The organism is Rhodococcus sp. 06-1460-1B (genome assembly GCF_002258475.1).
GTDB classification, from domain to species: Bacteria; Actinomycetota; Actinomycetes; order Mycobacteriales; family Mycobacteriaceae; genus Rhodococcoides; species Rhodococcoides fascians.
Genome location: NZ_NOYS01000030.1, coordinates 1 through 57,671, shown reverse-complemented (window position 1 = coordinate 57,671; position 57,671 = coordinate 1). Strand labels below are relative to the sequence as shown.

Sequence of the window (57,671 nt, the reverse complement as noted above, 5' to 3'; positions counted from 1 at the left end):
CGCGACGGCCACTGCCTTGCCGAGGTACAACGCACCGGTCCACGTGTACAGCACCGTCCCCCAGATCAGGAGCGCGTAACCGAGGGGCCCAGCGGCGTCGACCACAGAACCGGTGCCCACGGAGACCAACAGCACCGGCAGCGCGATCATGACCACGAACGTGGCGGCCTTCCCGAGATAGATCACGTCCGGAGGCGGGAGGGAGCGACGTCGGTAGACGAACATGGTCAGGCCGAGAACCGCGTCTCGCCCGATCAGGATGGCAGCGACCCACCACGGGATGATGCCGCGCACCACGAATGCGACCAGAGTGCTGACGACGTACAGGCGATCGACGAGCGGGTCGAGAATCGCCCCCAGCCGCGACGACTGCCCGAGCAAACGCGCGAGTTTTCCGTCGAGCCAGTCGGTGCCGCCGCTGACGAGCAGAATGACCAGCGCCCAGCCGTCTGCCTGGGGGCCGAGCAGAAGAAACAAGAACAGCGGAACGCCGGCGAGTCGCACGGCACTGAGCAGGTTGGGAACAGTTGCGATCCGATCCGTTACCTCGAGTTCGCTCTTGTCCGTCACCGCTCACCTCCTGTCGCCTCGGGCGTCGTGGCAGCCGGCGCGAGCGCACCGACGGTTCGAGGCCACGTTAGCGCCACGCGAACACCGGCTGCTCGAAGTCCGCGACCCGGGTGTGTCGACCGCGAAGGACCACTTCACGAAACTGGTGCACGATCGCACCCGTGGGAGCATGGATGGCACCGGTTCGGAACGGCCACCGAATCACGGGTCGGGGCGACTCGGGGATCGTGACGAATTCCGCATCGACATCGAGTTCGGCCTCGGTCACCTCGAACACTTCGGCCACCTCGTCGGCACTGGGCTGCAGCGACGACGAGTACTCGCCCACCCACACCACGAACGGTGTGATGACGTAACCCGAACGGGTGACGTAATCGTCGAGGCGCCCGAGTACCTCCCCCGGGTCGGTGCGGATGCCCAACTCTTCCTGGAGTTCACGCAGGCAGGCCTGTGCCGGGGTTTCGCCCGGATCGACTCCGCCACCAGGAAGCGCGTACTGACCCGGGTGAGCGCGCAATCGGCTCGGCCGTCTGGTCAACAGCAGGCGACGGTCTCCGCGCTCCCCGCCGACCGCCAGAGCAACAGCTGCGTGGCGCAGACCGTCGGCATCTGCTGTCCGAAACTCGAAGTGGCCGAGTGCGCGCTCCATCGAGTCGCGGCCGAGGCAGTCGCTCGACTCGTCGCTACGCGCCATGAGTACCCACCGATTCGATTGCCGTCACGCGGAATCCGCGAGACGCGCGGCCGGAGGAAGGAGCTCGTCGGCGGACGCGGGCCAGGCCAGTGCATGCTCGGCCAACCCGGCCAATTGCTCCACTTGTGTTCGACACCAGGGCGATACATCGATTCGGTCTGCGAGCACGTCGGCCGAGAATTCGGCCCAGGACACCCACCGCGTTTCGTCGACCTCGTCAGGATCCGGGTCGAGTGTCGCGTCGTCGCCGACCGTCACTCGGTAGACGGGGCAGATCTCGTTCTCGACTATCCCGTTGTCCATCACAGCGCGGTACCGAAAATGCGGCAGCACCAGTTCCGCGGACCGGGCCTGCAGACCCAGCTCCTCGCCGATGCGCCGGAGCACTGCCGACTCCAGGTCCTCGCCGGGTGCTGGATGTCCACAACAACTGTTCGTCAACACGCCGGGCCATGTCGTCTTGCTCGACGCCCGTCGCGTGAGCAACACGGCACCGTCCTCACGCACCACGTAGCTGGAGAACGCCAGGTGCAGCGGGGTCTGTTCGGTGTGCACCGTGGTCTTGTCCTGGGTGCCGACGGCGCGGCCTTCGTCGTCGAGCAGCACCACGTGCTGCGCAGGGGATCGATCCATCGTTCCATGCTCCCACGGACGGACGGCCGGTCTAGTGTCGAACCATGGGACAGGACGACAAGGACAAGACAGACGGCGGCACCTCGACCGAACACGACACGGCGGACTCCCCCAAGGGCGGCCGCCCCGGACCGGTGGACGGCGGAGGCGGCGGTGGGATGGCGACACGAGAGAACGCCCCGGAGATCGCCGACGATCAGGAGTGATATTTCCCGGTGCCGTCGCTGTTTGAATCACAGAGATTGCGTCAATACCCCCGATGTTCCCGCGCTGCGCGAGAGCACGAACCTCCATCAACGGAAGGACCTCGATGAGCATCAACGACGACGACATCACTACCTCAGGCGGATCTGCAGGCGAAGGACCCGCCGACGGCGGATCCAATCCCGGCGGACACGACGGCGGAGCAGACGGCCCGGCCGGAGCAGGCGAAGGACCCGCTGACGGCGGATCGAATCCTGACGGACACGACGGCGGAGCCGACGGCCCAGCGGGTGGAGAAGGCCCGGCCGACGGCGGATCCAACCCCGGCGGACACGACGGCGGTGCGGACGGTTCCGCTTGATCATCGAGTCGAACGACGAGCGCGGACCGGGCAACCGGTCCGCGCTTCGTCGTCTCACCGGAATCGACGCCGCCACTTTCGCGAAGCGTCACTGGGGCATAGCACCCAAGTTCACCCGATCTGCCGAACTGTCCGGATCGTTCGAGGATCTGATGACGGTCGACGCGGTCGACGAGTTGATCGCCGAGCGCGGCGTACGCACCCCGTTCGTGCGGATGGCCAAGGACGGCCGCCTGCTGGAGAAGAACAAGTTCACGGGGTCCGGAGGGTTCGGCGCCGAGATCACCGACCAGGTCGATTCCGCGGCGGTTCTGTCGGCCTTCGCGGCCGGCAACACTCTGGTGCTGCAGGGCCTGCATCGCCTGTGGCCGCCCTTGATTGCTTTCACCGGCGAGCTCGTTCGCGAACTCGGCCACCCGGTACAGGTCAATTCCTACGTCACTCCGGCTGCGTCCCAGGGCTTTTCGCCGCATTACGATGTTCACGACGTGTTCGTCGTGCAGATCGCCGGTAGTAAGCGGTGGACGATTCACTCGCCGGTGCATCGCCATCCACTGAACAATCAGCCGTGGTCGGACCGACGAGCAGCAGTGGAACGTCACGCCGACGACTCCCCGGAGTTGGACATCGTGCTCGAGCCCGGTGACGTTCTGTATCTCCCGCGCGGCTGGATCCATTCGGCGCAGGCCCTGGGCGAGACGACGGTGCATCTGACGATAGGCGTCGCGTCGTTCAACGATTACGACATCGCCCATCACACCCTCGGTGCTCTTCAGGACGTCGAGGGACTGCGCGCACCGTTGCCGGCCGGATGGGACCCGACCGACTCCGAGTCCGTTCTCCCCCACGTACGCCGCGTCCTCGGCGACATGCGCCGAGCTCTCGACGAGTTGGATCGAGATCCTGAGGCGCTGCATCAGATCACCGAGCGTGTTGCGAGTCGGTACGACGAGCTGGTTCGACCCGAACCGGTGCGCCCCGTTCGCAGTGTTGCCCAGATGGGCGCGCTGCGGGGTCAGGACTCGATTCGGCTCAGGGCCGGGGTGATCGCGCGAGTGGTGCGAACCCCCGAGTCCGCGGCTGTCGTGCTGCGCGACAAAACCGTGTCGATGCCGCCTCAGTGCGCCGATGCCCTCGAATTGTTGCTCGAAGGATCGCCGTGCCGGTTGGATTCTCTGCCCGGCCTCGACACCGACGATGCTGTCGTGGTCGGTCGCAGGCTCGTGCGCGAAGGCATCGCAGTCACCGCCATCGAGTGATGGCGAGCCCGACCATCAGGTGATGGTCACGCCGCCGTCCACTGCGATGGTCTGGCCCGTCACGTATCCGCCCGCGTCGGACGCGAGCCAGACCGCCGTGGCGGCCAGTTCTTCGGGGTCGCCCTTGCGTCCGAGGATCATTCGGGGAGCCAATGCCTCGAGGTATCCCGGCTGGTAGGAATCGGTCATCTCGCTCTCGAAGAAACCAGGCGCAATAGCGTTGACGCGGATGCCTTTTCGAGCGCCCCACTGTTGCGCGAGGTCACGAGTGAGACCGACGATGGCCGCCTTGCTGGCACTGTAGGCAGCCTGAGGCAGACCGGCGGTGGTGAGCCCCAGAATGCTGGATATGTTCACGATCGAGCTTCCGGGCTGCATCACCCGTCCACACGCCTGAGCGGCCCAGTAGGAGCCGTTCAGGTTGATGTCGATGACAGAGCGGAACTGCTCGGGAGTCTCACGGGTGGCGGGGTACGCCGTGCCGACGCCGGCGTTGTTGATCAGCACGTCCACCTTGCCGAACTCGGCGACGGCGGCCTCGACCATGGCCGTGCACTGGTCGGGATCGACCACATCGGTTGCCACGCTCAGCGAACGCCCACCGACGCTGTCGATCAGTGCGGCAGTCTGTGCCAACTTGTCGACGCGACGGGCGGCCAGCACCACGTCGGCTCCGGCCTCGGCCGCCGCTTTCGCGAAAGACACTCCCAAACCGGACGATGCGCCCGTGACGATGACGACGCGGCCGTCGAGGCGGAATTTGTCCAAGATCGACATGTTCTGAAATCTCCTTGTATCGGGTGTCTCGTGCTCAGAACCAGGCGGGTGACATATCGAGGGTCGTTCGATCGAGAAGCGCCAGCAGATCGAGCTGTGCATCGACCTTCGGTAGCTCGTAGACGAAGAAGTACCGTGCAGCAGAGCGCTTTCCGTCGTAGAAGTCTCCGATTCGGTCTCCCACGGCAAGCAGCTGCTCGAGCCACATCCACGCGATGACCGTGTGGCCCATTGCCTCGAGGTAGGCCGTGGAATTCGCCAACGCCACGGCGGCGTCACCGGTACCCCAGACTGCGGCGGTGACCTCGACGATCCTCGAGAACCTGTTGTTCAGCTCGGTGCCGTACTGCTCGGCCGCTCCCCCGTGAGTCGATGCTCGCGTCACGGTCTCGGCGATTCGCTCGGCGAGCAGCGCCAACCCGGCACCGTTCTGCATGACGACCTTGCGGCCGAGTAGGTCCAAGCCCTGAATGCCGTGTGTACCTTCGTGAATGGGGTTGAGTCGGTTGTCGCGGTAGTGCTGTTCCACGTCGTAGTCGCGGGTGTAGCCGTAACCCCCGTGCACCTGAATGGCAAGACTGTTGGCCTCGAGACACCACTGCGAGGGCCAACTCTTGGCGATCGGTGTCAGTACGTCGAGCAACAGTGTCGATCGAGCTGCGTCGGCGGCGTCCGATGCCGAATCCTGGTGGTCCACCAAACGCGAGCAGTAGAGCCCGAGGGCCAATGCCCCCTCGACATACGACTTCTGCGCCAACAACATTCGGCGCACGTCGGCGTGCTCGATCAATGCGACCGGAGGCGCCGCCGGATCCTTGGCTCCCAGTGGCCGTCCCTGGGTGCGCGTCTTCGCGTACTCGACGGACTTCAGGTAGCCGACGTAGCCGAGTGCGATCGCCAGGAATCCGACGCCGATCCGGGCCTCGTTCATCATGTGGAACATGTACGACAGACCACGGTTCTCCTCCGCGACGAGATAGCCGACTGCCCCGGCTTTCCCACCGGGAGAATGAGTTCCGTCGCCGAACGCGAGCAGAGTGTTGGTGGTACCGCGGTTGCCCATCTTGTGATTGAGCCCGGTCAGCACGATGTCGTTACGTTCGGCGATGCCGCCCTCACCGTTCGGCAGGAACTTGGGAACGATGAACAGCGAGATCCCTTTGACGCCGGGAGGTCCACCCGGCGTCTTCGCCAGAACCAGGTGCACGATGTTCTCGGTCAGTTCGTGATCTCCACCGGAGATCCACATCTTAGTTCCGGTGAGCCGGTAGCTGCCGTCGTCCTGCGGCACAGCCTTCGTGGTGATGTCCGCCAGCGACGACCCGGCCTGCGGTTCGGACAAGCACATGGTGCCGAACCAACGCCCGTCGATCATGGGCCGCACGTAGTCGCGCACCTGCTCCGGAGTGCCGTAGGTGGCGATCAGATTGGCGTTGGCCATCGTCAGGAACGGATAAGACGACGTTCCAGCATTTGCAGCCTGGAAGAACGCCATGGCAGCACGAGAGACGGTGGCGGGCAACTGCATACCGCCGATCGATTCGTCGAACTGCCCGGCGATCAACCCCGCGGCGCGGTACACGTCGAGAGCGGCCTTCACCTCGGGGATCAGCTCCACCGAGCCGTCCCTGTTCATGGTGGGCTCGTGTGCATCGGCCTTCTTGTTGTGCGGAGCGAAATGCTTGTGGGCGATGTCTGCGCTCAGGTCCAGTACCGCATCGAACGTTTCGCGCGAGTGTTCCGCAAAACGTGGCCGCTCCGTCAACGCAACCACATCGAGCCATTCGTACAACAGAAAATCCAGGTCGCGGCGTGAGAGAACGTCCGACATTTCGCTGCTCCGATCGAGAGGGGTGACGCGTGAGCCGACGGCGTGAGCTCTACGAGGGAGCGGCAACCGCGTCGCACGTGACGTGCAACTCACCATACAAGTCGAGTTCGGTCGTCCACATCGAGTACCTACGCCGCCCGGATACACGACGGTTGCCCGGCGTAGCAGCACGCGAGAAAGGTTGAAACACAGACATTTCCGGCCAACTGGACTATGAGCAGCGTCACGATTACCTACTCGGCCACGGGCATATACTTACCTTTGATAACGATATTCGACGTACGAGCACGATGATCCGGCGTCGTCCGGTGCATCGTGGAGGGGAGCGAAGTATGACCCGAACAATCGCCGTGAAAAGCACAGGGGCCGTCGACAGCGAACACGATCGAGACATCCGTCAACGAGACCGTTTCCAGCATCTGCACGACAGCGATCCGGAGTTCCGGGCTGCCGAGCCGGATCGGTCGGTTGCCGACGCGGCTCGTGAACTGGCACCCAACCTCGCTCGCGTGGTTGCCGAGATCATGACCAGGTACGCCGATCGCCCCGCCCTGGGACGCCGCGCGCGCACGATCGAGGACACCGACGGCAGCACTACCGCTCGCTTGCTCCCCCGATTCGACACGGTGACCTACGGGCAGGCCTGGGCCGACGCGGGAGCCTTGGCGTCCGCCCTCGGTCACGACGACGGCGGCATCGCTGCGGGCGACTTCGTGGCCACGCTCGGCTTCGCCGGCATCGACTACGTGATCACCGAACTGGCCACCATCCGTGTGGGCGCAGTCGCAGTTCCACTTCAGGCCGGAGCCACCGCGGGTCAACTGAGGGCCATCGTCGACGAGGTCGAGCCGGTGGTCCTGGCCTCCGACGTGGACAACCTCGCCCTCGCGATGGAGGTCGCCGGTCACTGCCGGTCGATCCGCACAGTGGTCGTACTCGACTACGACGACCGAATCGATGCCGACACCCGCGCGCTGACGTCCGCGCGCGAGGGTGTCCACGGGTCCGGCATTGCTGTTCGACCGCTCACCGAACTGGTGGACGAGGGTTCCCGACTCCCCCAGGTGCCGTTGTTCGACGTCGAGGATCCCGAGCGCCTCGCCGCACTGATCTACACCTCCGGCAGCACCGGTACTCCCAAAGGGGCGATGCATACCGAGCAGATCGTGTCCGGTGCGTGGACCGGGGCCTGGCATCGGACGGGTGCCTCGTCCGAGGGTGTCGACGAGCCGGCTTTTCCCGTCATCACTCTCGACTACCTACCGATGAGCCACCTTGCGGGCCGCGGGCTCGTTTTCTCGACTCTGGCGGCGGGCGGCACGGTTCATTTCGCCGGCTCCAGCGACCTGTCCACGTTGTTCGAGGACTTCGCTCTGGCGCGCCCCACGCTGGCGTTGTTGATTCCGCGGGTGTGCGAGATGATTCGCCACACCGTGCTCGCCGAAATCGATCGTGCGGTCGACGGTACCGATGCGGGCGAACACGAGCAGATTTCGCGAGGCGTGCTCGAGCGCGTGCGGTCCGAGCAGTTCGGTGGACGAATCCTGGCTGCAATGGTGGGCACCGCACCCATCGCCGCCGAGGTCAAGGATTTCGTGACCGACTTGCTCGACGTTCGGGTGCGCGACAATTACGGTTCGACCGAAGCTGGCATGGTACTTCTCGACGGGATCGTCGCGCGGCCACCGGTTCTCGAATACAAATTGGACGACGTGCCCGAACTCGGCTATTTCTCCACCGACACTCCCCATCCACGTGGTGAGCTCCTGCTCAAGACGACGTCGATCATCCCCGGTTACTACAAGCGGCCCGATGTGACCGCAGACGTCTTCGATTCGGACGGGTTCTACCGCACCGGCGATGTCGTGGCCGAGTTGGAACCGGACCGGCTCGCATACGTGGATCGTCGCAAGAACGTATTGAAGCTGGCCCAGGGCGAATTCGTCGCGTTGGCGCGCCTCGAAGCGGTGTTCGGTACGAGCGAGCTGGTGGATCAGATCTTCCTGTACGGCAACAGCCAGCGGTCGTATCTGTTGGCGATCGTCGTTCCTGCCCAAGCGAACTCGACTGCGGGCGCGATCATGGAGTCGTTACAGCGGATCGCTCGCACGGAGTCGCTGAATTCGTACGAGATACCTCGCGAGGTCGTGCTCGAACGCGAGCCCTTCACTCAGGACAACGGTTTGCTGTCGGGTGCCGGAAAGCAATTGCGTCCCAAACTCGTCGAGCGGTACGGCGACGAACTCGAACGTCGCTACGCAGAACTCGAATCGGGGCAGACCGATCGACTGCGTGAGCTCCGGCGTTCCGGTGCCCAGGCACCCGTGCTCGTCACGGTCGGGGACGCCGCCCAGGCTCTGCTCGGCTGTTCGGGCGCAGACATCCGGCCCGATGCCCACTTCACCGATCTCGGTGGTGACTCGTTGTCGGCGTTGACGTTTTCCACATTGCTGCGCGACATCTACGACGTCGACGTCCCGGTCGGGGTGATCACCGGACCCGCCATGGACTTGGCGGCTCTTGCCGACTACATCACGTCCGCGATCGACAACGATTCCGACACAGCGACATTCGCGTCGGTTCACGGACGCGACGCTTCCGTCGCGCACGCATCGGATCTGACCCTGTCGGCATTTCTGGACGCCTCCCTGCTCGATGCCGCTCACCGAATTCCAGGCCCTCGGCCGGTAACGAACACCGTGCTGCTGACGGGAGCGAACGGCTACCTGGGCAGGTTTCTGTGCCTCGAATGGCTCGAGAAGATGGCAGCCGCCGGCGGAAGAGTCATCTGCCTGGTGCGCGGACGCTCCGATTCCGATGCCCGCGCTCGGCTCGACGCCGCCTTCGACAGCGGGGACGCGACGTTGTCCGATCGATACCGCGCCTTGGCCGACGCCGCACTCGACGTGATTGCAGGCGATCTGGGCACTCCCCGGTTCGGGTTGACCGACGATGTCTGGGAAGAACTTTCCCGCCGCGTGGACCGCGTCGTGCACCCGGCAGCACTGGTCAATCACGCGCTGCCGTACGAGCACCTCTTCGGACCGAACGTCGTCGGAACGGCCGAGGTGATCCGGTTGGCCTTGACCGACCACATCAAGCCGGTGACCTACCTGTCGACGGTCGCGGTTGCCGTCGGTGTCGACGACTTCCACGAGAACGGTGACATTCGGGTGGACAGTCCGCAACGAGCAGTCGACGAGTCGTACGCCAACGGTTACGGAAACTCCAAGTGGGCGGGCGAAGTGTTGTTGCGCAACGCTTTCGACGAGTACTCGCTGCCCGTCTCGGTCTTCCGGTCCGACATGATCCTCGCCCACAGCAGATGGTCCGGTCAGCTGAACGTGCCCGACGTATTCACGCGGCTGATCCTGTCGGTGGTCACAACCGGGCTGGCACCGAGAAGCTTCTATGCCACCGACACCGGAGCGCCCACCGACGAGCAGGGCAGGCCACTGGCTCACTACGACGGATTGCCTGCGGACTTCAGTGCAGCGGCCATCACCTCGATCGCGGGCGACGACGTGGCAGGCTACCGAACCTTCGACATCCTGAACCCCCACGACGACGACATATCGCTTGATACGTTCGTCGATTGGCTACGTGACGCGGGCTGCACCATCGAGATCGTCGACGACTACGACGAGTGGTTCGAAAGGTTCAGCGCGGCAGTGCAGGAACTACCGGAGAAACAACGGTCACACTCGTTGTTGCCGTTGATCCACTCCTACGCGCATCCCCAGCACCCGTCGTCGGGGGCAATCCTGCCGGCAGAGGAATTCGCGTCGGCTGTCGGCGATATCCCACACCTGGGGCGAGAACTGATCGAGAAGTATCTGGCCGATCTGGTAGCACTCGGCCTGGTGGCCAAGAGCTGACCGCTACCTGGTGCGGGCCCTTCGGCTCGCACCGGGTAGCCCCGCCCACTACCGCGGTACAGTCGTAAGCCTATGTGGATCGGATGGATAGAACTGGATTTTTTGTTGGGCGACGTGCACTCCCTGAAGGAGAAGCGCTCGGTGATTCGGCCCGTGATCTCGGAGCTGCATCGAAAATTCGCGGTGTCGGTCGCCGAAACCGACCATCGCGACCTGCACAGACGGGCCGAACTCGGAGCGTCGGTGGTAGCCGGCGACCTCGAGCACGTGACCGACATCCTCGACGGGGTCGAGCGGATGGCGGCGTCCCGACCCGAGCTTCATCTCGTAGCCGTTCGGCGGCGCACCCTGAAGAGCGACGACATCTGAATCGCGCGCTGTCGACGAATCCGGGTCTTCGACGTTTACGGTCATCGACGGACGTCGAACACCTGCTTCTGGATGCCGTTGCCGTACACCTCGTGCTCCACCAGATCCAGGTGAGTCGTGGCCTTGTCGCTGGAGCTGAACAGCCGCTTGCCCGCGCCGAGCAGCATCGGGAAGACCAACAGGTGGTAGCGGTCGACGAGACCGGCATCGGCGAGGCTGCGACCCAGCGTCGCGCTACCGTGCACCGAGATCGGCCCACCTTCGGTTTTCCTGAGTTCGGCGACGTCGTCGATGCTGCGCAGAATGGTTGCCGGCCAACGGTCGTCGCTGCGCTCCAATGTCGTCGACACCACGTATCTGGGCATCGAGTTGTATCCGGCGAAATCGTCCATCGTGGGCCACACGGGAGCGAACGCCTCGTAGGAGGTACGCCCCAGCAGCATGGCCGTGGCCTCGTCCTGCTCGCGGCCCTTGATCTCGTACGCCGCTGGATCGAACTCGATGTCCTTGAACGTCCACCCCGCGTTGCGGTAGCCGACTTCCCCACCCGGCCCCTCCATGACGCCGTCGAGCGAAACGAACGCGGTCACGATCACGGTGCGCATGGCAATCCTCGGTTCGGTGTGAGGCAGAAGCGGAACAGGTGCCGGAATCGTAAACCACGCGTCGAACCGACGACAGGCAGTGTCGGGTGGCAAGGTGGTCTCATGGCCGAGCACGTGGAACGCACCGAAGACGGTCACTATGTCGTCATCAAGGGTCGACGGTGGCGCGCTACCGATCCCGATATTCCCGAGGATCGCAATGCCGAATTGCGCTCGATCCTCATGGCGTGGCGCAGAGACGTCAAACGCACCTCCGGTGCCACAGAGTCTCGCGCGGGCGTTCAAGCCGCCAAAGTCGCTCTGGGAGAACGAGGTACACCGTGGTGGGAACAGTCCCCCGACGAGCGACGGGCTCGCTGGGAGGCCGAGGTGCCACGGCCGACCGATACCGATCTCGAGAACTGACCACACAATTCGTTGCCATATCGGAAACTATCCAATATGGTTTCCGATATGGAAAGCATCGATAAGCCCACCTCGTCCGAAGCTCGAACGACCCTCGACGACATCGACCGAGTGCAACGCGCCGTGCGCGACACTCCGTGGCCGGTCTGGTTGTACGCCTTCAACGCAGTGCTCATCGGGGCGTTGGCACTCACGCCGCTGCTCACCGACTCCCACCGCACTGTCGCCCTGCTGATTCTGGCCGCGGCCATTGTGGCAACGAACGTGATCACCGGGTACCGAATGGGCACACCGTGGGCGCTGCCTACCAGCCGTGGATTTCTGGCGTCGGTCGCACTGTCCGTTGCTTTCGTGGTGGTGGCACTGGCATTCGCGCAGCCATCCCTGCCGAGCTGGGCGCTGGTGCTCCTCGCTACAGCAGCGACGGCGACCTACTCGTTCGGTTCGATCGCTCACTACCGGAGCACACACCGATGACGGACGATCTGGATCCGATCATTCATCCGGCGAACCGGCTGCGGATCTGCGCGCTGCTGGCGGCAGGTACGACGCTCGAGCTCGCCGTCGTGAAGGAACACAGTGGATTGAGCGCATCGGCGCTGAGCAAGCAGGTGGCGGCCCTGGTCGACGCCGGCTACGTGGACCAGCAGAGATCACGCACCGACTCGCGGCGGATGTGGCTGTCGCTGACGAGGGAGGGTAAAACCGCCTACCGCCGCCATGTGGCTGCCCTCCGCGCCATTCTCGCCGAGGCCGAGGCGAGCCCATCCGAGCCTGGGCGGTGAGTTCTCCCCCAGCTTCGTGTCTACTTTTTCGACGGATGAAGCCGATGCAGCCCGCACCGGTCGTTCGATTCGAGAAGGAGTCCCCGCCATGCCCACACTCAGTCCGTACCTGTCGTTCCGTGACAATGCGCGCACCGCTATGGAGTTCTACAGCACGGTCTTCGGTGGAGAGCTCACGCTGACCACGTTCGGCGAGGGCCTGGCCACCGACGATTCATCCGAGAAGAACCTGATCATGCACGGCCAGTTGACAACTCCCAGCGGATTCACACTGATGGGGGCCGACACCCCGTCGTCGATGGAACACACACCCGGAAACACGATGAGCGTCTCGCTCTTCGGTACCGAGCACGAGGAATTGACGGGCTACTGGAACGCGCTGGCCGTCGACGCACAATTCACGATGGGTCTCGACGCAGCACCGTGGGGTGACACATTCGGCATGCTCACCGACAAGTTCGGTGTGCAGTGGATGGTGAACATCTCCGGCTCGGTCGCCGAAAGCTGAGCGACGGAGGAGCAGTGGGCGCCTTCAGTGGGTGCGCGATTCGACTGAGATGACCTCGTGCAGCCCGACGGGCCCCCAGCCCCTGTCGAGCGCCACGATCAGCACCGCGCAACCGACCGCGGACAGCACCAGTGCGGAACCGAACAACGCGGTGTAACCGAACACGTCGCCGATCACGCCCGCCGTCAGTCCGGACGCACCCTGCGCAAAGACGATTGCGCAGGCCATCAGTGTGTAATCGCTTCCTGCATAACGTTTTTCCGATGCGTCCATCATCAGTGCGAAAACGGCAACGGTTGCAGCGCCGCCCAGCACGTGTTCGGTGACGTTGGCCGCGACCAGGAGCGGAAACCCGCCGATGCCGAACGATGCCACTACATACAACGCAAGACTGAGAGTTTGGGCGATTCCGCCGACCAGCAGAGCCTGACGACGTCCGAAGCGAAAGGACAACCACGCGCCGAGCGCAGCACCTCCGAGTGCTGCCACCGACGACAGGCCGCCCTCGACCAGGGCGATCTGAGTCAAGGTCAGTCCGTTGTCCGAAAGGAACGGGCCGACCAGCGCCGAGCCCATCGAGTTTCCGAATTTGAAGCCGACGATGAGAAGGATGAACGCGACCATGCCAGGCCTGCGCAATCGGGACCACCAGGCCACAGCGAGTCGCGCCGGGCCCTCGGACTCGGGCTGCCGGTCGGTGTCCACGTCTGCCGCGGCCAGTTGCTTGTTCATGAACCAGACCGGGGCCGTCGCCAACAGGATCAGCAATGCCATTGCAACGAAGAGCACCTGCCATCCCGCAAAGGTGAACAGCCATAACAGCACTCCCCCGCCGCACACCATACCTACCCGGTACGCGCCCACTTGCAGACCGTTACCCAGGCCGCGTTGCGCCACCGTCAACGTGCGAACCGCTATCCCATCCGTTGCGATGTCCTGGGTGGCCGACAGCGCGTTGACGACAAAGATTCCGACGAACAGCCAGCGCAACGTCGACGACAGATCGAGAAACGACAGTGCGAGCGCCACCAGCGCGGCGGACACCTGTAGGGACAGAAGCCACCGCCGCCTCGACCCGTAACGATCGACGTACGGTGCCCACAGAAATTTCAGCGCCCACGGCAGAAACAACACCCCGGTTGCACTGATTTTCACCAACGAGAAACCCGACTCTCGGAGGACGACGGGCAGGGCCTGCGTGAAGAAGCCGAACGGCAGCCCCTGAGCGAAGTACAGGGCTCCGAGCAACGTGAGGGTGCCGACGGTGAACGACGCCGGACGCACCGCATTGGTCATGCCGGTCATCGTGTCAGAGCGAGGCCTCGTCCGCCGAGTACCGCACCGGTTGCCGAAGAATGGTGCGCAGCTTCGCCGGTTCGACCCGTCGTGGGTCACTGAGGTAGATCTCGTGATGACGGCCGGTCATCGTCAGCCCGGCCTGCGGGATGTAGCGGTGGTGCATCTCGTCGAGCACAGCGGCCTCGTCGTCGTAGGAACCGATGTGCAGAGTTTGCACGCACAGGCCCTCGTCGAGGGTGTCGAGGCGCATTCCGTCACGTCGGTCCGAACGGTTCTCGGATGCGTCGACCCGTACGGCGTGCTCGAACATCGTGTGGTCGATCCAGTCGGGCGCCATGATCATCACAGTCCAGAGCCAGTTCGACTTGTCCCGGCGCGTGGTGAAGGCCGCCATGTCCGGCGCCCACCACAAGGCTTCGAGCGGTGGGACGACGTAGTCGCGCTCCAGGTCGTTCTTACTGAAGAATTTCAGCCGATACGCAACGGGGAACAGCGTGGATACGGCATCGGCATATTCCGGCGCGGTATTCGGATCCCCGTGGCCGTCGATCATCAAGTATTTCGTCGGTGGCACGGTCAGAACTCGAAACACGTTGCGCCGTGCCGAATACGAGTCGAGGGTCTTCTTGAAATCCGTCTTCATGCCCTCACCTCCTGCCGACTGCGCGTCAGTGTACCGACCACTCCGGGCTGGGGTGCCGTGGTGAACGCTGCCCTGTTCGGAAGCAGTTGGTCGGTCGACCGACACTGTCACAGCTCGGCGTCGACTGCCTTCGATTCGCCCCGACGCACTGCCATGTAGTCGGACAGTTCCCGTTTGACGACCGGCAGCAGCAAGTAGAGGCCCGAGATGTTGACCAACGCCAGAAGGAACAGCGTGGCGTCGGCGAAGTCGAGCACCGAGCCGAGCGACAGTACGGTGCCGATGACGGTGAAGGTGCAGAACATGAGGTTGAAGAAATTGCGCGACAACCGGCTGCGACCGAACAACGATGTCCAGGCCTGTAGTCCGTAGTACGCCCAGGTGATCGCCGTGGACAACGCGAACAGTGCCACAGCGAGAGTGAGTACATACGGGAACCACGGCAGGACGGTCTCGAAGGCGTCGGAGGTGAGCGTGACGCCGCCCGCCGGCAACTCACCGGTTTCGGCAACTATGGCGCGCTGGTCCTGCCAGGACACAGTATTGGCGATCACGATGGTCAGGGCCGTCGCCGTGCAGATGACCACAGTGTCGATGAAGGGTTCGAGCATTGCCACGAATCCTTCGGTGACCGGATGTCTGGTCTTGACGGCCGAGTGAGCAATGGAAGCCGATCCCAACCCGGCCTCGTTGGAGAAGGCCGCGCGCTGGAACCCGATGATCATCACTCCGAGTACTCCGCCTGCCACGCCCTCGGGTGAGAACGCGCCGTCGAAGATGGCACCGAACGCCGTCGGAACGGACCGGAAGTTCACGGCGATGACGACGCCGCACGCGACGACATAGACCAACGCCATGGAAGGAACGAGTTTTGCGGTGACGGCCGAAATGGACTTCATGCCGCCGATGATGACCAGGCCGATGATGAGTGCGATCACGAGTCCGAACACTGCCTTCGCACCGTCCGAACCGAGGAAGCCTTCGTCGCCACCGGTGACCGAGCGGACCTGCGCGTACGTCTGATTGGCCTGAAACATGTTGCCGCCACTGATGGCGAAGAACGTGATGATGACGGCGTAGAAGACAGCCATCACCTTCCCGACCTTCGCAAGACCTCGCTCGGCGAGTCCCTTGGTGAGGTACTTCATCGGCCCGCCCGAGACGGTGCCGTCCTCGTTGATATCCCGATATTTCACGCCTAGGGTGCACTCGACGAACTTCGAGGCCATTCCCAGCAGTCCGGCGAGGATCATCCACAAGGTCGCCCCCGGTCCACCCAGCGTGACTGCCACCGCCACACCTGCAATGTTCCCCAGTCCCACGGTTCCGGACACTGCGGCCGTGAGAGCCCGGAAGTGGCTGACTTCTCCTGGTGCATCGGCTTCGTCTTCCTTGCCGCTCACCAGGATCAGAGATCGCTTGATACCGCGGAACTGAATGAACTTGAACGTGACGGTGAAGACGACGGCACCCAGAATCAGCCACAGAACGATCAGCGGAACTGCTGCACCACCGATGTTCACGGTGAAGAACACGAAGCTGGAGACGGCGGCGGAGATCGGATCGAAAGCATTGTTGATCGCTGTCTCGATAGAACTGATCGTGCCTCCGTCCGCGGCCGAATAGTCGATGGCGAGACGGTGAAAACTCATGACGTCGAGTCAACATCATCCCGGGCACACGTCACGGTCTTTATCGAAAAACGGGCAAATATTTACATATTCTTGACTTGTAGTGGCTCATACACGGGTCCGAGCGGGCAATCGGCGGAGCAGAAGCGTCGCCGCATCGAGGACCATGTGTCGGTCGTAGGTCAGGCAGTAGTCGTACAACACGCTTCCGTCGTGGGCAGTTCCGCTCTCCACCGCGATGAGAGCAACGCTGGACATCGGTGCCACGATCACAATCGAGCGCTCCGACGCCAGTGGTTCGTCCTCGCCGACCGCAACGGTCCGAAACCGATGTTCACCCGGCATCGGCCGCGAGTCGAAGACGGCCAGGAGAGCCGTGCGCACAGCGAGGTCGTCGAACAACGCGACACGCTCGGCGGTCGTCCCGGCCGACGCGTTCGTCGTCGCCAATACGACGGTCGACGCACCGGTGCCGTAGACACTGCGAAGCAGACCGTTCTCGATGTCGTCGAGAAGCCGTGCGTCAGCGCGCCGACGGGTTCCGAATCGATGGACCAGACCGTACGGCGTCACGGCAACAGGGGCCCGGACGGTTACTGCCGGCTCCAACTCGAGTGTGTTGGCCGTACCGCCGGTGGCTCCGAAGGTGGGTAGACGAGCCGGAGCGCCGTACAGGTAGCCCTGGCCGAGAACCGCACCCATGTCGTGCGCAGTCGCTTCGTGCTGCTCCGTTTCGATTCCCTCGGCGAGCACCAGCGCACCGCTGCGTTCGGCCTCTGCAGCGACCGCGGACACCACGGACGCCGTGGCATAGCTCGAACGGCCCTGCACGAGAGACATATCCAGCTTGATCACGTCGGGCCGGAGCAGCGGAATCAGAGCCAGACTCGACGAGTCTGCACCCACATCGTCGAGCGCGACCCGCCATCCCAGGTCGCGGGCATGCTCTACCGCACGCAGCAGCCCGGCGGGGTCACCCATCAGATCTCGCTCGGTGATCTCGACGATGATCGACAACCGAGATGCCTCGGCCACCAGCGGCAGGCACTCTCTCGGAGGTGGCGCGTCCAGGGCGGTGGGTTCCGCGTTGACGAACAACGCGAGTCCATCGGGGAAACCGGCCTCGACAGCCCCGCTCAGGGCGCTGAGTCGGCACCGCCAGTCGAACTCGGCCGACTCGCCTCGATCGGCCGCCTCGCGCAGCAGCTGCGGCGGCGAGATCGCTTGCGCGTCGCCGCAGGTCCGCACCAGGGCTTCGTAACCCACGACAGCTCGGCCGTCCAACGCGACGATCGGCTGGTAGGTCGACGTGATATCGATCGTCATCGGCGAAAATTGCGCGTGCGAGGCGTCACGATGCACAGGCGGACCTCCCTCGGTACCCCTCGACGGTCCCCACCCGGGGAACCATCATGCCCGATGGTCGCCGGCCGCGCCCTCTTCCCTCGCCGACGGGCTATAGGGTGCTCGGAAGACTTCGGATCGGCGGTGAACAATGGTGGGTGCGAACTCCGACGATCACCTGTTCGCGGGCAGATATCGTCTGGGCAACGTCGTGGGGCGCGGCGGAATGGCAGATGTCGTTCGAGCCGACGACGACGTCCTCGGTAGGCCCGTTGCCGTGAAGATATTCCGTCAGGGTGAACCCGCACATACCGATGCACGGATCGATGCCGAGATCAGGACGCTCGCGTCGCTGTCGCATCCTGGCCTGGTGACGTTGTACGACGCCGGTACCGCCCCCGACACCGGCGGTATCCGAGTGCCGTTTCTGGTGATGGAGTTCGTCGACGGCCCCACTCTGAACGGCTACCGCGCAGGCCGCGCACTACCGGGCGATCTCGTCGCCCGGATGGGACACGAGATCGCTCGAGCCCTTGCCTACATCCACCACCGCGGCGTCATCCACCGCGACATCAAACCGGCCAACATCCTGGTCGCCCGAGAGCCGGCGTCGGGCACGGGACACTGCGTGAAGCTCACCGATTTCGGTATCGCTCGCATCGTCGACGCCGACCGCCTCACCGAGCACGGCACCACCGTCGGCACCGCTCACTATCTCAGCCCGGAACAGGCGACGGGCACCTCTGCGGGGCCTGCAACCGATATCTACAGCCTCGGATTGGTTCTCATCGAATGTCTTACCGGCGCAATGGTGTTCGACGGCAGCGCGGTAGCCGCAGCCGTGGCGCGCTTGCACCGCGACCCCGAGGTACCCGAGCAACTCGGGCCCCAGTGGCATTCGCTGCTGACGACGATGACGGCCAGACATCCCGAAAACAGGCCGACGGCGGACACCGTGGCCGACGCCTTACACAGTCTCTTTAGCGAACCGCCACCACCGCCGGCCACTGCGGTCCTGCCCGTCGCGAATTCGACAGCGGTTGTCGCCGAGCAGGATTCGGCCCGTCGACCAACGGAGGGTTCACGGCGTCGCGGTCTTGTCCCTGCGGCTGCGGCTGCACTGTTCGTCGCCGTCGCGTCGGCAATTGCCTGGATGGCAACCGGAACAGGCGACGAGCCGATCGAGACATCGCCGTCCACATCGGTCACCGCTCCGACCAGCCCGGCGCCCGTGACAACCGCATCCGAGTCCTCGATGCCGGTTGTCTCGAACCTCCCCCAGGACGTGCCCGCCCCCGCCGTCGAACAGGTGCCCGCCGAGCCGCCACAACCTGCGGCTCCACCGCGAAACGGGAACAACGGCAACGGTAATGCGGGCAATGGCAACTCCGGCAACGGGAGTCCAGGCAACAGCAACGGCAACGGCAATTCAGGCAACGGGAACTCCGGCAACGGCAACCCCGGCCGTGGGAACTGAGCATGTCGGCAACCAAGGGAACGGACAGAGCATGACGCACGTCGACACCGTGGTGGTGGGAGCTGGCATTTCCGGTCTCACCGCAGCACGCATTCTGCACCGTGCGGGTCACCGTGTGGTCGTTCTCGAAGCCCGCGACCGCATCGGCGGACGAGTGGACACCCTGCGGACGGACGGACAGATTCTCGATGTCGGTGCGTCCTGGGTTCATGGAATCGACAACAATCCGCTGGCCGACGCAGTACAGGCTTTCGGCATTCTGACCAGTGAGTTCACGGTGGGGAGTTTTCAGCCGGACGGACGACCCATCGCGTACTACTCACCGAACGGACGGCGTCTGAGCGAGGACGAGGTTGCGAGCTTCGCGTCGGACGTACACGTCGTCGACGAGCTGCTGGCGGCGACCATAGCGACATCGACCCTGGGCACGTCGTACGGGGATGCCGTGAACAGCACCGTGAAACGGCTCGCATGGGATCCTGATCGAATCGAACGGGTCCGGGAGTTCCTGGGTCACCGGGCCGAGGAACAGCTGGGTGTCGACCAGGGGATGCTCGATGCGCACGGGTTGGACGACGACGCGATCGAGGGTGACGAGGTCGTGTTCCCCGAGGGGTACGACCGGCTCGCGGTCTGTCTGGCCGACGGGCTGGATGTACGACTCGGCCATGAAGTGACACGCATCGCGTGGGGATCGAACAGCTCCTCCGTGGAGACTCTCACCGAGACGTTCTCGGCCGACCACATCGTGGTGACGGTTCCGATCGGCGTCCTGAAGTCACCGACCTTGCTTATCGAACCGCCTCTTCCCCATCCGGTGTCGACTGCGCTGGACGGACTCGAGATGAACGCATTCGAGAAGGTGTTCCTACAGTTCCCGCATGCATTCTGGGACGAGGACGTCTACGCGATTCGGCAGCAGGGGGAGGCCGGGCGTTGGTGGCACTCGTGGTATGACGTGACCGTGCCGCAGGGGTTGCCCACGCTGCTCACGTTTGCGGCGGGGCCGTGTGCGCAGACGATCCGGCAGTAGTCCGACGCACGTATTGCCGAGTCGGTGCTCGACGCGCTTCGTGGCCTCTACGGCGAACGCGTGATCTCCCCGCAGCGGGTACATGTCACGCGATGGCAGGACGACCCGTTCTCCCGCGGTGCTTACTCGTACCCGGCGGTCGGCTCGCGACCGAGCGACCACGACGATCTGTCGACCCCGGTCGGCGGAGTTCTACACCTGGCCGGCGAGGCAACGTGGACGGACGATCCGTCGACGGTGACCGCGGCATTCCTGTCGGGACACCGAGCTGCGGAGCGAATCCTGGCCCGCACGGTTCCGTTCGACGAGCTCTGGGGCGGCGGCGAACTTCGTCCCAATTAGACGGAGATTCGCGTTTCCTTCCCGAAACCGCGCACCGGGATTACTATGACGACTTCATCCAGGCGGATGACCCGTTACCGATGTGCGCTGCCATTCTTCTGGTCGGTGCCGATGTGGCAGCGGCGCTGTTCGACACGGCAAGGCACAGGGGTGGACCATGGTTTCCGACGTCATCGACTGCAGCACGGTCTTCGCACACGACGTCGAGCAAGTGTGCGGGGTGCTCAGTGCGGTCGAACTGTACCCGCGATATTTCCCCGGGCTCGGGTACTGCCTTCTCAGCGAGTCGGCGAACCGCTACACGTGCGGCGTCGGTGGGGTCGAACACGCACTCGAAGTCGTGGTGAACAGACGTAACCGGCCGATCATCACCGTCGAGCACGTCGAATCCGGCGGTTTCATCAGATTCACCCTCAGCGCGCGTTCACCGAGCGAGACCAAAATCGATGTGACAATCTTCAGAGCCGGCCTGGCCGGAACCTACTCGCCGCAACCCGAACACAATCGGGCAGTGGTCGACTGGGTCATGGGTGGCCTGAACAGGTTGGCCGAGTCCCTCTCCGGCGCAACGACATCGATCGTGTCCAACGCCGGCGATTCCCGGTCGCTACAGCTCGCGGTCCTCAAAACGATGATCGGTACCGGCGTCGTTCGTGCCGCGCGTCCTGATCGCGCATACCGGCAGCTGAACTCGCTGGCGAAATGGGGCTTCACCCTCGGCGGTGGCTTCGCGGCCGCCGCCGCCAAGTCACCGGACGAAATTGCCGTGATCGACGATCGCGGTACTCGCACGTTCGCAGAGATCCACCTGCGATCGCATCGGATAGCAGCAGGGTTCGCCGCATCCGGAATTCGCCCGGGAAGCACGGTAGGAGTTCTGGCCCGCAATCACACTGCCATGATCGAATGCGTCGTCGCCTGCGGCATGCTCGGTGTCGAGGTCGTACTTCTCAACACCGGCCTCGCGGCCCGCCAGATCGAGACCATCTCGAGTCGTCACCAGCTGCAAGCGTTGTTCGTCGACGACGAATTCGACAAGATGGTTCGCTACCTCCCCAACGACGTCCTCCGCGTCAGCCTGTCGGCTCACACCGTCGTCGCGGGCCGTCGCACTCTGGAGCATTTCGTCGCGGCTCCGTCCGCCACGTTCGACAGACCGCAACGGCCCGGATCCGTTGTCGTGCTGACCTCGGGCACCAGCGGGTCTCCCAAAGGTGCACTTCGCCCGACCCCACGCGGCTTCGGGACCGTCGCGGCCATGTTGTCCCGCATGCCACTTCGTATGAACGAGCGCATGCTGATCGCTGCGCCGATGTTCCACAGCTGGGGGCTGGCGGCGTTGCAGATCAGTACACCGCTGCGGGCAACCGTGGTTCTGCAGGATCGATTCGATCCGGAAGAGTGCTTGCGGGCAATCCAGACTCATCGGTGCACGTCGCTGATCGCCGTCCCGATCATGTTGCAGCGCATACTCGATCTACCCGAGTCCGTGCGATCACGCTACGACACGTCCAGCTTGAAAGTCGTCGCGTGCAGCGGTTCGGCGTTGACGGGGTCGACCGTCTCGCGGTTCATGGACGCGTTCGGAGATGTTCTGTACAACTTCTACGGTTCCACCGAGGTCTCGTGGGCGACCATCGCCACACCGCAGGATCTGCGTGCAGCTCCCACTACCGCGGGTCGGCCGCCGCTCGGCACGACCATCGCCGTACTCGACGCCGACGGCGCAGTGGTTCCGACCGGCACTCTGGGCCGGATATTCGTAGGTAACGACATGCTCTTCGACGGCTACACGAACGCCGAGCCTCCGTCGACTGCTTCGGCTCGCGGTGCCGCACTCATGGATACCGGCGACCTCGGGTACATCGATTGCAACGGGCGGCTCTTCGTGTGCGGGCGGGACGACGAGATGATCATCTCCGGCGGCGAGAACGTGTTTCCCGGGCCGGTGGAGGACGCCATAGCCAACCTTCCTCAGGTCGGCGAGGTAGCGGTGGTCGGCGTACCCGACAACGAGTACGGTCAGCGCCTCGCGGCGTTCGTCGTCGGTCGTGGTGCTGCAGGCCTCGACGCAGATATGGTGCGGGCCTACATCCGAAATCGACTGAGCCGGTTCTCCGTGCCGCGAGACATCACGTTCCTCGAAGAACTCCCCCGAACCGCGACCGGCAAAGTGATCAAGAGGATGCTGATCGAACCTCCCACGGCCGCCGGTATGTAAGCCGGCACGTCGACTTCCTCACCACCCCGCCTTCCGACTCCACCCGGAGAACTCTCAGTTGTTTGACTGTTCAGAATCTGAGACTATTTTGGGAGGAAGCGACACCCGTTCTGCGGGTGAGGGACGGAAGGGACGGAATGGCGATGTCGAGGTCATCGGATGAACCCCGTCAGGCTCGCGCCGCCCAGCCCGGGGATGCGTCGTCGTCCTTCCTGCAGTTGTTTTTCGAGGCAACCCGTGAGAACGGCCTCTCCCCCGGGCCGAGTCCGAACCGTGGAATCCACGACGACCGATCGAGCGACTGAAGAATCGCGAAACCGAGTCGACACTCGAAGCGCGCAATAGAGTCGAATGACTGATGACAGCTCACGACGCCGCAGCCGATACTTCGAACCCGACGGTTTCGAGGAGCGTGATGTCCCAGATACGAGTAGTCATCGCCGATGACGACGTGTTGCTGCGAGAAGGCCTGGCCAGTCTGCTCACCCAGGCGGGCCTCGATGTCGTGGGCCGGGCCGGTGACGCCGAGGAGTTACTGGCGTTGCTCGAGAAAGATCCACCGGACCTGGCGATCATCGACATCAGGATGCCGCCGACCTACACCGCCGAGGGCCTCGACGCGGCCGTGAAGATCCGCGACCGTTTCCCCGACGTCTCTCTACTGCTCCTGTCTGCTCACGTCGAAGTCGATCACGCACTCGAACTGCTCGACAGCGCGAACAACACCGCCAAGGGTATGGGTTACCTGCTCAAGAGCCGCGTGACCGACATCGCCGACTTCGTCTCGACGATAGATCGGATCGCGGCAGGATCCTCGGTCATCGATCCTGCTCTTGTCTACGAACTGGTTGCGGCCAAGCGCCGAGGTGATCCCCTCGGCGCGTTGAGTTCTCGCGAACGGGACGTCTTGACCTTGATGGCCGAAGGGCTCTCCAACGCGGGCATAGGCAGACGGTTGTGGATCACCGAAGGAACCGTCGAGAAGCACGTCCGAAGCATCCTGACCAAGTTGGACCTGTCGGAGACGGCCGACGATCACCGTCGCGTGCGAGCGGTGATCCTGTATCTGGATACCGTCGGTTGACCCGCCGTCAGGTGCCCAGCAGGGCTTCGATCGCGCTCGCCGACAGCTCGAATTTCGACAGGAAGCCCAGGGCAGAACTGTTGTTCACCAGGTCTGCGAAGTCCTCCTCGTCATGTGTCGACACGAGAATGACGGCAGGCGGAGGCGTCAGATCCTGGGCGTCGATCGCTTCGACCACGTCGAATCCACTGTCGGCACCCAAGTCGATATCGACCAGCACGAGATCGGGGTGGGTGGACAGCACTGCATCGATCGCCGAGGTGAGTGAGGTCGCGGTGCCGACCACCGACATCCCTGCCGATTCCAACAGTCGGCGTGCAGCGACACAGAAAGCGTCGCTGTCGTCGACGATCAGGCACTGCAGGCGGGAGGGCATCACTCTGTCGAGAGTGTCAGAGACGGCTCGGGTCGGCATTACCGCTAGCGGTAATTCGAGCAGTCGGATGTGCCGATGACGTCGGACACCGCCCTCCGCGACCGGCTCGTCACTGTGATACTCCGGCCGAGTGCGCCGCCGGTCGCCTGCGGAATCGCAGTGGCCGCAGCCGCCATCGCCGTCGAGATACTCGTTGTGCTGACGCTCAAACGGGTGTCACCCGAGAATGCTTTCGGTGCGATATTCCTGTTCGGAGTGCTGATCGTGTCTGCGGGGTGGGGCTTTCGTCTGTCGATCGCGACATCGGTGGCCAGTGCCGGCGCGTACGCCTACATCCATGTACTCGAAAGCAGTGAGAGCCTCGTCCCTGCACTGATCGTGTTTCTGGCACTGGCGCTTCTGACCAATGTGCTGGTTGGCCAATCACGTTTGCGCGCAACCGAATCGGATCAACGTCGACGAGAAGCAGATATGTTGGCGGCGTTCGCCAAGACCATCTTGCGCTCGGACCACACCCCGACAATGCTCGATGTTGCCAGCACCCGGCTGGCTGCGGTCCTCGACCTGCCCTTCGCGGTGTTGAAGCAAGGGAATGCCGACGCGTCCGTGGGGCAGGAGAAAATCCTGCTTCGGGACGGGGACGTCGTCACCGCGTCGCTGCTGGTTCCCGCCGATCTCGATAGCCTCGATGCCCGCCGTATCCGCCGTGTCGTGCCTTCGTTGGAGGCTCTTCTTGCCGCCGCCCGCGATCGTCAGGACATGCACCTCCGTACCGTCGCGCTGGCACGCCAGCAAGCGTCACTTCGGAAGGTCGCAACATTGGTGGCGCTGCGGGCCGATCCGGATGACGTGTACCTCGCAGTCGCACACGAACTCACCGTCGGGTTGGACAACGAACATGTTTCGGTGATCCGTTACGGCGACGGGTGTTACACGATTCTGGCGATCCGCGACGACTCCGCCGGTGAGCGCGTGCAAGCCGGTGATCGACTGCCGATCGGTGGGCAGAATGTGGCCACGATCGTCGCCGACACCGGCCGCGCCGCTGCCGTCGACTTCACCGAAGCGACCGGCGGTATCGCTGAGCGACTGAAGGGCAGGGGTATTCGCTGGGTCGAAGGTGTACCGATCACTGTCGACGGCAATACCTGGGGTGCCGTCATCATCGGCACGACAGCTACGCAGTATGCGGCCGGCGGTGAGACCCGAGATCGACTGGCCGACTTCGCCGACCTCGTTGCCACTGCGGTCTACAACCACGACACACGAGTTCAGCTGACGCGGTCCCGGTCCCGCGTGGTCGCCGCAGCCGACCAAGCCCGCCGAGGTATCGAGCGTGACCTGCACGACGGTGCCCAACAGCGAATCGTCTCTCTCGGAATGGAATTGCGCGGCGCCCAAGCCGCTGCCCCGGAGAATCTGACCGAGCTCCGCGCGATGTTGGACCGCAGCGTCGAGACGCTGTCGCAGGTGCACACCGACCTCCGCGAACTCAGTCGCGGCATCCATCCCGCAATCCTCTCGCGCGGAGGACTCGCACCGGCACTCAAGACGTTGGCCAGACGCAGTCCGATTCCCGTTGCCCTCACCGCCGACATTTCCTCCCGGATGGACGAATCGGTGGAAGTGGCTGCGTACTACGTGGTCGCCGAGGCGCTGACGAACACGGCCAAATATGCCGAGGCCACCGAAGTCGACATCACCGCGCACCTGACCGAGGACAGCTTGGAACTGACCGTGACCGACAACGGCCGCGGAGGTGCCGATCCGAGCACAGGGTCGGGTTTGATCGGACTACAGGATCGGGTGGCCGCAGTCGGCGGCGAACTGACCATCGCCAGCCCACCCGGGGGTGGCACGACACTGTCGGTCCACATCGGTCTGTCTACCGGCTAGCAGGTAGCGGCGCCACCGGAATCTCCTCCCCCGCGTTGGATGGCAGCGGCGACGCTTTCGACCCGGGAACGGACGAATGTTGTCGGTACCCAATCGAACCGAACCAAGGAGCAGGCCATGCCGTACATCACCACCACCGACGGAACCGAGATCTACTACACCGAGCAGGGCACCGGAAAGCCAGTTCTGCTCAGTCATGGCTGGCCACTGTCCTCGGATGCCTGGCAGCTCGAACTGAAGCTTCTCGCAGACGCCGGCTACCGCGCCATCGCACATGATCGCCGCGGCCACGGCCGGTCCTCGCAGACTGCCGTCGGCCACGACATGGACACCTACGCCAAGGATCTGGCCGAACTGGTCGAGGCCCTCGACTTGCAGGAACTCACCCTCATCGGACACTCGACCGGTGGCGGCGAGGTCGTGCGGTACGCCGCGCAGCACGGTGGCAGCCGCGTCGCTCGGGTGATCACTGCCGGTGCCGTTCCCCCGGTCATGCTGAAGTCCGAGGCCAACCCCGAGGGCACGCCGATCGAAGCACTCGACGACATCCGCAACGGCGTTCTCTACGATCGATCGCAGTTCTACAAGGACTTGTCCGAGCCGTTCTTCGGTGCCAACCGTGAGGGCTCCGCCATCTCCCAGGGCGCCAAGGACGACTTCTGGCGACAGGGGATGCTGGTCAATCTGACTGCTGCATACGACTGCGTGAAGGCGTTCTCCGAGACCGACTTCACCGAGGATCTCAAAGCGCTGACCGTCCCGATCTTCATCGCCCACGGTGACGACGACCAGATCGTGCCGATCGCCGCGGCGGCACTGAAAACCGCAGAACTCGTCCAGCACGGCACCCTCAAGGTCTACCCCGGTGCACCGCACGGAATCTACGGCAATTACCAGAAGGCCTTGGACGCAGACATTCTCGCCTTCATCGCCCAGTAGCAGCCCCGCTCTCGCCCTCCGGAACAAAGGTGACAACACGATGATCAGACCGTACGCAGTCGTCGGAGCAACCGGAGGGCAGGGCGGCGCGGTGGTGGATGCCCTGCTGGCGCGGGGGCTACCGGTGCGCGCAGTGGTGCGGCGTCATTCGGCCCGCGCGGATCGGCTACGTGAGCGAGGTGCCGAGATCGTCGTCGCGGACATCACCGATCGGGAATCGTCCGCGGCTGCACTGAGAGACAGTGCCGGTGCGTTCGTGATGACGACGCCGTTCGAGGACGGTCCCGCGGCCGAATTGGCTCAGGGCGCAGCCCTCGTCGATGCGGCGATCGCCGCGGAGGTTCCGCACGTGGTGTTCTCCTCGGTTGCGAGCGCTGACCGCCGCACCGGCATACCGCATTTCGAGACGAAGGCCGAAACCGAGGCACTGCTGCGTCGAGCTGGGCTGTCGTACACGATCGTCGGCCCCACCTACTTCTACGACAACCTTCTCGGCGGACTGGACGACGTCAGGGCCGGCCGCCTCGATCTGCCCTTGCCGCTCCACACTCCATTACAGCAGCTGTCGCGGCGGGATCTGGGGCGGTTCGTCACCCTCGTGTTGACCGAACCCGCGCACTTTCGCGAGATGCGAATCGATCTCGCGTCGGACGATCCGAGCTTGGAGGCCATGGCGAACACTCTCGGCGACGTTCTCGGAACCTCGGTGCAGCCGTATTCGAGCCGGGCACGGGACATAGGTTCCGAGGACATGAGAGCGATGTTCCAATTCTTGACCGACGTCGGATACGAGGCGGACATCGACGGCTTGCGCACCCGATATCCCGAGGTCGAATGGCAGACATTCGCGCAATGGTCGGCGGGACTGGCGTGAGCACCACCGACACCACGCCGGCAGCACCGTCCGCGTGGTCACCGCTACGGAATACCGTCTACCGCAGCCTCTTCATCGCACAGCTGGTCTCGAACATCGGCGGCTGGATGCAGACCGTCGGTGCGCAGTGGTTCCTGGTCGAACGTGAGGCGTCGACCACCATCATCGCCGCCGTGCAGACAGCAAGTCTGTTACCCACCCTGTTGCTGGCCCTGCTGGCAGGCGCGCTCGCCGACGCGCTCGATCGCCGCGTTCTGCTCATCGCGGTCGGTGCCGGTTCGATGCTGACCGGAATTGTGTTGACCGCACTGGCATGGACCGACACCTTGTCTCCGTGGGGATTGCTCGCCTGCACATTCGTATTGGGTTGCTGGACATCACTGTCCGCTCCCGCCTGGCAGGCCATTCAGCCCGAGCTGGTGAGCCGTGAAGAAATCCCGGCCGCCTCGGCGCTGGGCAGCGTGACCGTCAACGGGGCGCGGGCCGTCGGACCGGCGCTTGCCGGGGTACTGGTGGCGTTGGCCGGGCCGACCTTCGTGTTCGCCATCAACGCCGCCTCCTTTCTCGCAACGTTGAGCGTGCTGATTGCATGGAAACGCCCGAAACATCCACAAACGGATCGAGAAGGCCTTGCCGAGTCGATCCTGTCCGGGGTCCGCTACATCCGGTCCGGCCCGATCGTTCGACGAATCATTCTGCGCTCGGCGCTGTTCGCCTTCCCTGCCTCTGCATTGTGGGCGCTACTGCCATCGGCTTCGTCGTCGGTACTGAAACTGGGCTCGGTGGGATACGGCGTGTTGTTGGGCGTGCTCGGGGTCGGAGCCGTGATCGGCGTTGCCGCGACGCCGATGCTCCGGAAGCGTTGCAGCGCGAACACCTTGCTCGTCGGCTCTGCTGTCGGGTACGGCGTGGGAATGGCAGCGCTCGCGTGGCTTCCGCTGTGGGCGGTCGTCCCGGCGCTGTTGTTGTCCGGCATTGCCTGGATCACGACGTTGACCGCACTGAATGCGTCTATCCAGCTTTCGCTCGCCACCTGGGTTCGAGCGCGCGGGATGTCGGTTTACCTCCTGGTCTTCATGGGTTCTCAGGCCATCGGCTCGCTCGTGTGGGGATGGTTGGCGTCGAAGATCGGCATCGTCGACGCACTCGCGGTCGCGGTAACCGCCTTGGCATTCGTCGCCACGAGTGTCGCAGTCCTCCCCCTGCGACCCGAGACCGGCGTGCTCGACCGTGCGGTGTCTATGGCGTGGCCGACCCCGACAGTAATGTTCGAACCCGATCCGGACGACGGGCCGGTGCGGATCACCGTTACGTACCGAGTGGTCGACGACGCTCTGGAGCAGTTCCTGACGTCGATGGCTCCGGTCGGGATCGCGCGGAAGCGAACGGGGGCGTACGCCTGGAACCTGTACGGGAGTCTGGACGTCGAGGACACCGTGGTCGAGCAGTTCACTGTGCCGTCGTGGAGCCAGTACCGACGTCAGCGAGAAGAACGGTGGACCGGCTCCGACCACGACGTGGTGCAGAAAGCGCTGGCCTACACCGTCGACGGTGCTACGCACACCGAAACCCATGACATCGCACTGTCGGTGCGAGCGAACCCGAACGGAAAATGATGGACAACGCACTCTCGGGCGTGGGGAACGTCTTCTACTTCGCAGACGACCTCGCCGCCGCCGTCGACTGGTACCGAACGCTCCTGGGCACCGACCCCGTCGACGTACACGAGCAACTCGCCGCGTTCGACGTCTCCGGAACCCGGCTCACCGTCCACGTCACCGATTCGTACAACCGCCCCGCGGGGACCGCAGGGTCGGTCTCGTACTGGAACGTCGACGACGTGGACGCAGTGGTCGCCGGCTGCGTCGATCGCGGAGGCGTCGTGCATCGAGGTCCGAAATCGGTGTTCACCGGTGAACGTCTGTGCCAAGTTCTCGAGCCGTTCGGCAACCTGATCGGCTTCAGACAGTTCGCCAACAAGTAGGAAGCGCGCCTGACGACACAGGCTCGCGCATAGAGCCGGCGAATTGGGTACACCCGCTCCATGCCCGAACTACCCGAAGTCGAAAACGCTCGACAGGTCGTCGAGAAAGCCCTCGGACGCGTCATCGTCGACATCGATGACACCGACTCGTTCGAGTGCCGCCCACACATGCCTGGCGATATCGCTCACGCCCTGAAGGGCGGCAAGCTCACCGAGGCATGTCGACGTGGCAAGGCGATGTGGTGCGAAACCGTCACCGCCGACGGGTCCAGCGGTCCGACGCTGGGAATCCATCTCGGAATGGGCGGCCGCGTCATCGTCACCGCTCCCGACGGCGATCGCACATCGCAGTACGGAGGCGGCGATCCGCACGTGGGCGAGCGCGACACCGACAAGCCCGAGTGGACGCGCTTTGCCATGACGTTCGAAGACGGGGGTCAGCTCCGGCTCTTCGACAAGCGCCGGCTTGGCCGAGTGCGCCTCGAACCCGATATCGATGCGTTGGGGCCCGATGCTGCGGAGATCACGCGCGACGACTTCCGGCACCGAATCGGTTCCAGCGGAGCACCTCTGAAGGCACGTTTGCTGGACCAAGCAGCAATCGCAGGCGTCGGCAATCTGTTGGCCGACGAGGTGCTGTGGCAGAGCGAGCAATCTCCGTCCAGACGGGCAAAGACTCTCACCACCGAGGAACTCGACGAGCTCCGCGTTGTGCTGCGTCGCGCCATCAGGTCGGCGATCAAGAAGGGTGGCGTGCACACCGGTGAGATCATCCCGTTCCGCAAGGCGGATGCGGCGTGCCCACGCTGCGGTGCTCCGATGACTCGCGGAACGGTGGGCGGCCGCACCACGTGGTGGTGTTCGCGCGAGCAATCCTGATCGGTTCCACGCCGCTGCCTGCTGCTCGATAGCGCTGTAGGACACCAATTTTCGGAATTGTCTAGCACTGTTGAATGCGGCGAAATACCGTTCGGGCACGTACCGTGTGGGCAGCTTCGGGTCTACCGAAGCGTTCACTCGGCTGGAGGTTGCATGCTTTCGACGACCGATACGGGCCTCGCTCCGCAGGTCACCTACCTGCCCCGTCGGCACTGTTTCGCTGTCTGGCAACCTGATTCCACAAGGATGGCTACCACAGCGACGACGCCGATCGATCTTGCGCTACCCGATACGGGCGGCACCGTGACCGTACGGACCGTCGAAGCGCAGCTCGTCGAGCCGCGTCGCGTCGACCTCGAAGCGGCCCTGGCACCGTCGGCAGGCCTCCCGGAAAGCGCGTCGGCCCGGGGGTGGTTGGCGGTTCTGCACCATCTGGAGCAGCGGCCCCCCTGCGCCGAGATTCCTGCATCGCTGCTGGAATCACTCCCCCCGGCGGCGTACGCGGTACCCAACACGGGTGGGTCCAGCGTGTCGACCGCGCACGGTGCCGTCGACGCCCTACGCACCAGCCTGCACATGCAGGCCAATCTGGGCGACAGTGCGTCCAGCTTCACCCCGCGGCCGTATCAGGTGCACGGTGCGTCCTGGATTCCGACCGTCGGAGAAGCCGGGGGTGGAGGAATTCTGGCCGACGAGATGGGGTTGGGCAAGACTCTGCAAGCCATCTCGCACATGATTGTGGGAGCCTCGCGGGGTGAAGGCAATTTTCTGGTGGTGTGCCCGACATCCCTGATCAGCAATTGGCGACGCGAGATCGAGAAGTTCTCTGCCGGCGACCTGACGGTCAATGTCTACCGGGGACCGAACCGCTCGCTCGGTGGATGTGGAGAGGGCGGCTGCGTGACCGTGACCGGATATCCGACACTGCGCTCCGACACCGACCGCCTGGCCGAGATCAGCTGGAACACGGTCTTCTTCGACGAAGCGCACGTCATGAAGAACTCGCGCACCCAGGTTTCCCGTGCTGCGCGACGACTGAGCTCGACAACTCGCATCGCACTGACCGGCACCCCGGTCGAGAACCGTATGGACGAGCTCTGGGCCCTGATCGACCTGACCAACCCGGGTCTGCTCGGGACCAGAGCACGCTTCACTCGGCGATTTTCCGCACCCATCGAGAACGCGGGTTCGGCGGCTGCGCTTGCGCACTTGTCCCATTCCATAGCTCCGGTCGTCCTCCGACGGACGAAAGACGAAGTGGCGACCGACCTTCCACCCAAACAGCAGATAGACGTTCTGTGCCCGATCACGAACGAGCAAGCGATGCTGTACAACTCGACGGTCGAGGCTGCATTCGACACCGGTTTCGGTTCTACACAACGCCGAGGGACTGCGGTGCTCGCTTTGCTGACCTCTCTGAAACTGATCTGCAACCACCCGGGTCTCGTGAACGGCAACATGGCTTCGTCGCCCGACCGTTCCGGGAAACTCGACAGGCTCACCGACATCATCGAGGAGCTCGCCGAATCGTCGCAGACCGCATTGGTTTTCACCCAGTACCGCAAGACCGGTGAGTTTCTCGCCGACCGTCTCGCGCGCGTCACTGGAGCCGCCATACCGTTCTTCCACGGCGGACTCGACGTGGACCAGCGCGAGAGAATGGTGGACGAGTTTCAGGGCGGTAGCTGTCCGGTGATGGTGCTGAGCCTCAAAGCGGCCGGCTATGGGTTGAACCTCACCCGGGCCAGCACCGTCATCCATTACGACCGGTGGTGGAATCCGGCGGTGGAATCGCAGGCAACCGACCGGGTACATCGAATCGGACAGACCTCGCCTGTGACAGTCATGGCGCTCACCACCGAAGGAACATTGGAGGAGTACATTGCGTCGCTGCACGCCCGGAAGAAAGCAATTGCAGGGTTGACCGAGGGGAACAACGAGACAGCGCTTGCCGCACTGGATGATTCGACACTCAGACAGACGTTGTCGCTCCGATCGGTGGCACGGTGATGGCATCCACTCCCCTGCCTCCTCCGTTCGGTGCGACTCCATGGGGCAAGGAATGGCTGCGTCGAGTCGAGCCGATCACCGCTACCCGACCCAATCCGATGCTTCCTCGAGCGCCAAGCCTGGCTCGTAGCGAGTCGGTCGTCGTGGATACCAACACGATCGGTTCTATTCGCTGCGTGGTCTCGGCAGGAAAGAAAATCGAGACCGCGACATTTGCGGTGCCGCGCTATTCGGCGGCTCACAAAAGGACGGCTCTGCGCATCGTCACCAGTCATCCGACTCACGGCAGAGGCAGCGGGGATCTGCCCGACGCGCTTCACGCGGAGCTGGTATCGCGGGGTCTGGCACCGGTTCCCACGGACGTCGACACGGCATGCACCTGTTCCAGCAGAACTGATCCTTGCGTTCACGTCACCGCAGCAACGTACGCGATCAGTCTGATCGTGGACCAGTCACCTACGACGGCGTTGGCCATACGTGGTCTGGACCTCGTCGAAGCCGCTGCGTCGACGGACTTTCCAGCTCGATGGATGCCCATCGAGAGCGTCGACGCAGCGGTGTTCTACGGCTGAACGTATGCCCGAAAGATCAGGACGTTGCCTCGACAGCGAGGCGTGCAAGTGTGTCGTTCAGCTGATCCTCGGTGACCAGGGGAAACCCGATCTGCTGGAGAAGCTTCTTGTCCGTGACCTTCGACCAGTCGTAGGTGTGCCGCACCAATGTCTCGTTGGGTCCCTGAGACTCCAGCTCCCACAACCACTCCCACCCGGGAGGCTCGTTGCCGGCCGGCGCGGTCTTCCATGCCAGTAGCTTGTCCTTGGCGTACCCGGTGACGACATTGTCGGTCTGGTATTCCCCACCCATGTGATCGCCCTGCATGTTCATCGTGAACTTCTCGCCGACCTTCTGAATTCGGTCTGCGTGGTCCACGCCGCGTACGAATCCCGAGCCGTCGAGTGCCTGATGCCGCTCGGGGTTGGACAGGACGTCGAAAATTGCGTCCACGGGCGCTTCGATGGTGCGTTCCACTGTCAGCTTTGCGTTCTCTGTCATATCTGCACGATGCCCAATACGCCGGATCCTCAATCATGGATACAGCCGAAATTAGGTGGACCGCGAAGGCTGCCTGGTGAGATGCTCGGCCGACACCGGGATTGCGGCACCCAGCGCAGCGGGACGGAGGCATGACGAGAATGTCCACCGATCTTGCTCCTTCCACTGCCACCTGGGTTCTCGAACACCTCGAACCCGGCGAACGTGTGACGGCCGTGGACTCGATGACCGGAGGCATCACGGCCGAGGTGCGTCGGCTCACTGTGGCAGATGATCAGCACGCCGTTCGCGTGCTCGTGTTGAAGAGCTACACAGCCGTGTCCGTCTCGGCTAACTGTCGTTGCCGAAGAACCACCAAGTGAGGACAATCGCTACGACTGCGGCAACAGTAAAAAGGACGGCGTTGAGCCAATGTGAGTTGCCAGTATCGAGATCTGCCAGTGCCATGAGTACTCGCCCATCCGTCCGCCCTAGTGGACAAAACCGACTTCTGCAGTCGAGCCTATACACAATGGAACGGATAAGCCCTCATCGTTCGACATCTATCCGATTAGTCAATCGCGCGCCATCTTGGTCATTGGAATCGAGCAGATTTCGGGAATCCTTATTCCAAGGCTGGGCCGACTCGCCGAACCAATGCGCGTGTCTACTTTTCGGCGAGACCTGTCGCCGTCGCCAAGTATTCGCGTGAGTCCCGGAACGTCTGCGCTACACCGCGTCCAGCGATCGCGTGGTACCGACTGATCTGGTCGTCATCGAGAGCATCGAGAACAGTGCTGGAATCTGCGTGCATCCAGCCACCGTCTTGAACCAGTTCGTGGGCGCGTTTGCCGTGCAGGGCAGAAATTCCCTCGACTCTGATCCCCTGGGGATCGGTCGACGCCGCAAGGTAGTAGGCCTTCTTGCCGGGGTAACCGGCCTTGACCTTCTCACGCAACCGGAAGACAGCGGCGGCTGCGTCGTCGATGGCCGACGCCTGCTCGTCGGACCCGGCTTCGGAGGCCGAAACTCGCGCGATCTCCGCGTCCAGCGCAGCGAGCAAAGTGGCGAGGTACTCGAGATCACTCATAGGCCCATGATGCCCTAGTGCAGTGCGCTCTCGAACCAGCACCTGACGGAAAAATCGACGATGCCTCCGCCTCTGGGTCCGCGACGCGACGTACCGATACCCTGACCGTCTACAACTCCGTGACAGCGCCGCGGTTTGTCCCTCGCAGTTCGGGGGTCAACAGGGTCCTGTCGGAAGTCCCGATACCCGACGATAGGGTCATGAGCCGCCGACGACGCGGAGCTGTCCGGACGGTTCGTTGCACCACCTGCAGCTCCCGTCGATGTAGTCGTGGCCGTCTTCACGTTCGCACTCATCAACCGCGCATCCGCTGCCGCATGACAGCATCTGTCCACATCTGCACCGCTCGCCGTCGCACCCCGGGTGGTGAAGCGTTCGCGGCGGGGCACCGCAGTCGTGGCATTTGCTCCTGCCGTTGGGTATTCGACTGGGCCGCCACGTGCAACCCACTGAATCGAGCATTTCCAGATCACACGCCATACAGATCGCCATGCCGTGCAGAGTCGCACAGAGCACCGACAGAAAATCATCGATCGAACTCCATGACGCAACACCCCTGTCCGCGGGCACCGCCGTGGATAGGCACAGCCCTGAGAATCGACAAACGAGGCAAGTCGAACGACAGTTTCACGACCTCGACAAGAGGCCACGCCGCGTAGAAGGGTTCTGCACGTTGGCAGTTCTGAGATGATTTCCCGATGCACCGGATCCGGCTGATCTCCGCACTCGTCGCGCTGACACTGCTCGCCACAGGATGCGCCGACGAGCCCGCACCCGAGCCGACACCGGTGGTCGTGGCATTCGACGACGGATGGGGCCAACTGTTCGCCATGAACCTCGACGGTTCCGGCTTGCGTCAGGTCACCCCGACCGTGGGCGAAGACAGCCGCGACCCGAACTATGGGAACGGCGCTGCCCTCTCCCCCGATGGCGAGCATCTCGCGTACGCCCGAGGCCGATTCATCGAGATCCTCGACCTCGAGTCGGGTGAATCGAAATTGGTATTCGAAGGTGGCTACCAACCGGCTTTCTCACCCGACGGATCCAAGATCGCGTTCACCGCGAACGGCGGCATCAACATCATGAACGTCGACGGGTCCGACGCACACGTCATCGCGCAAGAAGAGTCGGCGTTCGGAGCGACATTCTCGCCCGACAGCTCACGGGTTGTCTACGGCACCGGCGGCTACCTGAACGAAGTACCTGCCGACGGCGGTGAATCGACAGTGCTTCTGCGCGACCAGTTCTGGAACTCCGACCCGGCCTTTTCGCCTGACGGGTCGACGCTCGTCTTCTCCAGTAACCGAGGCGGCAACAACGGCTCGGAGATCTACACAATGCCCTCCGCCGGAGGGGAGATCACGCCTCTCACCGATACCTACTCGGCACATCCGAAGTTCACGCCCGACGGCTCGCGCATCCTCTACGACCGAGCGGTCACACAGACGGGTGAACTGGTGACCGATGTCGCTACCGGCTCTCAGGCCGAGATTGCGTCGATGAACCCCGACGGGTCCGACCAGAAGCGGCTGACTCCACGCTCTCTGAGCGGTCAGATGCCGACCGTGGGCGGGGGGCGTTGACCCGCAAGATATTTGGCATATTCGGGGTTCGCTCCGCCTCGCCCCGCGTTCAATCTGCAAGATCGACTACGCCCAAGGGCCGAGAACCGGGTCAGTCCATGCACCGAGTTTTCCGCTACTGGCTATGTAGACCGCCGCAGGCGACAATTGCTCGTGAGCACAGTCCGGTCAAGACGTAACCGATACAGGCATGGGGTGTCCGCCGTAACGGTGACTCGAACGGGCTCGTTGACAACAGCCATTAGGCAGTGACGACGGTGAAATGCTGTTCGTGCAGCTGATCCGCTGTCGTCCTGGCCAGGACTACGCGGGGCCTTTACCGTGGATGGTATGGCGATTTTCGCAGACGATCCGCGCGGTACCTACGCTCGTTACATCACCGCCTGCAACGAACGGCGTTTCGGCGACCTCGACGAATTCATCACCACCGATGTCGAAGGTGTCCGCAGCGGCATCGACGGCTACCGCGACGGCCTTCGAGACATCACAGTCGCGTTCCCCGACTTCAGCTGGTGCATGGAGGACTTGGTCGTCGAGGGCCGGTCGATGGCGGCTCGCCTGACGGATACCGGCACCCACCACGGTGAGTTCGATGGGATCGCGGCGACCGGCCGGTATGTGCAGATCCAGGAACTAGCGATGTACCGGCTCGATGACGACGGCAAGATCGCGCGCTGCTGGGGAGATCTCGAGGCTTCATTGCGCTGTGAACTGCTGGGCCGCGGAGAATAGCTGGCTGCGATCAGCGAAGAGACATACGAGGAGTTAGCGAGCGCGGTTGAGCGGCAGTAGCGCAAGTCGTCAGATCTACGCTTTTGCAGCGTCACGTCCGGCGTCAACGGGTCCACATGTGAACGTGAGCGGTCAGACAGCGGCTTCGAGACCGAAGCGCATTTCAGCCGTGTTCTAGTGGAACAGTGGACTGGGTCGAGAAAGAACTAAGGGTCGCTGGTCTTACCGGTACCTGCACAGCTGTGGGTGTCATGCTCCCCTGGGCCCTCGAAGGGACCTTGCTCCGGTTGGCGCTGCTGGTGTTTCATGCGTTCTGCGGTGCCGTCGCCGGACTGTTGGTCGGTGTGATCGCAGTCGGTGGTGGACGCTTCGCCTTGTGGTCGAACCGAATGTGGGCCGCACGATCTCACCACACCTGGCGACACCGATTCGCCGCGTGCACCGCAGCAGCGGTCACGCTGGCGACCTCTCTCACATTGTGCTGGCTGGTCGTCGCTGGCAGTGAAATCCTCACTGACACAGATGTATTCCCGTCCTGGTGGATCTCACTGGCAGCGATAACGGCGGCGAGTTACCTATTCGCCTACCTTCTCGCTCCCACGACGGACTGCGCCGCCCGAACACAGGACGGCTTCGGAGAGGTCTAGGTTCCAGCCCCGGTCCTTGCTCGGCCTCATCCTGGCGTGTGTGAGCCGCTGAACACCGTCGATCTGTTGCGATCAGAAGAGATGAGGCGGGGTAATAGTGTCGGACAGTCCGTGCTCGACAACACTATTCCACTTTGCGGTATCGGCCATACTGGACACATGGCAAGTCGTGGAGTGGTCCGCACCTGGAATCTGCGCGAGATGCACGGTGTGATCGATTCGGACGACACTCCAGGGGGATGCTGGACATTTGGGGCGACGGTCGCGATTGCGGGATTCCCCAGCCTGGACGAAGGCCAAGTTGTCGAATTCGAGTGGCGACCAACCGGCGAGCTCGACCAGAGCTACAACTTCATCAACACTTCGCGCGTGGCCGGCAGGTGTCGAGCCGGTGGATCGCCCGTCCGGCTCATCAGCGTGGAACATCGACGCCGATGGCAACGTCCTAGAAGAGACGGACTTGGATTTCCCCGAAGAGCCGCGGATCGGGACCGCGGCGAGTGGCATCGTGTCCGCCTGGCACGGCGACGAAGGCTGGGGCGTAATCGATTCCGCGGGTACCCCTGGCGGATGTTGGACTTACTGGAGTGCCCTGCACCCTGACGAGGTGATCGATTCGCAGGGCATGGGTCAGTTCAACATACGAGGAGGCATCCACGACCTCATCGTCGGCGAGAAGGTCGACTTCGAGTGGGAGTCCGTCACAGATCAGGATGGGTACAAGTTTCGCGCGATCAAAGTGCGACCGCGGAGGGAGATTCCGCCGTGGCAGATCGAGTGGATCCCGTCGTAACAGGGACCTGGAGGTTTCCGTGCGTCCTACGACCGTGGCTGCGTCAGGTCACGGTGAAGCGGACAGTGTTGCCGGTCGGATCGAGCAAGGTCGTATTCAGCGGTGCGTCAGTTGTCACCGTCAAACCCGCTCTACCGGAACCGATATCGATCGCTATCTGCTTGCTCCATTCGCCGCCTTCCGGGGGCACGGATCCGATTGCGGCGGAGTTGAGGGGCACCATCCACGAGCCCCCGGTCGGTTTGGCATCGCTGTACGGGTCGGCCCAGGGTGCATCGAAGTTGTTCATGTTCACGAACACGGTGAGTGGACAGTCGCTGGTGAAGAATGTCCGCCAGGTCAGCGTGACAACCGCGATGCCCGGCCGATCGTGCGGTGTGTACACGTCGCCGCCCACCTCGCCTGCGCACGGTAAAGACATCTCTTTGCCGAGCGAAATGTTGTATGGGAATGGGGTGAACTCCTGATGGTGGGCTGACGCCACCCCCGGCATACCGAGCAGCGCAGCCCCGAGGGCAGCGCCGACAACTGTGGTTCGCACGGTCCAAGTTCGAGTCACGAAATGGACATTACGGTAAGGGCCTTTCGTTGGGGCCGGGGATCGGTCTCGTCCAGTTTTCTGACCGGCAACCCCTCATCTACGGGCAAGCAGGTTATGGGTTGACGGTGTCGGTATCCCAGGCGAGTTTATGCGTGACAGCTACGGCCAGCGAATCGAGCTCGACGTTCGTGAGTATTGCGTCGATGCACGAGGTCGACGCACCGATGTAGGTCGTCATCAGGTCGATGTCTGTTGCCGTACACCACGCCTTATCATTCGGCCACCACAGGTGGGCGCTCATTCCAAAGGGAAACTGAGCGCTGGCACCGAACTTTGTGTCGGCGAGGCCGATACTGCCTGCGAAGAGCACCACATTTCGAGACGGCACCGGCAGTGAAGCTCATTCGACGGTAAGTCGACATACCCAGATCCTTCCCAGTGCCCGAACCGGCACTCCGCCAGTGCCTGTGTGAAGCGTCGGAGAGTGTCTGCCAAAGCCCGGGTGGTGTTTGTCGGCAACGAACCTTGGATTGGGGGTTCGTGCCAAATGCCCTCCTGTCCACCGGCGTGCCAGCTACCCACGATGGAACCCCACTCCATTGCCGGGTGCGCGAGCCGACCGTTGGCTCGGGAGACGGCCGACCAAGCGACCGGTTCATCGTCGATAGTCCTCGCCGGGTGAAAGATTCGCGCGTACGACGGGAAGATGACTTGGAACCAGTGCGGCCACACCACTGCCGAATTTTCCGATTTCTTCGAGGAGCCACGCCCTTGCGCCGACGTCGTCGGCCACCCGTAGTCCTCGTTCGTCCGAGTCCTGGGAATCGGTCGTCATCGGATCCCACGCCATGTGCCCACTAGATCACACGAAGCCGCATGTCCTGGCCTGCAGATACGTTGCACAACAGAAGCGACGCAGCGACACGGCTGACATAATCGGCCTGTGCAGCTGTCCGAGCATCGAGAGTCAGTGATGACTGCGAATTGGAGGCCCCGGCGGGGCGTCCAAGTGACGCACTCGGATCTTCCTGATGCGTGGCTCGATGCGCTCGATCGTCTGGTCCACGATCTACGCGTACGCCAGTACGGCGGCGATGTCGAATACATCGACTGGGTAGCCGAATACGAATCGGACAGCGGCATGGTATGGCTCTACAGCGCTGTCACGGTCGTCGGAGGCAGCCGAGGAAGACTTGCCTGCAGTGGGATCGGCGCTTCTGTCGACGATGACGTAGAGCTGGCGCTGCTGTCGATGGCTGACCTTGTTCAGAACGAAGTGGCCGAAGCGGGTACCGCGTGGCCGTGGGGAGACGACGGCGGATTCATGCATGCGGAACTCATCGATGGAGTCGCCATGTGGAAGGACAAGAACTTTCGCGCAACGCGTATAGGGGATCTATCCGAGAAGGACTGATAGAGAACACTATCGGACCGAGAGCATGGACCCTCAAGCAAATTCATCGGCGACCACCAAGCGTAGAACCGCACGCACCCATGCGTCTGCGGATGCCTCCAGGTCGTGGCCGGTGAGTGCATCGGCAAGGCGATCGAGCGACAGACCCGTCGACTTCATACCTACCGATCTCGAGAGGTCAGCACGCCCGCGAATCGCAACCACGTCAGCCTCCGACACGAACCGCAAGCCACGGTGCGAGAGATCCGCCAGGGTCGACAGACATCCTGCAACAGCATCGACGACGCGATCCTGACCTACCTCGCCCGCCGAGCGGATCAGACTCGACATACCCACACGAGGCGCGAGATCAGGCACGACCACACCGAGATCGCACGCAATCGAGTACGGCGTGATGCAGACCTGCCCTGACCGGGCACTCATTCGACCTGCCACCGCCCGCGGACCCGACGACATCGCGTGGAGAACCGCGTCGATAGCACCGGGAGCCTCCGCTCGATGCTCGACCACGATCTGTGCCTGACTTCCCTTACCGTCCGCGACCACCACCGTCAACGTCTGACCTGCCGGAGAGTAGTCGGTGTCGACCACAGCGTCGACGCTCACTATGCCGACCCCATCCGTCACCAGACGGTTCCGTGCGAACGACGGCCTGCGTTCGGTCAACTGTCGACGCACATCGTCGTAGTCCGAGGAGAGGGCAGCCGAATCAGCCCAAGCGTCGGCCCCGAGGGGAAGGATCGATGTCTTGCCGATACCTCTACGTCCCAATCGAATCGAACGGTTCGCGCGCCGAACAGCCGATTCGGTGACGATGGTCGACGAAGCCAACGCCCCGATAGTCGTCCCCGCAACTCTGCGCCCCGCCACCGCATGACCGGTAAGCAACTCCCCCGGCCACTGATGCCGCATCAGATAAACGGCATTCGTATCGATTTCGGAGAAGTAGACGTCGACACTTACGGCGTCACCATTGGCCGTTACGCGGGCACCCAAACCGACCAGACGTGAACGTCTGAGCGGAGTTTCGCCCGCAGTCTCGGTTCCCAATGCCATTCCGGCGAGCGCCGAGTCGGTCGCCCCTCCGAGCTGAACTCGCGCGTGGATCTCTGCGATCAGCGACGCCACCCGGATTCGGTCGTGACGGGCATTCCTTGCGGCATAGGCTTCGACCTGATCGGCCAGATCCCCACAGGCGTCGGCGAGCCACACCGTCGACGATGCCTCGGCCGAACGAGTAACCCTCACTGCCGATGCATGTTGCACACCCGACGCCCCGGCCAGTCCGTCGAAGAGGATAGTTCGGGCAACAACCTTGGCCAGAGCGGAATTAGCCGAATCCTGAATTAGACCAGCACTACTGACGAACACCTCGTCGCTACCCGATTCGTCAGCCGCTCGTACGGCCCACACCGCAAGGGCGATCGACTCCGGCGCTGCATGCTCGGATGCCGACGAATGAGTGTGACCCACATCGTGGGGTGTCAAGAATCGAACTGTGCAGTGCGGCAACTCGACACGCACAATCGAGTCGGTGCCCTCGGGGCGATGCACTGTCGCCTGATAACCCTCGCCGCGGATGCGCCTGGCCCGCCGCATGGCGGCCGCACCGACGTGCGATTCGACAAGTGTGTCGTCGAATTCCCCTGGTGTCCATTCCGGTCCGCCGACATCGGTACCGAATCTCGCACGATAGGCGAGCACCAGACCGAGGCGATGCCTGCACGCCGAGCTCGCGCCGCAGGAGCATGACGCGTCGGTGAACGGCAACGAAGCCGGGAGCTCGGTCACGACGCCGTCGGCGAACCGGGCGACGATGCGTTCGATTGATGCCGACAAGTCCGGTGGATTCTCCTCGACCATCCGCACTGCTCTTTTGACCAGGCCACGATTGGTGACGAGCACCAGTGCCTCGTCGGTGAGCGCCGCCACGTCCGGTCGGATGGATTCGGCGTTCATCGGATGCACCCGGCGACGAACTCCGCGAGCCCGCCCGGTGTCATCGCCCCCACGTGCACCCCCAGCCGGACTAGACGCTGGGCGATCTCTCGGTCGTAGTCGGGTTCGCCGGACTCGTCGAGTGCTGCCAACGCCAACACTCGCACGCCCTCGTCGGTCAAGCGAGATACGCTGCGCACGAACCGATCCGCTTGACTCTCGTACAGATCGGAGATGATCACCACGATGGTTCGGCGGGGAGTCTCGACCAGCTGCCCCGCATAGTCCACAGCCTTGGCACCATCGTTGCCGCCACCGAGTTGCACTCCCATCAACAATTCCACCGGATCCAGAACCTCCGACGTGAGGTCGACAACGTTGGTGTCGTACGCGATGAGGTGCGTTCGCAGACCAGGGACGTTCCAGAAGCATGCCGCTGTGACGGCGGAATGGACGACAGAATCGATCATCGATCCTGACTGGTCGACCAGCAGTATGAGTGTCCAGGTGTCAGTGCGTCGCCGGGTGCGCGAAGTGAACAGTGGTTTCTCGATCGCGATGGATCGTGTCTCGGGGTTCCAGTGCTTGAGGTTCGCGAGAACCGTTGCAGGAAAATCGAAGTTGCGAGAGTTCCGGAAGGAGGTGCCCTGCCGGCTGCGCGTGCCGTGGAAGGTCTTGCGGACGTCGACGGACAGCTTCTCGATCAGCTCTTTCACAACCGTGTCGACAGCCTTCTTGGCCAGCGCGAGAACCCGCGGGTCCATCAGATGCTTCGTTCGCAATACCGCACGCAGGAGTGTCACGCTCGGTTCGATTCGCTCGAGAGCCTCGGGATCGGTGACCACCTCGGTGATCTCGTATTTCTCGACTGCGTCTCTTTCGAGGCGGTGAACTGTCTCACGCGGAAACAAGCGGTGGATGTCGTCGAGCCAATCCACTGCGCTCACCACCGTTGTCCCGACTCCGCTCGGCCGTCCGCGACGGTCGCGGTGCAGTGCCCTACCCTCGCCTTTTTGCCCCTTCGCCAGAGCACCGCCTGCTCGAGCGCGTGAACCACCCGAGCGCACGCCCTGGGCGGCACGGGCTGCGTCGCGGCCATACAGCCATTCCAGCGCGGAATCCTGTTCTGCCGCAATACCTGTAGGGTCACCGAGTGCACCGGAGCTGGCGTCACCCAAGATCAATCGCCATCGCTCGGAGTTCATTGCAATCCAAGGTTCGCGAGCGCACGATCGACTCGCTCGTCCAGTAGCTCGCCGGACAGTCCCGAGGCCGTAATGGACGGGTCGGCAGGCGTTGGTGCCACGCGTCGAGCGATGACCTCGCGTTCACGCGGAGGAAAGAACTCGAAGGACTGCCTCAGGGCAGGCAGTGCAGTCAGAAAATCATGCTCGGTCATCCGTCCTACGACGGCGTCGACGGCCGTCAACACCGCATCACCGGAACCGGCATCGAGAAAACGTTCACGTGCGACGCCGAAGAGACCGGACAGCCAGTCGCCGAGCCGATCCGAGGGTATGGACCGCACGGCAGCCGCCGCATCTTCCGGGGTGGTTCGAGTCCACGACGCGCCCAGAGCCGATCCCCTCATATCCACTGCGGCACCGCTGTCACGCGCCAGCAGATCCAGTTCTGTTGACGGGTCGTCGCGCAAGAGGTGCCCTGCGTACTGCATGGCATCGGCGATGGCCGCGACAGCCGCGATTCGACGGAGATCTGCGCCCCCTGTTGCTCGGACTCGCCGGGCGAGCGTAAGCACCTTGGGCGACGCGGCTGCCACCACTTCTCCGAGCAGCGCCGAACCCCGACTCCCGAACAGCGAATCGTGTCGCCACAGATCGAGGGCAGTGCGCAGAAGTAGCCCGGTATCGGCGAGATCGACTGCGGTGTCCAGCGATTGGATCGCCGCCGATGCTGACGTATCAGATACGTCGTCGAGTCCGCTCAAGACTGCGTCGAACAGAATCCGCGCGACGGCAGCCATGTCTTTGCTCGCTGACCGCAACGCGGAGACGAGCGCTGCACCCGCCGCGTCCACTAGCGTGTGCCCGTACGCGGCGGCCTCGACGAGTGCCGGAACTCGGCCGCCGTGGTCGGTGATCACCCACTCGTCGATCGACCGCACCTCGGAGACACCGCTCGGTCCGGCAGAGCGCTCGAAGCCAGGAATGCCGAGTAGTCGTAGCTGATGCAGCACGCGACTTCTCGAACGCTCGCGTTCGTCAGTGAGATCCAGAGACAAAGTCCCGGTGGTCAATTCGAACTCTTCGAGCAGCATGCCGACGTGATGGACCAGCCCAGGTGCCGGGGCGTCAGGATGTAGTTCCCCTCGCCGCTCTCCCCTCAACGTTCGGATGCATACCTCCATCACCGGGTCAGCTTCGACACCGAGTGGTTCACCCGCACGCGTCCACGGCAGCGGCGAGGGAATGGCCTCGTCGACGAGTGTGCTCGCAGCACCGTCCAGTACGTCACGACGCGTGGGCACCGAGTGACCTCGCATCGCCGCCAGCGCATGGACCTGCGTTCGGAATCCGGCGAAGTCGGTGGTGGAAACCCGGTGCCCGCGGGCCCGCAGGTTCAGCACGACGGCCTCGATCGCGGTGTCCGACGCATGAGCCTGATCTTCCCAAAGCTGCTGGTACCACCACGGTCCCTCGAGTTCGAGGCGACGGTAGGAGTACGGGATCAGGTAGCTTCCGACGTCGAGGGCGGAATCCGGAATCGGAACGGTCGGCCAGCTGTCATCGGCCGGTGGTCCCGTCTCGAGCTCCGACATGATCCCGGCACGGTGGAATCCGCCGCAGACGACGACGACCGAACCACCCTGCTCACGAGCTGCTTTCACCCAGGATGCCATGTACTTCTCGCGTTCGGAGACGTCGACACCATCACCGCGGATCAGGATGAAGTAGCTGTCGAGGATATCTCGCATCTCTTCGGTCGTCAGCGCGCCTGCCCGGGCTTCCACGACGTGGTCCCACATCGCATCGATGGTGTCGAGGCCCATCTGCTCGACTGCATCCACAGCGGCTGGGCTGTATTCGGTAGGCCCAGAATCGAAGTCGGGATGCCACGACGGAAGGTCGATGAACCGAACTGACGCACCCGTTCCAGTGGCCGCTTGCATCGCTACCCACTCCGGCGAGAACTCGGTGTAGGCATTCCAGGCCACCTGGGTGTGTGTACCCCTGCGGGCGTGTGAGAACAGCGCGATCGGAAGTCGATGTCCGAGCGTCAACTCGCCGAGGCGGTCTGTGTAATCGACCGGACCTTCGATCAAGACGTGGGCCGGCCGCAATCGTTCGATGGTGTCGGCTACCACGCGCGCGCAGGCAGGACTGTGATGCCGCACGCCGATGACGGCCACCTCGTCGCCATCGTGACGTTCCACCACTAGCTCAGACGTGCGTGAGCTTCGCGCAGCTCGCGCCACGCTTCGCTCGATCGGTAGGACGATCGCTGCTCGATGTAGCGACGCAACCTCGCTGTGTCCTCGGCGTTGTCTTTCGCCGCGGTGCCGGCCAGGGACTCCGCGAGATCGGTGAACGTGCCTGCATCACCGCGCATGTACCAGCCACGAATTCCGGTGGCATGCGCGAGCGAGACCGCCTCAGCCGTGCTCATCACAGACGACAACCGCTCGACGGGAGCACCGGCTTCGGTGAATCCCGATCTCAGGTCACGGAACAGCGTCACGAGAAGTTCCGCGACCGCCGGATCTTGATCGATCCCCACCCCGGACGCGCGCAACAGCGCCGCCGACTCCGCCCGCACCAGCTCGAGCTCGGTGTCGAAATCTGCAATCGGATGTACCGTCTCGAAATTGAAGCGACGTTTGAGCGCGGCGCTCATTTCGTTCACTCCTCGGTCGCGGGTATTTGCCGTCGCGATGACGTTGAATCCCTCACGCGCGTAGACCATCGCGTCCGTTCCGGTGAGTTCTGGCACCGCGAGAACACGTTCGGACAACAGCGACAGCAGGGTGTCCTGCACTTCGAGTGGGCATCGGGTGATCTCCTCGAAACGCACGATCCGACCCTCGGACATGCCACGCAGCATGGGTGCCGGAACCATCGATCGTGGGGAAGGGCCCTCGGCTACCAACAGCGCGTAGTTCCACGAGTACCTGATCTGATCCTCGGTGGTTGCAGCGCCTCCTTGGATGGTGAGCGTGGAATCTCCACTGACCGCAGCCGCAATGAGTTCGGACAGCATCGATTTCGCAGTACCTGGTTCACCGACCAACATCAATCCGCGTGTGGTCGCCAAGGTGACGAGCGAGCGTTCGACGAGTGACGGGTTACCGACATACTTGGCGACGATTCCGCGGTGGGCGTCGCCCATCACGAAGCTGCGGGCCGCCTGCAGACTCAATTTCCACCCGGGTGGCCGCGGACCGCAGTCCTCGTCGGCGAGTCGCTCGAGCTCGTCTGCATACCGCTCCTCGGCAGGTGGCCGCTGTACTCCCGTCGTCACGACGCGAACCCATCCAGATCGGCGATGAGTTCCGAGACGGTCGCACGGTCGACTTCGTTCAAGGTCCCTCCTCGCAAGCTCACCTCGACGAGCTTCTGGTCCGGGTATCCGTTGTAGGGATCACCCGTCCCCATCCCCGGTTCGAGTCCCAGCAGCACCGAGACGTCGTCGCTCAGTTGGTAGAGCAAGCCCTGACCCCAGGACACGGGGTTCTCCCACACCGGTTCCCATCCACGGTAGGTCAACCGGAGGGCCTGGCTCGGGGTCGCAGTCACCCCCGTGAACCTGGCCAGGCCACTGCCGTCGATGTCGCCTGGCAGCGGGTCGTGGACCGGTCGGCCCAACTGTGGGAACGGCTGCAGTATTTCGTAATCGGCGAATATGTTCGACCACGTCCCGACCGTGTCGGGTATGTGTGCCGGATGAACCAGACCTATCCGGCCGTCGGGAAGCTCGAGGGCATCGTCGTCGACGTCTGCGAGGGTGCTGTCTTCCGCGACCCGGAACACCACTGCAGGTTTGTTGTTGTCGTCGAACGACGCCCACAGGAGACGACGAGCTACGTGGATCAAGAGCGGATGTCCCAGCACGTATTGGGTGAACTCGTCGGCGGTCCAACGGCGTCCGATCACCATCGACCGATTGAGGCGCTTGATCTGTTCGGTTGCAACAGCTTTGGCTTCGCGCTTGAGCGCGGCGAAGCGTGTCTTGGCTTCCTCCGCGAGGATGGCATCGTCTCGGGTGGTGGGCTTGGGCAGGCTCGTCGTCTTCTTGCCATTCTCGTCGAGCACGTATGGAACAAGTGCTTCGGTGAAGCCGACCGTGAAGGATCGCTCGCCGTAGTCGAACATCATGGTTCCCGACGACGACAAATCGAGAGTGGGGACGATGCGGTCCGCCAACTGCTCACGATCGAGACCGATGCTTTCTGCGACCTCGGCGACCCGCTGCTGCGCGCCGACCTTGAGGGACTTGAATTTCATCTTCCGTGAGATGTGGTCCAATTCGGTGAGGGCCCGGGTCGAGCCGTGCGCAGCCAGAGCGTCCAGCCCCAGTTGCGCTCGGGCAGTCCCGTTCTCGCCTGGCCAACGCCGGATGAGCGGGGCCAGCTTTCCGATTGTCGAGTCGTCGCCCAGCCACCCGAGTGCGAGGATCACCCAATTGTCTTTCGAGGGCGCACCTGCTCCCCACCATCGCTGAAAGAGCTCCCACGCTGCGTCGGCGAGTGACCCGCGATCGCAGTACGAGGTCACCGTCTCGAGCCCTGCGTACGGTGCATCGATTGTGCTTACCGCGCACATCGTCAAGATATGCGCCGTGGCGGAATCAGGCAGAGCAGCGGACCTGTCCGCGGTCAGTATCGGCGGCAGCGACGGCGCGTCGGCCCAGGCCGGTGTTTTCGGAATGCGCTTCGGTAGTACTTCCAGCGGATCGAGATCGACGATGGTCGCAATCGCTGCCGATACGTCGTCTCCGTACCTGTTTGCTCCGGCCAGCACTGTGTCTCGTGAGGTGGCGCGCGCGAGTCCGCGTAATGCTGCTGCAGCGTGATCTTTCTGCGCCCCAGCTTTTCCCACCGCGTCGGGGATCAACAGCGTTGCTGCGTCCGCCGCATGCCGGACGAGCCATGCCAAAGCGGGCTTGCGCAAGTTCTTCCGGGTGGCGAACATCGTCGCGTGCACGCGCGCGACATCGAGGTCGACGTACGGCATCAGATAGGGTGCCGCTGCACCGGGGTGAGCTCGTGTGAAGCGGAGCATGAGCGGTAAGGCGTCGAGTTCGTAACGCGCAACGACACGCAGCGGATCCTTGAGAGTTGTTCCCTCCCAATCAGTCAGGAACGGTCGGGCAATCTCGTCCGGCGCGATGAGGAAAATGATCCAGGCGTACCGGCCCCCTGCACCTGTCGGTGACGGGTCTGGAATGTACTGCTTGTAACTGTCCCATGTCGTATAGGAGTAATCTCCCGGCCTGTTCTTGATGGCCTCGAGTTCGCCTGGCAGCCAGGCCATCTTGTGAAGATCAGGGACTTCGAGCCCTGTGATGGCGGTCGCGTCGGGCATCTTCTTGCGCGTCGACCACGGCGGACTGACGAGGATCGACGGAAGGTCGGTCGCCATCGGCAACAAGGTTGTCAGTTCTGCGATCCTGCGTTGCGCTCTCTCCGGCAACGTGGAGGCGATCTCGCGCGCCAAGTCCGGATCCCGCCGTACGTGGCGATCGAACAATCCCGAATCAGCCTCTACCAGAACACGGAACGCTCGACGCGGATAGTTCTGCATCGCCCGAAGGACGATTGGCTGCCCGTTCTTCATCCCTCCACGTCGGACCAGAGCCTCGAACGCATCGTCGGTGGGGATAGCCGAAAGGGCGTGCAGTATTCGCAGAAGCCAGGACTCGTCGTGCGCGTTTCCGTACGGATTCGGCGTGTCGAAAGCGTCCAGCAACACAGGCAGTATCGGCGGGCCGATACCATCCACCACCGCTGCTGTCATCGCATCGTCGAGCAGCCACCGCCGGTGCCCGTAGGCGTCATCGCTTCGATGAAGCTGTTCTGGCGTGTTCGCCGAGACCATCAGCTGCGTGCTCCAGTGGTAGGACTGAGGACGCACCACCATGATCAACTCCTCCGACCACTCCAGCTCGGTCGGGAAGATGAACGTAGCGGTCAGCTTTCGTACGGTGTTGCCTCGCAGCGTCGATGCCACGCTTCGGGCCGCCGCGTAGTCCTCGTCCGACGCCACCGCGATCAACCCGCGCATGCGCTCGAGCATGTACTCGCGCGGAGAATAGGTCAGTTGCTCGTCGTACCCATCCACCTGCGCGAAACGTTCTCGCGTCGTGTACTTCGGCATTTCGAACACCGCGTCCGGCGTGGCATGACCGTGGGAAACGACGCTGATTACGGCACCTTCCGGGAGGTCCGCAACCAGCACCCTTTCGCTCACGAAACGCATGTCGGACAACTCCAGAAGCGCCTCGACCGCGAAGACCAAGCCGTGCCTGGCCACCCAGCCGTCGATGATCGAGACAACTCGCAATTCGTCGCGACTTACGAATCGGTTCAGGAGAAAATACAGAGCGGCGGCACCAAGAGCCGAGACGTCGCCTGCCTGGTACTTCCTGGCGGCGATCGTCAATTTGTCGGGGTTGGTGTCGTTGACGAGGTACCAGGACGCGTACTGGAGGCTGAGTTCGTCGGTCTCGATCTTCGCTAGTTCGACGCCTGCGTCAGGATCGACCGGCGCGACGCTGGCGCGATAACCCCCGCGTCGGGGATATTTCATCGGTAGCCACGTCAGCGGCGGCACGGACTTCGACTCGGACTCGGACTCGGACTCGGACTCGGACTCGGACGTACTGTGGCTCACGCATCTCCTCGAGGTCCCGCACTGTTCGGCGACGTGCCGAGAATGATAGCGGGCAGAACGATCGCCCACCGGTGATCTCGTACCGCGTGGTCTGGCAGCGAAGTGTGGGCGGCGAAAGCAAAACCGACCGGACGGCATGCGGAACGAATTTCTGCCTTGCGCACCGCATCGGTCCGCGGGAGAGTGACGGTCGTGAACGACACACCCGCGTCCGGCCCCCCACCGCGTTTTCGCGGCGTGCCCATCAACGAAATCCCGGCCGTAGTGCCCCTGAGGTTGATTCTGGCCGAAACGGAGAGGATCGGTGCGTGGCTCAGCGGTGCACGGGTCTACAGCACATGCATGACCTTCTCGGTCGAAGCCTGTGTCCGAGAATCTGATCGCTTGCTGGGTATGTACGGGTTCGGTAGACCAGAGTCGAATCACACTCCGCCGATGCTCGTCGGTTTCGAGGATGTCGACGGAACCGTCTCCACAAACCTTCCCGGCAGGCGAACGGGGTTGAGCCCCAGCGGCGGTGGAGGAAACCGCCTGCACAGTCGAGCCGGCCTCATTCTGGAACCCGTCCCGCCCGCCGGTCCTTTGCATGTGTATTTCGCTTGGCCGCACTTCGGGATCGCCGAAACACGTCATAGTGTGGACGCGAGCGAATTCGTCTCGGCGACATCCGAAGTGAGAAAGCTGTGGGACGAGGCCGATCCGGATACGGGCACCCAGTTCGACCTCGACGACAGGACTACACCCGAGATCGAGATTCCACCTGGCGGATGGTTCGAGACGGCCCTCGAACGCCAGAAGCCACCTCCACGCGACCCCAATGCGCCGCGTCGTATCAATTACGCGATCGGGGGTGATGATTAGGCGGTGCATGGTCGCTCCGACCGGCTGCGAGCTGGCAGGATCAACAGCGTGATCGAATCCATTTTCGTCGAGCACCTGCGGTTCTGCTCCGAGTCGAGCGGGCGGTTCAACCGGCATCCGCACCGTGAATTGGCCTCCTTTCGACGCACATCCCAGCAGTCCGATTGCGGTGCCGACATCGACGCGCGAATATCGACCAACGATGTGCTTATAGGTGGCGAACAGCGGAATGCATAAATCTATTGGTGTCCGCCGCCCTGCGTCCTGCGTTACCAGCCGACACAGAGGTGTTGCCGTCCTCGATAACTCCCCCGCTTCAGTTCCAACCTTGGGAGCGAAACCACTGCGCAGGCTTTAGTAGCGCTGAGGGGCGAGGAGGGTGACCTGACGCATTCGGTGAACATCGGTGGGTACGAGCTCCCGATCTAGTTTCCCCGCCTGTGAATCGACCACGACCCGAACGGGGTGAGGTAGTGTCGCGATCATGACACTGCAGAAAGGCGCATGAGCGCCCCGTCGTCCGAGCGCAGACTCTTGCGCCCACGATATATTCGTTTCGCTGCCGGTCGGCTGTGGGTTATCGACGAAACCCAGCCTGTCGCAGCGCTTCTCGAACCGACATCCGGACAGATCGATCGGATCGTGTCCTGGCCGGAGATACCCTCACCATCACCTGCACTGACGATTGCCTCCCACGCAGACCGTGTCTGGCTGCAGTACCGCGGAACCGATGTTCTGGCCTGCGTGACCGTGGACGGGGTACATCACGCCGAGTATCTCGAGGGCTCACATCTGCTGACAGCGGGATCGTCCGGAGCATGGTGTTTTCGACCCACACGCACGCGTGACGACGTCGCTCGCACCGCGGACGAGCCGCCGCTCCCCCGCCCGCGATCGCGACCACCTCTGCTCCTGGCTCACCCGGGCGGAGGCACGTCTCCGATCGACGTCGACGGGGTTCTAGTCGCAGCCGACTTCGACGAACAGTCGGTCCACCTCGCCGTCGAGCACACCCCATGGTCGCGCACCTATCGCGGAACCCCCACTCCGGCAGGATATGTTCTCCAACAATCCAAGTCGTGGATCCATCTACCGCTGGACGCGAGCACGACCCGCATCGAACTCGACGACTACCCTCGATCGCGGGCCGACGGCGCGTGGCACACCAGCGAGTACGCGGACATTACCTACAACGAGCTGCACCGCCGCAAGCGCGCGATCGGCGACGGCGTCCGATGGCACTGGGGCGTGACAGGCAGGCACGGCGGTGTTCTTATCGCGAAGGCATTCCGTGCCGGTTCCTCGACGCCCGTGTGTGAGATCGAACTGCCGGAAGTCCGGGCCTACGAAGGCACCGCATACGGTGACCAACTCTGGCTCCTTGTCAGATCTGTGGACGGTGCGAGCCGCCACCTTGTTCGGCTCTCGATAGACACAGCAGAGTCCGAACTCGACACAGCCATAGACGATCTGGACATCACGGGCTACTGCCGCCCCGTCGCTCCCGAGCCGCCTGATCATGCGTCGTACGTCCGCTACTGCATTCGTCGACTCGACGGGCGGCGGTTCTCGAAGAGAATGCACGACGTCCGCGCCGAGTTCATCGGCGACTGGCCGCACGGCCGCTTGCACATCAGTTTCACCCACGATGACTACGAGGGGCTCACTGTGGTGACTCGACTCAACCTGTACGACGAACAGGGTCGACGTCTCGAAGATATAACTTGTTATGCCCCTACCGAATTGATGGAGCAGGCAGACACCCGCGCGTACCCGGATCGGTCGCGCGCCGTCGGAGGGGTGTTATACGTATGACGCATTGGGTCGAAGTGCTGCTGAAGATCGTCGACGGTCCGCAGCGGCCGGTCATGGGTATCGCCCGCGCAATTCACGCCGACATCGGTCCTAGAGACGTCTACGACGGGCACTACGGCATCGTTCCGTCGTACGTGGGTTTCGGGCTCGGCGAAGTCCGTCTCTTCCGTTTCGGTCGACAGACACGCATGGAGTCTCTGGAAGGGAAACCGCTGTTCATCGCCGACGGCCATAAGTGTTGGGTGTTCGAAGCCGGTCACGATGATCCGATCGAAACCAACGAGCTCAACACCCGGATACCCGACCCGGGCCGAGAACTGATCGTCTCCCGCCCGGTCGAACACTGGGCGCGACCGGGCCTCACCAGACCTACACGTCCTATCGAAGAGGTCGAATTCATCGGACGGCGTTGCTGGAAGGTGGAACTGCAAACCGGCAGCAAGGGCTCGCCGATGGTTCTGACGATCGACACCGAGACCGGGGCCGTGTTGAAGCAGGAGTCCGAGGAGGGCAGTGCGGAATACATCGATTGTGCCCTGCCGGAGGAATTTTCGGACTCGACGTTCGTGTGGAGCGGCCCGGCCAGAATGGCTCGTAACGTGTTCGCCGAGGATCGGGCGCGTGAGGTGGAACGATCGAGAAACAACATGCAATGGTTCCACGACAACGTCAGCGCGCAGCGGATACGAGCACACGTCTTGGTCGACTTCACCCCGACCGAGGTGCGCCGAGATCCCGAACATCCTGACAGCTTCGAAGCCGATATCGAGAAAGGTGCCGGCCGACTGTGGCGACGCGCGCGATCCAGCGAGGACTGGCTCCTCCCCGTGAACTGGACGCGGCACTACCCGACACCTGTACGAGCATGGTCCACGGAGACGTTCGACTGGGCCTGCGCATTAAGCCTGGGCCCGGGCAGTTTGACCGATGCGACAGTGACGCAACTCCAACACGCGCTCCACCCAGGCCAAGACGTGGTTGGCATACCCCCACTGAATCCGCACCTAGCTGAGCAATACGACCAATCTTGATATGCCGGGCTACCGGTAGAGGTCTGCATATTGCGGCAGCACAACAGTTTTCGTGTTACTCGAGTCTCGACGCCGGATCATTCCGACGGGTCCTGACGCCGCGCAGATGCCGTTGGGGTGAGCGCGCGACGTTGTTATTCGATGGCTTGTTGATGGACTGTTTGAGAGGGTGCACGAATGAGTGCGGTCAACTGGTTACTGGCGGGCCCGCGTGGTCGTCGGTTGCTCCTCGAGTATGCGCTGCTCGCGGAAGAGGATTCGGCCGTCGATGTCGAGCATTCGTTCTGCTCTGCGGTGTTCCTGGCGTCCTACCGCCTTGACGTCGACCAAGGTGCCGGAGTGGTGATGTTCGGGCCCGGTGCTGAGGAAGCGCGGCAGACCGTGGTGACAGCGGAGGATGTGGCGGATCGCCTGTCTCGGGTGCCGCTCCCGGAAGTGACAGCCGGCGTGCTGCGTTCGGTCCTTGCTGCAGCGGTAGATCACGCGATGTACTGGCAGCCACCGAACGGTGAGGACGTTCTCGCCGCCACCGCATCGGTGCGGGGTGAGCTGGAACGGATAGCCGAACACGTCGCCTCGACGCCGCACGCACAGTGGTGGTCGACGGGTCTCGCGGCTGCTGATCAGTGGATCGTGTGGTGGGACAACGCATACGCGCAATTCCGGGATGACCCGGCGGCCACACTGACCACCGCAGAGACGTTGCACGACTACGGTGCTCGCACGGCGAAAGAAGAAGTGCGAGCGGCGACCGTGCGGCCGGCGGACCCGGCCGCGGGCTTTTCCGGAGAGTGGTGGTCGGTTCCTCCGACACGGAGCTCGACTCGCTCGTTGTTCGATGGCACCCCGGCGGAGCTGTGGTTCGTCGAGGACGGCATGGGATGGAAGCGGGCGGTCTCGCGGCGCATGCGCGTTCCCAGCGGTGTTCGCGCGTACGAGATCGACGGCCCGCAGGCGTGGGCGCAGCTATGCAGAGAGTTCCCTGTCGAGGTCACCGCGCAGAAGCGGCACGACTGGTACTGCGCTACCGGGCGGGCCGGGCGATGGGTCGTTCCCGACTGGCCACGAGTGGCGGAACAGTACGACGGTATTCACCTCACCGTCCGCGGCTACCTCTCCGCAGCCGGGACGGCCATCACCGTGGACGACGCCACAGCGAGTGTCATCGCTGGATGGGCACCCGACGAAACCTATTGGCTCACCGACACCGCAGCAGCCGACGGCGACAAAGCCCAGGTGTGGGTGTGCGACACCGACGGGGAACACCCCGAGTGGACCGCACACAGAGCTCGCTGACGCGGTCTGCACACCGGTAAACGCCAATCCGGTAGTTGTCGCCGGCGTTCACCCAACACTCGAAGAATCCCGATCTCGAAGACGAAGATAAGCATCGAGCCGAGCCGCGCCGACAAGAAGGTCACGGCCCCTCGCGCTCAGCAGCGCCTGCCACGCGTCGAGAAAGGAACGCAACTCGTCGACACCTCCGGCACCGCGCAACGATTCAAGGAAGTGCGCGACTTGACTCAGTCGGTAGCCGCCGCGCCGGAGTTGCCGCGCGATCTCGACGTCCCGGACGGCGTCAGCGGCGTATTCGCGGTAGCCGGTGGTCGGGGCGCGTGTGGGTTGTACGACTCCTTCCGCTTCCCAGGCCCGCAGCGTCGCCGGGTGCAGATCGAGGCGTCGTGCGAGTTCACCCACCGTCAGCGGGCGTCCGTCGATCGGCCGCGGTGCCATCGTCGACAGGCTCTTCAGGGCGGCGGCCGTTTCGCCGTAGGTGCCTCGTTCGGAGTGGAGAGCGGCATGGTCGGCGTCGATCGTTCGGTATGCGAAGTCGTCGTCACGGGCGTTGACTGCGCGCATGATGTCGACCGCCGGCCTGTACCCGTGTCCGCGGCGCAGTGCCACGAACGCGTCGAGCGCCGCAGCGTGCATGAGCGTGTAACACCGGTAGCCGGAGTCACTTCGGACCGCGAGAGGTAGGACGCCTACCTCTTCGTAGTTGCGTACCGCCTGTGTGGACAGTCCGTGTCGGCGGGCCAGATCGGTGGGTCTCACAATGCCTCGATTGAGGGTTAACGGGTTTTAAGCCGGTTGGATGATGCCGAAGTCTCAATGGAATGCTCAACGATACCGTCAAACATATGCCTGCAGAACTGCACAACATCGCCCGAGAACTCAGCGAAGACCTTGGCCGCGTGGTCGACGCTTTCCTGACCGGGCGTCCGGCCGTCCTCCTGGGCCTCGGTGAGCCGACACACGGAATCCCTGCCTTCACGAGCCTGCGCAACGAGCTGCTCGTCCATCTCGTCGCTCGCGGATTCCGGTCGGTGGCGCTCGAGACCGATATCTTCGCCGCGTCCATCGTCGACGATTACGTGGCCGGTGGAACAGCGGGCCTCGACGAGGTGTTGTCGGCCGGTTTCAGTCACGGGTTCGGCGCAGTTCCCGGTAACCGTGAACTGCTCGAATGGCTGCGTGGTCATAACGCAGCGTGCGCGCCGGAGGACCGGGTCCGATTTCATGGCTTCGACGCGCCCGTCGAGTACTCGGGAGCACCGAGCCCCGGACCGTCCCTGAAGTTCGTATTGGAAGCCCTGGCCCCCGAAGAGGTGTTGCCTCCCCACATAGGGGACCTCGACGAACTCCTCGGTGACGACGCCGACTGGACTGATCCGAACGCGATGTACGACGCCGCCGCGTCGATCGGCGGATCCAAAAGAGCCCAGGTTCTCGGCTCGATCGCGGAAGGACTGGCCGCCGCTGCACCACTGGACGCGCCGTGGGAGGTGTCTGCGCACGCGCGCGCTGCGCAGGGTTTGCTTCGCTATCACGCGGCCATGGCGAGTACCGCCCCCGATCGCATCGGGCAACTACTCGGCATACGCGCCGAAATGATGGCCGACAATCTCCGCGACATCGTCACGCGTGAACGCGGTCGCGGGCCGACCCTGGTGTTCGCGCACAACTCGCACCTGCGCCGCGGCGACTCGGCGTTACCGAGCGAGGCGAGCTGGGCTGCAGCCGGTGCGCTCGTGGCCCACGACCTCGGCGATGAATACGTATTCATCGCGACCGACGCCAACCCGTCGGCACCCGTCGGCACACTGCAGGCCATGTTGGGCGATGCCACAGACCGACGCGCGTTGTTCCCAGCGGACGCACTACGCAGCGCACTGCCCGAGTCCGTTACCGCGGGTACGCCGATCGCTCCGGGCCACCTGCCACTTTCTCCCGCAAACCTATCCGGAACCGACGCGATCGTATTCATCGCCGACACCGATGGGCACCGACACCAATACTGGTGATCCGTCCAAACGTATATAGAACGTTCAATTATCGGTGTACACCCTCACGTGATGGTCCCCGTACAACCTCATATGTAGGTGCTCGGCGAGTCCTGTCGTAACTCGCCCACGACAAGGGCCACCCTTCG

The 57,671-nt window shown here is 63.4% G+C and carries 53 protein-coding genes and 1 pseudogene (1 of these 54 running past the window's edge); 32 read left to right on the top strand and 22 right to left on the bottom strand.

Going from position 1 to position 57,671, the window contains the following annotated elements; genetic code table 11:
* From CH268_RS16395 to idi, 3 genes are all read right to left on the bottom strand, one after another.
* Positions 1-570: the 5' portion of a CDP-alcohol phosphatidyltransferase family protein gene (locus CH268_RS16395; protein ID WP_094665110.1), read on the bottom strand. The gene continues 36 nt to the left of window position 1, outside the view; 570 of the gene's 606 nt are visible here — the first part of the coding sequence; the start codon lies at positions 568-570; the stop codon falls past the left edge of the window.
* Positions 571-637: 67 nt separating this feature from the next.
* Entirely contained in the window at positions 638-1,264 is a 627-nt protein-coding gene (locus CH268_RS16390) for an NUDIX hydrolase (protein WP_441346977.1), read from the bottom strand.
* 24 nt (positions 1,265-1,288) lie between these two features.
* Complete coding sequence (idi, locus tag CH268_RS16385) at positions 1,289-1,897, bottom strand: isopentenyl-diphosphate Delta-isomerase (protein ID WP_032387400.1); 609 nt, start codon at positions 1,895-1,897, stop codon at positions 1,289-1,291.
* Between the two features lie 44 nt (positions 1,898-1,941).
* Between idi and CH268_RS27935 the strand changes: the two genes are divergently transcribed.
* From CH268_RS27935 to CH268_RS16375, 3 genes are all read left to right on the top strand, one after another.
* Positions 1,942-2,103, top strand: a complete 162-nt coding sequence (locus CH268_RS27935) for a hypothetical protein (RefSeq protein ID WP_167328012.1) — start codon at positions 1,942-1,944, stop codon at positions 2,101-2,103.
* A 104-nt stretch (positions 2,104-2,207) separates the two neighbouring features.
* Positions 2,208-2,462: a hypothetical protein gene (locus tag CH268_RS16380; RefSeq protein ID WP_027497175.1), complete on the top strand. Its 255-nt coding sequence runs from the start codon at positions 2,208-2,210 to the stop codon at positions 2,460-2,462.
* Entirely contained in the window at positions 2,459-3,721 is a 1,263-nt protein-coding gene (locus CH268_RS16375; protein WP_094665108.1) for a cupin domain-containing protein, read from the top strand. Before CH268_RS16380 ends, CH268_RS16375 begins: the two co-directional genes overlap by 4 nt.
* A 15-nt stretch (positions 3,722-3,736) precedes the next feature.
* Here the strand turns inward: CH268_RS16375 and CH268_RS16370 are convergent, their stop codons facing one another.
* Both CH268_RS16370 and CH268_RS16365 read right to left on the bottom strand, forming a co-directional pair.
* On the bottom strand, positions 3,737-4,498 hold the full coding sequence (locus tag CH268_RS16370) for an SDR family NAD(P)-dependent oxidoreductase (RefSeq protein ID WP_027497177.1): 762 nt from the start codon (positions 4,496-4,498) through the stop codon (positions 3,737-3,739).
* A 34-nt stretch (positions 4,499-4,532) separates the two neighbouring features.
* Complete coding sequence (locus tag CH268_RS16365; protein WP_032408240.1) at positions 4,533-6,329, bottom strand: acyl-CoA dehydrogenase; 1,797 nt, start codon at positions 6,327-6,329, stop codon at positions 4,533-4,535.
* Between the two features lie 332 nt (positions 6,330-6,661).
* Between CH268_RS16365 and car the strand changes: the two genes are divergently transcribed.
* Both car and CH268_RS16355 read left to right on the top strand, forming a co-directional pair.
* Positions 6,662-10,207 carry a carboxylic acid reductase gene (gene car, locus CH268_RS16360; protein ID WP_094665106.1) on the top strand — a complete coding sequence of 1,182 codons (3,546 nt, stop codon included), beginning with the start codon at positions 6,662-6,664 and terminating at the stop codon, positions 10,205-10,207.
* Positions 10,208-10,279: 72 nt separating this feature from the next.
* On the top strand, positions 10,280-10,576 hold the full coding sequence (locus CH268_RS16355; protein ID WP_094665104.1) for a DUF503 domain-containing protein: 297 nt from the start codon (positions 10,280-10,282) through the stop codon (positions 10,574-10,576).
* Positions 10,577-10,617: 41 nt separating this feature from the next.
* Here CH268_RS16355 and CH268_RS16350 read toward each other — a convergent pair whose 3' ends face one another.
* Positions 10,618-11,181: a dihydrofolate reductase family protein gene (locus tag CH268_RS16350; RefSeq protein ID WP_032384317.1), complete on the bottom strand. Its 564-nt coding sequence runs from the start codon at positions 11,179-11,181 to the stop codon at positions 10,618-10,620.
* A 102-nt stretch (positions 11,182-11,283) separates the two neighbouring features.
* Between CH268_RS16350 and CH268_RS16345 the strand changes: the two genes are divergently transcribed.
* The 4 genes from CH268_RS16345 to CH268_RS16330 all read left to right on the top strand — a co-directional run bounded on the left by CH268_RS16345 (position 11,284) and on the right by CH268_RS16330 (position 12,879).
* Complete coding sequence (locus tag CH268_RS16345) at positions 11,284-11,586, top strand: hypothetical protein (RefSeq protein ID WP_094665102.1); 303 nt, start codon at positions 11,284-11,286, stop codon at positions 11,584-11,586.
* 48 nt (positions 11,587-11,634) lie between these two features.
* Positions 11,635-12,063, top strand: a complete 429-nt coding sequence (locus CH268_RS16340; protein WP_094665100.1) for a hypothetical protein — start codon at positions 11,635-11,637, stop codon at positions 12,061-12,063.
* Positions 12,060-12,371: a transcriptional regulator gene (locus CH268_RS16335; protein ID WP_027497184.1), complete on the top strand. Its 312-nt coding sequence runs from the start codon at positions 12,060-12,062 to the stop codon at positions 12,369-12,371. Before CH268_RS16340 ends, CH268_RS16335 begins: the two co-directional genes overlap by 4 nt.
* Before the next feature lie 88 nt (positions 12,372-12,459).
* Positions 12,460-12,879, top strand: a complete 420-nt coding sequence (locus CH268_RS16330) for a VOC family protein (RefSeq protein WP_094665098.1) — start codon at positions 12,460-12,462, stop codon at positions 12,877-12,879.
* A gap of 24 nt (positions 12,880-12,903) precedes the next feature.
* Here the strand turns inward: CH268_RS16330 and CH268_RS16325 are convergent, their stop codons facing one another.
* The 4 genes from CH268_RS16325 to CH268_RS16310 all read right to left on the bottom strand — a co-directional run bounded on the left by CH268_RS16325 (position 12,904) and on the right by CH268_RS16310 (position 17,778).
* On the bottom strand, positions 12,904-14,175 hold the full coding sequence (locus CH268_RS16325) for an MFS transporter (RefSeq protein ID WP_094665333.1): 1,272 nt from the start codon (positions 14,173-14,175) through the stop codon (positions 12,904-12,906).
* A gap of 13 nt (positions 14,176-14,188) precedes the next feature.
* Positions 14,189-14,821: a GyrI-like domain-containing protein gene (locus CH268_RS16320; protein WP_094665331.1), complete on the bottom strand. Its 633-nt coding sequence runs from the start codon at positions 14,819-14,821 to the stop codon at positions 14,189-14,191.
* Positions 14,822-14,928: 107 nt separating this feature from the next.
* Positions 14,929-16,473: an alanine/glycine:cation symporter family protein gene (locus tag CH268_RS16315; protein WP_032370587.1), complete on the bottom strand. Its 1,545-nt coding sequence runs from the start codon at positions 16,471-16,473 to the stop codon at positions 14,929-14,931.
* An 87-nt stretch (positions 16,474-16,560) separates the two neighbouring features.
* Positions 16,561-17,778, bottom strand: coding sequence for an EAL domain-containing protein (locus CH268_RS16310; RefSeq protein WP_255182416.1), 1,218 nt, complete (start codon positions 17,776-17,778; stop codon positions 16,561-16,563).
* Positions 17,779-17,947: 169 nt separating this feature from the next.
* On the opposite strand from CH268_RS16310, the gene CH268_RS28375 reads away from it, so the two are divergent.
* From CH268_RS28375 to CH268_RS16290, 4 genes and pseudogenes are all read left to right on the top strand, one after another.
* Complete coding sequence (locus CH268_RS28375) at positions 17,948-19,273, top strand: serine/threonine-protein kinase (protein ID WP_094665094.1); 1,326 nt, start codon at positions 17,948-17,950, stop codon at positions 19,271-19,273.
* Positions 19,167-20,648 (top strand): annotated as a pseudogene (locus CH268_RS16300) (flavin monoamine oxidase family protein). Before CH268_RS28375 ends, CH268_RS16300 begins: the two are co-directional and overlap by 107 nt.
* A 157-nt stretch (positions 20,649-20,805) precedes the next feature.
* Positions 20,806-22,869, top strand: coding sequence for an AMP-binding protein (locus CH268_RS16295; protein WP_032387390.1), 2,064 nt, complete (start codon positions 20,806-20,808; stop codon positions 22,867-22,869).
* 415 nt (positions 22,870-23,284) lie between these two features.
* Positions 23,285-23,953 (top strand): response regulator, encoded by a 669-nt coding sequence (locus tag CH268_RS16290; protein ID WP_032366150.1) that lies wholly within the window; start codon positions 23,285-23,287, stop codon positions 23,951-23,953.
* Between the two features lie 7 nt (positions 23,954-23,960).
* Here the strand turns inward: CH268_RS16290 and CH268_RS16285 are convergent, their stop codons facing one another.
* Positions 23,961-24,329, bottom strand: coding sequence for a LytR/AlgR family response regulator transcription factor (locus tag CH268_RS16285; RefSeq protein WP_230591966.1), 369 nt, complete (start codon positions 24,327-24,329; stop codon positions 23,961-23,963).
* A 75-nt stretch (positions 24,330-24,404) separates the two neighbouring features.
* Between CH268_RS16285 and CH268_RS16280 the strand changes: the two genes are divergently transcribed.
* The 8 genes from CH268_RS16280 (at position 24,405) to CH268_RS16245 (ending at position 33,483) form a co-directional block, all read left to right on the top strand.
* Positions 24,405-26,225, top strand: coding sequence for a sensor histidine kinase (locus tag CH268_RS16280; RefSeq protein WP_094665092.1), 1,821 nt, complete (start codon positions 24,405-24,407; stop codon positions 26,223-26,225).
* 117 nt (positions 26,226-26,342) lie between these two features.
* On the top strand, positions 26,343-27,164 hold the full coding sequence (locus CH268_RS16275; RefSeq protein WP_094665090.1) for an alpha/beta fold hydrolase: 822 nt from the start codon (positions 26,343-26,345) through the stop codon (positions 27,162-27,164).
* A gap of 40 nt (positions 27,165-27,204) precedes the next feature.
* Positions 27,205-28,038, top strand: a complete 834-nt coding sequence (locus tag CH268_RS16270; protein ID WP_094665088.1) for an NmrA family NAD(P)-binding protein — start codon at positions 27,205-27,207, stop codon at positions 28,036-28,038.
* Positions 28,035-29,654, top strand: coding sequence for an MFS transporter (locus tag CH268_RS16265; RefSeq protein WP_369597512.1), 1,620 nt, complete (start codon positions 28,035-28,037; stop codon positions 29,652-29,654). Before CH268_RS16270 ends, CH268_RS16265 begins: the two co-directional genes overlap by 4 nt.
* Positions 29,654-30,022: a VOC family protein gene (locus CH268_RS16260; RefSeq protein WP_176457967.1), complete on the top strand. Its 369-nt coding sequence runs from the start codon at positions 29,654-29,656 to the stop codon at positions 30,020-30,022. Before CH268_RS16265 ends, CH268_RS16260 begins: the two co-directional genes overlap by 1 nt.
* Before the next feature lie 60 nt (positions 30,023-30,082).
* Positions 30,083-30,901 carry an Fpg/Nei family DNA glycosylase gene (locus CH268_RS16255; protein ID WP_027497198.1) on the top strand — a complete coding sequence of 273 codons (819 nt, stop codon included), beginning with the start codon at positions 30,083-30,085 and terminating at the stop codon, positions 30,899-30,901.
* 153 nt (positions 30,902-31,054) lie between these two features.
* A complete protein-coding gene (locus CH268_RS16250; RefSeq protein WP_094665082.1) occupies positions 31,055-32,911 on the top strand; it encodes a DEAD/DEAH box helicase in 1,857 nt (618 codons plus the stop codon).
* Positions 32,911-33,483 carry a hypothetical protein gene (locus CH268_RS16245; RefSeq protein WP_094665080.1) on the top strand — a complete coding sequence of 191 codons (573 nt, stop codon included), beginning with the start codon at positions 32,911-32,913 and terminating at the stop codon, positions 33,481-33,483. The genes CH268_RS16250 and CH268_RS16245 overlap by 1 nt, the downstream gene beginning before the upstream one ends.
* Positions 33,484-33,499: 16 nt before the next feature.
* On the opposite strand, the gene CH268_RS16240 is transcribed toward CH268_RS16245, so the two are convergent.
* A complete protein-coding gene (locus tag CH268_RS16240) occupies positions 33,500-33,964 on the bottom strand; it encodes an SRPBCC family protein (protein ID WP_027497200.1) in 465 nt (154 codons plus the stop codon).
* Positions 33,965-34,095: 131 nt separating this feature from the next.
* On the opposite strand from CH268_RS16240, the gene CH268_RS16235 reads away from it, so the two are divergent.
* The gene (locus CH268_RS16235) at positions 34,096-34,326 is read left to right on the top strand and encodes a hypothetical protein (protein ID WP_141214527.1); all 231 of its coding nucleotides are present in this window, start codon (positions 34,096-34,098) and stop codon (positions 34,324-34,326) included.
* 284 nt (positions 34,327-34,610) lie between these two features.
* Here CH268_RS16235 and CH268_RS16230 read toward each other — a convergent pair whose 3' ends face one another.
* Entirely contained in the window at positions 34,611-35,033 is a 423-nt protein-coding gene (locus CH268_RS16230; protein WP_094665078.1) for a phosphate acetyltransferase, read from the bottom strand.
* Between the two features lie 698 nt (positions 35,034-35,731).
* Here CH268_RS16230 and CH268_RS16225 point away from each other — a divergent pair.
* The 4 genes from CH268_RS16225 to CH268_RS16210 all read left to right on the top strand — a co-directional run bounded on the left by CH268_RS16225 (position 35,732) and on the right by CH268_RS16210 (position 38,788).
* Positions 35,732-36,616 (top strand): TolB family protein, encoded by an 885-nt coding sequence (locus tag CH268_RS16225; RefSeq protein ID WP_094665076.1) that lies wholly within the window; start codon positions 35,732-35,734, stop codon positions 36,614-36,616.
* Positions 36,617-36,946: 330 nt separating this feature from the next.
* Positions 36,947-37,348 (top strand): ester cyclase, encoded by a 402-nt coding sequence (locus CH268_RS16220; protein ID WP_032384333.1) that lies wholly within the window; start codon positions 36,947-36,949, stop codon positions 37,346-37,348.
* A 251-nt stretch (positions 37,349-37,599) separates the two neighbouring features.
* Positions 37,600-37,995, top strand: a complete 396-nt coding sequence (locus CH268_RS16215; RefSeq protein ID WP_141215156.1) for a hypothetical protein — start codon at positions 37,600-37,602, stop codon at positions 37,993-37,995.
* Between the two features lie 391 nt (positions 37,996-38,386).
* Positions 38,387-38,788 (top strand): hypothetical protein, encoded by a 402-nt coding sequence (locus tag CH268_RS16210; RefSeq protein ID WP_255182415.1) that lies wholly within the window; start codon positions 38,387-38,389, stop codon positions 38,786-38,788.
* 43 nt (positions 38,789-38,831) lie between these two features.
* On the opposite strand, the gene CH268_RS16205 is transcribed toward CH268_RS16210, so the two are convergent.
* The 3 genes from CH268_RS16205 to CH268_RS28265 form a co-directional block, all read right to left on the bottom strand.
* Positions 38,832-39,347 (bottom strand): hypothetical protein, encoded by a 516-nt coding sequence (locus tag CH268_RS16205; RefSeq protein ID WP_032366131.1) that lies wholly within the window; start codon positions 39,345-39,347, stop codon positions 38,832-38,834.
* 94 nt (positions 39,348-39,441) lie between these two features.
* Positions 39,442-39,567: a hypothetical protein gene (locus CH268_RS28270; RefSeq protein ID WP_255182414.1), complete on the bottom strand. Its 126-nt coding sequence runs from the start codon at positions 39,565-39,567 to the stop codon at positions 39,442-39,444.
* A 417-nt stretch (positions 39,568-39,984) separates the two neighbouring features.
* A complete protein-coding gene (locus tag CH268_RS28265) occupies positions 39,985-40,179 on the bottom strand; it encodes a hypothetical protein (protein WP_255182413.1) in 195 nt (64 codons plus the stop codon).
* Between the two features lie 159 nt (positions 40,180-40,338).
* On the opposite strand from CH268_RS28265, the gene CH268_RS16195 reads away from it, so the two are divergent.
* Entirely contained in the window at positions 40,339-40,743 is a 405-nt protein-coding gene (locus tag CH268_RS16195) for a hypothetical protein (RefSeq protein ID WP_230591215.1), read from the top strand.
* 33 nt (positions 40,744-40,776) lie between these two features.
* On the opposite strand, the gene CH268_RS16190 is transcribed toward CH268_RS16195, so the two are convergent.
* The 5 genes from CH268_RS16190 to CH268_RS16170 are packed head-to-tail and all read right to left on the bottom strand — an operon-like array spanning position 40,777 to position 50,531.
* Positions 40,777-42,702 (bottom strand): hypothetical protein, encoded by a 1,926-nt coding sequence (locus CH268_RS16190; RefSeq protein ID WP_057474931.1) that lies wholly within the window; start codon positions 42,700-42,702, stop codon positions 40,777-40,779.
* Positions 42,699-43,886 (bottom strand): VWA domain-containing protein, encoded by a 1,188-nt coding sequence (locus CH268_RS16185; RefSeq protein ID WP_094665072.1) that lies wholly within the window; start codon positions 43,884-43,886, stop codon positions 42,699-42,701. Before CH268_RS16185 ends, CH268_RS16190 begins: the two co-directional genes overlap by 4 nt.
* Positions 43,883-46,075 (bottom strand): DUF5682 family protein, encoded by a 2,193-nt coding sequence (locus CH268_RS16180; protein ID WP_141215155.1) that lies wholly within the window; start codon positions 46,073-46,075, stop codon positions 43,883-43,885. The genes CH268_RS16185 and CH268_RS16180 overlap by 4 nt, the downstream gene beginning before the upstream one ends.
* A 2-nt stretch (positions 46,076-46,077) precedes the next feature.
* Positions 46,078-47,160 (bottom strand): AAA family ATPase, encoded by a 1,083-nt coding sequence (locus CH268_RS16175; protein ID WP_094665068.1) that lies wholly within the window; start codon positions 47,158-47,160, stop codon positions 46,078-46,080.
* Complete coding sequence (locus CH268_RS16170; RefSeq protein WP_176457966.1) at positions 47,157-50,531, bottom strand: DUF4132 domain-containing protein; 3,375 nt, start codon at positions 50,529-50,531, stop codon at positions 47,157-47,159. Before CH268_RS16170 ends, CH268_RS16175 begins: the two co-directional genes overlap by 4 nt.
* Positions 50,532-51,167: 636 nt before the next feature.
* Between CH268_RS16170 and CH268_RS27930 the strand changes: the two genes are divergently transcribed.
* The 4 genes from CH268_RS27930 to CH268_RS16155 all read left to right on the top strand — a co-directional run bounded on the left by CH268_RS27930 (position 51,168) and on the right by CH268_RS16155 (position 55,534).
* Positions 51,168-51,392 (top strand): hypothetical protein, encoded by a 225-nt coding sequence (locus tag CH268_RS27930; protein ID WP_162247567.1) that lies wholly within the window; start codon positions 51,168-51,170, stop codon positions 51,390-51,392.
* Between the two features lie 504 nt (positions 51,393-51,896).
* Positions 51,897-53,207: a hypothetical protein gene (locus CH268_RS16165; protein WP_032366122.1), complete on the top strand. Its 1,311-nt coding sequence runs from the start codon at positions 51,897-51,899 to the stop codon at positions 53,205-53,207.
* Positions 53,204-54,238, top strand: a complete 1,035-nt coding sequence (locus tag CH268_RS16160; protein WP_052055188.1) for a hypothetical protein — start codon at positions 53,204-53,206, stop codon at positions 54,236-54,238. Before CH268_RS16165 ends, CH268_RS16160 begins: the two co-directional genes overlap by 4 nt.
* Positions 54,239-54,415: 177 nt before the next feature.
* On the top strand, positions 54,416-55,534 hold the full coding sequence (locus CH268_RS16155) for a hypothetical protein (protein WP_094665064.1): 1,119 nt from the start codon (positions 54,416-54,418) through the stop codon (positions 55,532-55,534).
* 48 nt (positions 55,535-55,582) lie between these two features.
* Here the strand turns inward: CH268_RS16155 and CH268_RS16150 are convergent, their stop codons facing one another.
* Positions 55,583-56,293, bottom strand: coding sequence for a MerR family transcriptional regulator (locus CH268_RS16150; protein WP_032366119.1), 711 nt, complete (start codon positions 56,291-56,293; stop codon positions 55,583-55,585).
* 86 nt (positions 56,294-56,379) lie between these two features.
* On the opposite strand from CH268_RS16150, the gene CH268_RS16145 reads away from it, so the two are divergent.
* Positions 56,380-57,543 (top strand): erythromycin esterase family protein, encoded by a 1,164-nt coding sequence (locus CH268_RS16145; RefSeq protein ID WP_094665327.1) that lies wholly within the window; start codon positions 56,380-56,382, stop codon positions 57,541-57,543.
* The last annotated feature ends 128 nt before the right edge of the window (positions 57,544-57,671 follow it).

Bases quoted from the DNA above. Each gene is read 5' to 3' on its own strand.
- CH268_RS16390 (WP_441346977.1), bottom strand. From the start codon at position 1,264: ATGGCGCGTAGCGACGAGTCGAGCGACTGCCTCGGCCGCGACTCGATG.
- idi (WP_032387400.1), bottom strand. From the start codon at position 1,897: ATGGATCGATCCCCTGCGCAGCACGTGGTGCTGCTCGACGACGAAGGC.
- CH268_RS27935 (WP_167328012.1), top strand. From the start codon at position 1,942: ATGGGACAGGACGACAAGGACAAGACAGACGGCGGCACCTCGACCGAA.
- CH268_RS16380 (WP_027497175.1), top strand. From the start codon at position 2,208: ATGAGCATCAACGACGACGACATCACTACCTCAGGCGGATCTGCAGGC.
- CH268_RS16370 (WP_027497177.1), bottom strand. From the start codon at position 4,498: ATGTCGATCTTGGACAAATTCCGCCTCGACGGCCGCGTCGTCATCGTC.
- CH268_RS16365 (WP_032408240.1), bottom strand. From the start codon at position 6,329: ATGTCGGACGTTCTCTCACGCCGCGACCTGGATTTTCTGTTGTACGAA.
- car (WP_094665106.1), top strand. From the start codon at position 6,662: ATGACCCGAACAATCGCCGTGAAAAGCACAGGGGCCGTCGACAGCGAA.
- CH268_RS16355 (WP_094665104.1), top strand. From the start codon at position 10,280: ATGTGGATCGGATGGATAGAACTGGATTTTTTGTTGGGCGACGTGCAC.
- CH268_RS16350 (WP_032384317.1), bottom strand. From the start codon at position 11,181: ATGCGCACCGTGATCGTGACCGCGTTCGTTTCGCTCGACGGCGTCATG.
- CH268_RS16345 (WP_094665102.1), top strand. From the start codon at position 11,284: ATGGCCGAGCACGTGGAACGCACCGAAGACGGTCACTATGTCGTCATC.
- CH268_RS16340 (WP_094665100.1), top strand. From the start codon at position 11,635: ATGGAAAGCATCGATAAGCCCACCTCGTCCGAAGCTCGAACGACCCTC.
- CH268_RS16335 (WP_027497184.1), top strand. From the start codon at position 12,060: ATGACGGACGATCTGGATCCGATCATTCATCCGGCGAACCGGCTGCGG.
- CH268_RS16330 (WP_094665098.1), top strand. From the start codon at position 12,460: ATGCCCACACTCAGTCCGTACCTGTCGTTCCGTGACAATGCGCGCACC.
- CH268_RS16325 (WP_094665333.1), bottom strand. From the start codon at position 14,175: ATGACCAATGCGGTGCGTCCGGCGTCGTTCACCGTCGGCACCCTCACG.
- CH268_RS16320 (WP_094665331.1), bottom strand. From the start codon at position 14,821: ATGAAGACGGATTTCAAGAAGACCCTCGACTCGTATTCGGCACGGCGC.
- CH268_RS16315 (WP_032370587.1), bottom strand. From the start codon at position 16,473: ATGAGTTTTCACCGTCTCGCCATCGACTATTCGGCCGCGGACGGAGGC.
- CH268_RS16310 (WP_255182416.1), bottom strand. From the start codon at position 17,778: ATGACGATCGATATCACGTCGACCTACCAGCCGATCGTCGCGTTGGAC.
- CH268_RS28375 (WP_094665094.1), top strand. From the start codon at position 17,948: ATGGTGGGTGCGAACTCCGACGATCACCTGTTCGCGGGCAGATATCGT.
- CH268_RS16295 (WP_032387390.1), top strand. From the start codon at position 20,806: ATGGTTTCCGACGTCATCGACTGCAGCACGGTCTTCGCACACGACGTC.
- CH268_RS16290 (WP_032366150.1), top strand. From the start codon at position 23,285: ATGTCCCAGATACGAGTAGTCATCGCCGATGACGACGTGTTGCTGCGA.
- CH268_RS16285 (WP_230591966.1), bottom strand. From the start codon at position 24,329: ATGCCCTCCCGCCTGCAGTGCCTGATCGTCGACGACAGCGACGCTTTC.
- CH268_RS16280 (WP_094665092.1), top strand. From the start codon at position 24,405: ATGACGTCGGACACCGCCCTCCGCGACCGGCTCGTCACTGTGATACTC.
- CH268_RS16275 (WP_094665090.1), top strand. From the start codon at position 26,343: ATGCCGTACATCACCACCACCGACGGAACCGAGATCTACTACACCGAG.
- CH268_RS16270 (WP_094665088.1), top strand. From the start codon at position 27,205: ATGATCAGACCGTACGCAGTCGTCGGAGCAACCGGAGGGCAGGGCGGC.
- CH268_RS16260 (WP_176457967.1), top strand. From the start codon at position 29,654: ATGGACAACGCACTCTCGGGCGTGGGGAACGTCTTCTACTTCGCAGAC.
- CH268_RS16255 (WP_027497198.1), top strand. From the start codon at position 30,083: ATGCCCGAACTACCCGAAGTCGAAAACGCTCGACAGGTCGTCGAGAAA.
- CH268_RS16250 (WP_094665082.1), top strand. From the start codon at position 31,055: ATGCTTTCGACGACCGATACGGGCCTCGCTCCGCAGGTCACCTACCTG.
- CH268_RS16245 (WP_094665080.1), top strand. From the start codon at position 32,911: ATGGCATCCACTCCCCTGCCTCCTCCGTTCGGTGCGACTCCATGGGGC.
- CH268_RS16240 (WP_027497200.1), bottom strand. From the start codon at position 33,964: ATGACAGAGAACGCAAAGCTGACAGTGGAACGCACCATCGAAGCGCCC.
- CH268_RS16235 (WP_141214527.1), top strand. From the start codon at position 34,096: ATGACGAGAATGTCCACCGATCTTGCTCCTTCCACTGCCACCTGGGTT.
- CH268_RS16230 (WP_094665078.1), bottom strand. From the start codon at position 35,033: ATGAGTGATCTCGAGTACCTCGCCACTTTGCTCGCTGCGCTGGACGCG.
- CH268_RS16225 (WP_094665076.1), top strand. From the start codon at position 35,732: ATGCACCGGATCCGGCTGATCTCCGCACTCGTCGCGCTGACACTGCTC.
- CH268_RS16220 (WP_032384333.1), top strand. From the start codon at position 36,947: ATGGCGATTTTCGCAGACGATCCGCGCGGTACCTACGCTCGTTACATC.
- CH268_RS16215 (WP_141215156.1), top strand. From the start codon at position 37,600: ATGCTCCCCTGGGCCCTCGAAGGGACCTTGCTCCGGTTGGCGCTGCTG.
- CH268_RS28270 (WP_255182414.1), bottom strand. From the start codon at position 39,567: ATGACGACCTACATCGGTGCGTCGACCTCGTGCATCGACGCAATACTC.
- CH268_RS28265 (WP_255182413.1), bottom strand. From the start codon at position 40,179: ATGGCGTGGGATCCGATGACGACCGATTCCCAGGACTCGGACGAACGA.
- CH268_RS16190 (WP_057474931.1), bottom strand. From the start codon at position 42,702: ATGAACGCCGAATCCATCCGACCGGACGTGGCGGCGCTCACCGACGAG.
- CH268_RS16185 (WP_094665072.1), bottom strand. From the start codon at position 43,886: ATGAACTCCGAGCGATGGCGATTGATCTTGGGTGACGCCAGCTCCGGT.
- CH268_RS16165 (WP_032366122.1), top strand. From the start codon at position 51,897: ATGAGCGCCCCGTCGTCCGAGCGCAGACTCTTGCGCCCACGATATATT.
- CH268_RS16160 (WP_052055188.1), top strand. From the start codon at position 53,204: ATGACGCATTGGGTCGAAGTGCTGCTGAAGATCGTCGACGGTCCGCAG.
- CH268_RS16155 (WP_094665064.1), top strand. From the start codon at position 54,416: ATGAGTGCGGTCAACTGGTTACTGGCGGGCCCGCGTGGTCGTCGGTTG.
- CH268_RS16145 (WP_094665327.1), top strand. From the start codon at position 56,380: ATGCCTGCAGAACTGCACAACATCGCCCGAGAACTCAGCGAAGACCTT.